We start from the raw sequence: 57,671 nt of genomic DNA on the forward strand, positions 1-57,671 counted from the left end.
CAGCTCACCGATCTCGCCCGGATCAAGGCCTCTTCGCACCAGCGACACCTGCCTTCAGCACTCGACCGCCCAGCGCCCCCTGCCTGAAAAAAACAGAGCAGACCCTTCCAGGCCCGCTCCGTTTTCATCTCATCCGCGCGCTTGGCGCAGCGGCTCGATCAGTTGGCCGCCATCGTCTTTACCGCTGCATCGATGTCCGCCTTGAGCTCCTTCAGAATGGCACCGGTACGGCCGCCAACCATGCCAACCAGCTTCTCGGCCAGCGGTTCGGCGCGCTTGCGGAACACTTCGCGCTCGGCATCGGTGAGCGTGACAACCTTCAAATTGGGATTATCCTTGCGCATCTTGTCGACCGCTGCAGCATTCTTCTCCCGCTCCGTCTTCAGAATGTACTGCTGCAGCTCGTCCCGTACCGCTGCGAGCATCTTCTTGCGCTCGGGCGAGAGCGATTCGTAGAAGTCGGCGTTGGCAACCACGGTGGTCGTGTACTCGACGTCACCAACGTAGATCAGATGGTCGGTGACTTCGTGAAACTTGGCGCTCTCGATGAAGAAGGCCGGGTTGACCTGGGCCTGAATGACATTCATCTGCAGACCACCGTAGACCTCGCCCCATGGCAATGCGACCGGGTTCGCACCGTACAGCTTGAACTGCTCGATGAGGATCGGTGAGGTCATCACGCGAAACTTCACGTCACCCAGGTCAGCAGGCGTCCGCACTTCCTTCTTGGTCGTCCAGATCATCTCGCCTTCCGGATAGACCGTAAAGAGCTTGAGTCCCTTGGCCGCGAAGTCCTTTGCCAGCGAGCCATAAAGTGCCTTGCTGTTTGACAGCACGGCAGCCTTCGGCGCATCCGCCTTGGGCAGGAGGAAAGGCAGGCTCAGCACCTGAACCTCGGGCACGAAGGTTCCAAGGTGGCCTGGCGACGCGTTCGAGAACTGAATCGCGCCAGCCGCCGTGAGCTCGGTAAGGTCATTCTCGTTTCCGAGCTGGCCATAGGTGTAGATCGTCACTTTCACCTTGCCGTCGGTGCGCTGCTCGACCAGTTTCTTGAACTGCTCGGCGTACAGCGCCTGAACATCGCCTGGTCCTTCCTCGACCGCGAACTTCCAATCTTCGGCACTTGCAATGCCGACTGTTGCAAGACTGATCGCCGCACCGGCAAACAATTGCTTGAGGGTCTGACTGATGGCCATTGTTTCGTCCTCTGTTCTGAGTGGATTGAGTGGGCCTGGCACCGCCGTTGCGGCAACTCGACACGGATTCGAGATTACGCCGAAGACATCCCCCTGACATTGCACTAGAACACTTTCAATACGCACCAAAATCGAACCCCAGAATGGTGCACATGCACATCAAAGGTGCGATGTCAATATTGTGCTAGTGCATTAGCTTGACACACCCCTCCCACATAGACTGACCCTGTCGAAAAAACGAAATATTGTGACCGCCAGGCCGGCAGATTATTGCCGCGGAATACTTTCATGCACGCAACGCTACGCGGGGAAGCTGCCCTGCAGATAGAGGAGGTACAGATGGACAAAGCGCCCTCGCAGGGTCTGATCCTGCAAACCCTACGTTGCATCGACCAGGGTCTGGCCGTGCTGGAAAAGCAGCTCCTTGCCTGGGCCATCATCCTGATGGCAGTCAATACACTGGGTAACGTCGCAGCCCGCATCGGCTTCAACAGCAGCCTGTTTTTCTCCGAAGAACTCAACCAGTTCCTGATCGTGCTGATCACCTTCGTCGGTACCAGCGCGGCCGCCCGCCAGGGCCGCCACATCCGCATGTCCGCACTGACCGACATGCTTCCCCTCGAACACCGTCGCAGGGCGCTCGCCACGATTCAGGCGCTCACCGCCATCGTGCTCGCGATGCTTGCCTGGTACGCGACAACCTACATCCTGCGCACCCAGGCGATGGGTCGCGTCACCCCGGCACTGCAGTTCCCGATGTGGATCACGCTGTTGTGGATTCCTCTGGGCCTGAGCATCGCAACCCTGCAGTTCGGGCTCACTGCCCTGGTCAATTTGCGTACCCCCGGCAGCGTCCATGTCGCACCCCGTGTGCGTGAGCATGACGAAGTCGACATGCCTTCGATCTAAGAGGACAACACCATGGCGCTCACGATTCTGCTCATCATGCTCCTGATGATGCTGGCGGGTTTCCCGATGATGATACCGATGCTGGTCGCGACTTTCGTGGCCTTCTTCGCGTACTTCCCCAATATCAAGACTGACATCATGGTGCAGCAGATGATCAGCGGCATCAGTCCGGTGGCACTGATCACGGTACCGATGTTCATTCTCGCGGCCGACATCGTCACCCGCGGACGCACCGCGAACCGGCTGCTCGACCTCGCAATGACCTTCTTCGGCCATATCCGTGGCGGCCTGGCGGTGACGGCAGCCGTGGCCTGCACGATGTTCGGCGCGATCTCGGGCTCGACGCAGGCAACCGTGGTCGCAATCGGCGGACCGCTGCGACCACGCATGCTGAAGGCCGGCTACGACGACAAGTTCACGACCGCGCTGATCATCAACGCCTCCGACATCGCCTTCCTGATCCCGCCCAGCATCGGCATGATCGTATTCGGCATCGTCGGCAAGGTGTCGATCGCCGAACTCTTCCTCGCTGGCATCGGCCCCGGACTGCTGATTCTCGCGCTGTTTACCGTGTTCTCGGTGTGGTACGCATGGAAGAAGGACATTCCGCTGCTGCCCCGCTCGAGCTGGGGCGAGCGCCTGCGGGCGATGCGCAAGGCCGCGCTCGCGACCTTCTTCCCGGTGCTGATTGTTGGCGGCCTCTACGGCGGCTTTTTCAGCCCGACCGAGGTCGCAGCGATCGCAGTGCTCTACGCCTTTGTGCTGGAAGTATTCATCTACCGCGCGGTAAAGCTCTCGGACATTCCGAGCATCGCCTATTCGACGGGGCTCATCACCGGCATCGTGTTCATCCTCGTCGGTACCGGTGCGGCCTTCTCGTGGATCATCTCCTTTGCCCAGATCCCGCAGCAGATGATCGCCGCGCTCGGGCTTGCCGAGGCCGGACCCTACACCATCCTGTTCGCCATCTCGGTCGCGTTCTTCATTGGCTGCATGTTCGTCGATCCGATTGTCGTCACCCTGATCATGACGCCGATCTTCATGCCACTGGTGCATTCGGCCGGCATCGACCCTGTGCTCGTCGGCACCATCATCACCATGCAGATGGCCATCGGTTCGTGCACCCCGCCCTTCGGCTGCGACATCTTCACGGCCTGCGCAATCTTCCGCAAACCCTATATGGAAGTGATCCGCGGCACGCCGCCGTTCATCGCAATACTGCTGTTCGCGTCGCTGCTGCTGATCTTCATCCCCGAGATCGCGCTGACCCTGCCCACACTCGCCTATCGCTGACGGGAGAACCCCTTGCGTATCGACATTCTTCCCACCGCTGCACATGCACCCGCTGTCGAGCGTGCCCGGGTCGGCCTGCTTGGACTGGCCACCGATCTCAACAGTGAGGCCGACTTGCGCCGCATGCTGCCCGCCGATATCGGGCTGTACTGCAACCGCGTCAAGCACGCGAACCCGATGACACTGGAAGCGCTGCGCGAGGTCGCCGACGATCTGCCGCGCGCCGGACGCGATCTGCTGCCGGGGCTCACGCTCGACGTCGTCGCATACGGCTGCACCTCGGGCACCATTGCGCTGGGTGAGGCCGAGACACTCGCACTGCTCGGCCGTGCCAAGCCATCGCACCACCAGACCACACCGGTCACCGCGAGCCTCGCGGCGCTGGCGCGGCTCGGCGCACGCCGCGTCTCGATCCTGACCCCCTACCGTGCAGACGTAAACCGCGCGCTTGGCGACTACTACGCAAGCCGCGGGCTGGACGTGCTGAATGTGTCGGGCCTCGACATGGACGACGACTACGCGATGACTGCGATCCCGCCGGAAACGATCGTGGAGGCGGGAATCCGTGCGATGGCCCCCGAGGCCGATGCGCTGTTCATCTCGTGCACTGCGCTGCGTTCGAGCCTCGCCGTGGAAGCGCTCGAGATCGCGCTCGACCGGCCAGTGGTCACCAGCAACCAGGCGATCGTCTGGCACACGCTGGACCTCATCGGCCTCACCGCACCTGCTGCCCCCGGCCGGCTGTTCGACACCCTAGAGGAACGCACACCGCAATGACCCAGGACATCCGACTGATAGACCTCTACCGCGCCCGCCACCGCATCCGCAGCCATGTGCTGCACACCCCGCTCGTAGCCTCCGAAAGCCTGTCCGGCAGGCTTGGCACGCCGGTGCATCTGAAGCTCGAATGCCGCCAGACCACCGGCAGCTTCAAACTGCGCGGGGCGACAAATGCGCTGCTCGCGCTCGACGATGCAGCGCGCGCGCGCGGCGTGATCGGCGTCTCCACCGGAAACCACGGCCGCGCGCTCGCATATGCAGCAAGGCAACTGGGCGTGCGCGCCGTGATCTGCATGTCGCGCCTGGTGCCGTCGAACAAGGTTGAGGCGATCCGCGCACTCGGCGCCGAGGTGCATATCACCGGCGCGAGCCAAGACGAGGCCGAGCAGGAGGTGGCACGCCTCATCGCAGCCGAAGGACTCACCCTGCTGCCGCCCTTCGATCACCCCGACGTGATCGCCGGCCAGGGTACGACCGGCCTCGAGATCCTCGACGACCTGCCGAGTGTCGACACCGTGCTCGTCCCCCTGTCGGGCGGCGGACTGATCGCCGGCGTTGCGCTCGCAATGAAGAGCGCGTCGCGCAACATCCGGGTCATCGGCGTCACCATGGAACGGGGTTGTGCAATGCACGCCAGCCTCGCCGCCGGCCGGCCGGTGCAGGTCGAAGAACTGGAGACACTTGCCGATTCACTGGGTGGCGGCATCGGCCTGGACAATCGCCACACCTTCCGCATGGCCCAGGAACTTGTCGATGAGACAGTGCTAGTCTCTGAAGAAGCGATCGCGCGCGCGATCAGGCATGCCTATCGCGAGGAGCGGCTCATCCTCGAAGGCAGCGGAGCCGTCGGCATCGCGGCGCTGCTGAGCGGGTGCGTCGCCAACACCGGCACCACTGTTGTTGTCGCCAGCGGACAGAACATCGACATGGCGCTGCATCGGAAGCTCATCTGCGAACAGCTTGATGACGACGCCACGTAAGCCAGTAACCACGCCAGCCCCGAACGGCCATCGGGCGCAGGGCTGAGGGAGGAGCATTCCATGATGGAGCAATGGCGAAAGGCGCTGGACGCAGCGCGCGGCGGGGAGTCGAAGTACAAGATCCTCGTGCAGGCGATCGCCGCCGACATCGAGAGCGGCGCGCTTCCCGAGGGCACCCGCCTGCCACCGCAACGCGAAGTCGGCCACAAGCTCGGCATCAGCGTGCAGACGGTCACCAACACCTACAAGGAGCTTGAGCAGACGGGCGTGATCCGATGTGAGGTCGGGCGCGGGAGTTTTGTCGCAAAGCGCGTCACCGAGAAGGTCGCGAGCTACATGCTTGATCGCGCCGAACGTTCATTGATCGACTTTTCCATTGCCCGCATGGTGTACACCGACGCGCATGAAGATGCGTGGCGGGAGGCGTGTGCAGCCCTCGCAGCCCAGCCGGAACAGCCGTGGATGCGCGCCTGCCGGCCGATTGCCGGCTTTGAGCACCACCGCGCAGCGGGCGTCGAGTGGGTCGCGGGGCTGGGGGTCGAGGCTTCGATTGAAACGCTGCTGATCACGAACGGCGCCTCGCATGCGCAGTTCCTCGCCCTCGCCTCACTGGTGAGCCCCGGCGACACCGTTCTCACCGACAGCATCACCGACCATGGCGTGATCGGTTCGGCACAGGTGCTGGGCTTCACCCTCAAGGGGCTGGACTCCGACGAGTACGGTATCCAGCCCGACCATTTCGAAGACATGTGCGCCAATGAGCGGATCACCGCACTGGTGTGCACGCCGAACCTGAACAACCCCACCGGCGCCCTGATGTCGGACTCGCGTCGGCGTGCAATCGCCCGCATCGCAGAGCGTTACGGCGTGTATGTGATCGAGGACGACGTGTTCGGGCCATTGCTCACCCAGCGCCCGCACCCCATCACCAGTCATATTCCGGAACTGGGCTTCTATCTGACGAGCTTCACGAAGTCCGTACTGACGGGACTTCGCACCGGCTACCTCAGGATGCCACGGCGTCTCGCACTGCGTGTAGAGAGCATTCTGCGCGTCAACTGCTGGATGGCGACCCCCTTGCTCGCCGAGGTCGCGACACGCTGGATCGCAGACGGCACCGCGTCCCGGCTGGTCGCCTTGCAGCGCGAGCACCTTGCGCTGCGCCACCGGATGGTCGAGGAGCATCTCGGCGAATTTACCCTGTCGAATCACCCCGCAGCATTGTCCGCATGGGTGGGGGTGCCGAAGCACTGGCAGCTCGACAGCCTGGTAGAACAGTTGCGCCATCACCTCGTCGCAGTCACATCGCCTGACCCTTTCCTGACCCTCGGCACGCCGCGTCCGAACGCCATTCGCATCTGCCTTGGAGCGGACGACAGTGACGTCCGGATCAACGGTGCGCTGGCGACAACAGCAGACATTTTCCGCCAGTATCCGCAGGTTCACCACTACCTGTGAACGTCCGCCGGCCGGTCGGGGCGCACGCCTCGCCAGCCCCGGCGCCGCAACGCGCCTGCAGCAATGGCAGAATATTTTGCGCATTGCACTAGGACACGCAGAACCCCCGATTCGCCCTCCTACACTGGACCTCAATCCCCGGCGCACCGGCCGGGCTTATCCGGACCAAAGAGGGCTGCATGTCGAAAGTCATTCTGCTGAGCGAATCCGATCTGCGCGCATGCGTCACGCTCGACGCGGCCGCAGTCGACTGCATCGAAAACGCGTTCCGCCTGCTCGCCACCGAGAAGGTCGTCATGCCGCCGATCCTGCGGCTCGACATCGAGGCGCACAACGGCGAAGTCGATGTAAAGACCGCCTACCTGCCGGGCCTCGACAGCTTTGCGATCAAGATGAGTCCGGGCTTCTTCGACAACCCCAGGCTTGGCCTGCCCAGCCTCAATGGCTTGATGGTGCTGCTCTCAGCCCGCACCGGCGTGCCCGAGGCGCTTCTGCTCGACAACGGCTACCTGACAGCGGTCCGTACCGCATCCGCAGGCGCTGTCGCCGCCCGCTGGCTGTCACGCGAGGATGCACGCCGTGCCGCCGTGATCGGCGCTGGCGAGCAGGCGCGACTGCAGCTGAAGGCGCTGACCCTGGTACGCGAGATCACATCGGCCACGGTGTGGGCACCGCGCGCCGAGGCCGCACAGCGTTTCGCCGAAGAGATGACGCACGCGCTGGGCTTCCCGGTGAGCGCCTGCGAAAACATCGATGCAGCGCTCGACGGCGCCGACGTGGCGATCACGACGACGCCCAGCCATGCGCCGCTGATCGAGGCACGCCACCTGCACCCCGGTCTGCACATCACCGCGATGGGCTCGGATGCCGAACACAAGAACGAGATCGCCCCCGCCGCGCTGACCGCAGCACGCTATGTCGCTGACCGCCTCGCCCAGGTGCGCGTGCTCGGCGAACTGCATCACGCCATCGAGGCCGGCGTCGTCGCCGCTGACGCGCACTTTCCCGAGCTTGGTCAGGTCATCGCCGGGCAGACGCCGGGCCGCACGCAGCGCGACGAAGTGACGATCTGCGACCTCACCGGCACCGGCGCCCAGGACACCGCCATTGCGACCCTCGCCTTCTCGCGGGCCGTCGCCGGCGGGTATGGCACCGCATTCGAATCCTGATACCGCGCCAGACCGGAGAGCGCCCATGCCCGACCACATCAACCTGCCTTTCGAACGCACCGAGTACGCCAGCCGTCTCGCCAGAACCCGTGCCGCGATGGATGCACGCGGCATCGAGGTGCTGATCGTCACCGACCCGACCAACATGAACTGGCTCACCGGGTACGACGGCTGGTCCTTCTATGTGCACCAGTGCGTGATCGTCGGCCCCGAGGGCGAGCCGGTGTGGTTCGGTCGCGGGCAGGATGCCAACGGCGCGCGCCGCACCGCCTGGATCGCCGAAGCCAACATCGTCGGCTACCCGGACCACTACGTGCAGTCACCCGAGCGCCACCCGATGGACTACCTCGCCAGCGGGCTCATCGCCGCACGCGGCTGGGCCGGCAAGCGCATCGGGGTCGAGCTCGACAACTACTACTTCTCCGCTGCCGCCTACCTGTCGCTGGCGAAGAACCTGCCGCAGGCCAGCCTTGTCGACGCCACCGCGCTGGTGAACTGGCAGCGCGCCGTGAAGTCGCCGCGCGAGATCGAATACATGCGCATCGCCGCGAAAATCGTCGAGCGCATGCACCAGACCATCGTCGACACCATCGAGCCCGGCATGCGCAAGAACGAGCTTGTCGCCCGCATCTACGCCGCCGGCATCGAAGGCGCTGACGGCCACGGCGGCGACTACCCGGCCATCGTGCCGCTGCTGCCCACCGGGGCCGACGCCGCCGCGCCGCACCTGACCTGGGACGACAGCCCGATGCGCTCGGGTGCCGGCACCTTCTTCGAGATCGCCGGCTGCTACCGCCGCTACCACTGCCCGCAATCGCGCACCGTCTTCCTCGGCCGCCCGCCCAAGCACTTCATCGAGGCCGAGAAAGCCGTGGTCGAAGGCATCCACGCCGGCCTCGACGCTGCCCGCCCGGGCAACACCTGCGAACACATCGCCAACGCCTTCTTCAAGGTGCTGCAGCGCTACGGCATCGAGAAGAACAGCCGCTGCGGCTACCCGATCGGCGCGAGCTACCCGCCCGACTGGGGCGAACGCACCATGAGCCTCAGACCCGGCGACCGTACCGAACTGCGACCCGGCATGACCTTCCACTTCATGCCCGGCATCTGGGAGGACGACTGGGGCCTCGAGATCACCGAAAGCATCCTCATCACCGAAACCGGCGTCGAGACCCTGTGCAACACGCCACGACAACTCTTCGTCAAGGAATGAGCGCGGGAGCCCCCGCTGCGACCAGGAAAAGGAGAAACCCATGCCACAAGACGTAAACCTGCCTTTTGAGCGCGCCGAATACACGGCCCGTCTCGCCAAGACCCGCGCCGCGATGGAGGCACGCGGCATCGAGGTGCTGATCGTCACCGACCCGACCAACATGTACTGGCTCACCGGTTACGACGGCTGGTCCTTCTATGTGCACCAGTGCGTGATCGTCGGCCCTGAGGGCGACCCGGTGTGGTTCGGCCGTGGCATGGACGGTAACGGCGCCGACCGCACCGTCTATATGTCGGCCGCGGACATCGTGCGCTACCCCGACCAGTACGTTCAGTCGACCGAACGCCACCCGATGGACTACCTCGCCAGCGAGCTCATCGCCGCGCGCGGCTGGGCCGGCAAGCGCATCGGGGTCGAGCTCGACAACTACTACTTCTCCGCTGCCGCCTACCTGTCGCTGGCGAAGAACCTGCCGCAGGCCAGCCTTGTCGACGCCACCGCACTGGTGAACTGGCAGCGCGCCGTGAAATCGCCGCGCGAGATCGAATACATGCGCATCGCCGCGAAAATCGTCGAGCGCATGCACCAGACCATCGTCGACACCATCGAGCCCGGCATGCGCAAGAACGAGCTTGTCGCCCGCATCTACGCCGCCGGCATCGAAGGCGCTGACGGTCACGGCGGCGACTACCCGGCCATCGTGCCGCTGCTGCCCACCGGGGCCGACGCCGCCGCACCGCACCTGACCTGGGACGACAGCCCGATGCGCTCGGGTGCCGGCACCTTCTTCGAGATCGCCGGCTGCTACCGCCGCTACCACTGCCCGCAGTCGCGCACCGTCTTCCTCGGCCGCCCGCCCAAGCACTTCATCGAGGCCGAGAAAGCCGTGGTCGAAGGCATCCACGCCGGCCTCGACGCTGCCCGCCCGGGCAACACCTGCGAGCACATCGCCAACGCCTTCTTCAAGGTGCTGCAGAGCTACGGCATCGAGAAGAACAGCCGCTGCGGCTACCCGATCGGCGCGAGCTACCCGCCCGACTGGGGCGAACGCACCATGAGCCTCAGACCCGGCGACCGCACCGAACTGCGTCCCGGCATGACCTTCCACTTCATGCCCGGCATCTGGGAAGACGACTGGGGCCTCGAGATCACCGAAAGCATCCTCATCACCGAAACCGGCGTCGAGACCCTGTGCAACACGCCGCGCAAACTCTTCGTCAAGGAATGAGCGCAATGAAACCCTCCCCGATCAGTGCCTCGGTCGACTTTGAGCGCGACGGCGTGCAGCACGGCTTTCTGAAGCTGCCCTATTCGCGCGACGACGCCGCATGGGGCGCGGTGATGATTCCGGTCACGGTGGTCCGCAATGGCGACGGTCCCACTGCGCTCCTGACCGGCGGCAACCATGGCGACGAATACGAAGGCCCGATCGCACTCACCAAGCTCGCAGCGACGCTCTCTGCCAACGACGTGCGTGGCCGCGTGATCATCGTGCCCTACATGAACTATCCGGCCTTCCGCGCCGGCACGCGTACGTCGCCGATCGACCGCGGCAACCTCAACCGCAGCTTTCCGGGCAGGCCGGACGGCACGGTCACCGAGAAGATCGCCGATTACGTGCAGCGCCATCTGCTGCCGCTCGCCGACTACGTGCTGGACATCCACTCCGGCGGCAAGACCTTGGATTTCCTGCCGTTCGCCGCCATCCACGTGCTCGACGACAAGGGCCAGCAGGCGCGCTGCGAGACCGCAATGCAGGCCTTCAATGCGCCCTACTCCATGCGCCTGCTCGAACTCGACAGCGTCGGCATGTTCGACACCGCAGCGGAATCCGCCGGCAAGGTCTTCGTCTCGACCGAACTCGGCGGCGGCGGCAGCGCGACGGCCAGGAGCGCCGCAATCGCTGACCGTGGCGTGCGCCAGTTCCTGATTCACGCCGGCATCTGCGCAGGCCGCGTCGAGCATCGCGACACCATCACCCTCGACATGCCCGACGGCGACTGCTATGTGACCAGTCTGCACGACGGCCTGCTCGAGATGTGCCGCGACCTCGGCGACCGCATCGAACAGGACGAGGTGGTCGCGCGCGTGCATGACGTGACCCGCACCGGCGAACCCCCTGTCGAGTACCGCGCGCGCCGCAGCGGCATCCTTGCTGCACGCCACTTCCCCGGGCTGATCACCCGCGGCGACACCCTCGCGGTGGTCGCCGAAATCGTTGCCTGACCCATCCGCAACCGCACCCGAAACACACCCCCCAAGGAGAAAGAAACATGAACGAATTCAAGAATGCAGGTACTGGCTCGGTATGGGCTGGCGAAGAACACCTTTTCGCCGAGGGCGCCATCTGCCTGCCGGTCTATAACTCGGTCACCTTCGGCTATGACGACATGGACGAATGGCACCAGGTCGGCATGGGCAAGAAGAAGGGTCACATCTACTCGCGCAACACCAACCCCACGGTGCGTCCGCTCGAAGAGAAGATCCGCATCATGGACGGCGGCGAAGAAGCCACCAGCTTCTCCACCGGCATGGCAGCGATCAGCAACACGCTGTTCGCGCTGCTCGCCCCGGGTGATCGCGTGGTCGCGATCAAGGACACCTACGGCGGTTCGAACAAGATCTTCATCAAGTTCCTGCCTCGCCTCAAGGTCGACGTATGCCTGGTAGACACCAGCGATTTCGAGGCCATCGAACGCGAAGTGAAGAAGGGCTGCAAGGTGCTCTACCTCGAGACGCCGACCAACCCGACGCTGAAGATCGTCGACATCGAGCGCCTGGCGAAGATGGCACACGAACACGGCGCCATCGTCGTCGTCGACAACACTTTCGCCACCCCGATCAACCAGCGCCCGATCAGCCTGGGTGCCGACATCGTCGTCTACAGCGCCACCAAGTACCTCAACGGCCACTCCGACGTCATGGGCGGACTGGCCGTGGGCAAGAAGGAACTGATCGACCAGATCTTCCATTATCGCGAGATCACCGGCGCCACCCTGCACCCGCAGTCGGCGTACATGATCCTGCGCGGCATGAAGACGCTGGAACTGCGCATCGCGCGCCACAATGAAAACGCGATGAAGGTCGCCACCTTCCTGTCGCAGCACCCGAAGGTCGATCAGGTCTTCTACCCGGGTCTGGAAACGCACCTCAACCACGACATCGCCAAGAAGCAGATGCGCGGCTTTGGCGGCATGCTGAGCTTCTCCCTGAAGGGCGGCTTCGAGAACGTGGTGACCCTGCTGGAAAACCTCAAGTACGCGCACAAGGCCGCCAGTCTGGGTTCGGTGGGCACGCTCGTCGGCCCGCCGCGCACCACCAGCCACGTCGAGCTGACCGAGCAGGAACGTGCCAACGCCGGCATCCCCGAGAGCCTCATCCGCTACTCGGCCGGTATCGAGAACAGCGACGACCTGCTGGCCGACCTCGAGCAGGCGCTGGCGAAGATCTGAGGCGCAAGCCACAGCCTTCCCAATCGCTTCGAGCCCCGCGGCGCCCACTGCCCCCAAGGCAGGCGGGCGCCGCGGGCGCTTCCACCCTCCCCCACACGCCGGGCGGCGCCCGTTCGTCCGCATGGAGATCTTGCAATGAGTCAGACAGTTGAAGTGAAAGTGCCCGACATCGGCGACTACGATGCCGTGCCGGTAATCGAGTTGTTCGTGAAGGCCGGCGACAGCATCAATGTCGATGACGCCATCTGCACGCTGGAATCCGACAAGGCGACCATGGACGTGCCCTCGAGCGCGACCGGCGTGGTCAGGGAGGTCAGGGTCGCCGTCGGAGACAAGGTCGCCGAAGGCAGCGTGCTGATCACGGTCGAGGCAGCTGCCGCGGCAGCAACTGTGGCTGCGTCGGCCGCGGCCACAGTTGCTGCGCCAGACGCAGCGGCACCGGCCACACCGGCAGCGACGAGCCATGCTGGCGCCGCCGACATCGAGTGCGACATGCTGGTGCTCGGCGCCGGCCCCGGCGGCTACTCGGGCGCCTTCCGCGCCGCCGACCTCGGCCTCAGGACGGTGATCGTGGAACGTTATGCGACGCTCGGCGGCGTGTGCCTGAACGTCGGCTGCATCCCCTCCAAGGCCTTGCTGCATGTCGCCGAGGTGATGGACGAGGCCGGGCATCTGGGCAGCACGGGGGTCAGCTTCGCCAGGCCCGTGGTCGATGTGGATGCGCTTCGAAAGCACAAGGACGGCGTGATCGGCAAGCTCACGGGCGGCCTCGCGGGCATGGCCAAGGCCCGCAAGGTCGAGACCGTGCGCGGCTACGGCCACTTCCTCGACCCCAACCACGTGGAAGTGGAGCTCACCACCGGCGACGGTCAGGAGAAAACCGGCGAGAAGAAGGTCATCCGCTTCAGGCAGTGCATCATCGCAGCCGGTTCGTCGGCAGTGCACCTGCCCTTCATTCCGGAGGATCCGCGCATCGTCGACTCGACCGGTGCGCTCGAACTGCGCTTCGTGCCGAAGAAGATGCTGGTCATCGGCGGCGGCATCATCGGGCTGGAGATGGCGACGGTCTATTCTTCGCTCGGCGCCCGGATCGACGTGGTCGAGATGCTCGACGGGCTGATGCAGGGGCCGGACCGTGACGCGGTCAAGGTGTGGGAGAAGCAGAACGCCCAGCGCTTCGACGCGGTCATGCTCAAGACCCGGACGGTCGCGGTCGAGGCCAGGGAGGATGGCCTGTACGTAAACTTCGAGGGTGACAACGCACCGCAGGGCCCGCAGCGCTACGACATGATCCTGCAGTCGGCCGGGCGAGCGCCCAACGGCAACAGGATCGGGGCCGGCAAGGCGGGAGTGATCGTCGGCGAGCGCGGCTTCATTCCGGTCGATGCACAGATGCGCACCAACGTGCCGCACATCTTCGCCATCGGCGATATCGTCGGACAGCCGATGCTCGCCCACAAGGCGGTGCACGAGGCACACGTGGCCGCCGAAGTGGCCGCGGGCCAGAAGTCGTCCTTCGATGCCGCGGTGATCCCGGGCGTGGCCTACACCCATCCGGAAGTGGCCTGGGTCGGCTACACCGAAGCCCAGGCCAAGGCCGAGGGCAGGAAGGTCGAGACCGCCAGATTCCCGTGGGCGGCCTCGGGGCGGGCGATCGCAAACGGCGCCGACTACGGCTTCACCAAGCTGATCTTCGATGCGGACACGCACCGTGTGATCGGCGGCACCATCGTCGGCCCCTCGGCCGGCGACATGATCGGTGAAGTCTGTCTCGCCATCGAGATGGGCGCGGACGCCGTCGATATCGGCAAGACCATCCACCCGCACCCGACCCTGGGCGAGACGATAGGCATGGCAGCGGAAGTGGCCCACGGCAGCTGTACCGACCTGCCGCCAATGCGCAGGAAGTAAGGCTGCAGTCAGTCATTCCGAAGGGGGCGCCACGGCGCCCCCTTTTCCGTGCAGGCACACACGCGACCTTCCGGGCAAGGCCCGGCACGCTGTACCCGGGCAGTCCGCAGCCACTGCCACCGCCCGTCAAAGAACACTGAACACAGTGTCCTAGGTCATTCGCCCGGCTATCCCACCCCCCCTAAACTGCATTTCATCAACGATCGCGCAAACGGCCAGCCCCGCATCGCGATGCCCGAGTTAACACCAAAGGAAGCGCGCCCATGACACACCACCCGTCGCCCACGAACAAGACCTTCGGTCCCGACGCCGATGCCGATGAGACCCAGGACTGGCTCGACAGCCTCGCTGAAGTGGTCGAACGCGACGGACTCGGTCGCGCCGAATACCTGCTTGATCGCCTGATCGAATCCGGCCGCTGCGCGGGTGGACGCTTCCACACCCGGCACACCACGCCGTACCGCAACACCATCGGCGTCGATGCGCAGCCGCCCTACCCCGGCGACATCGACATGGAAGCCCGGATCACGGCCATCCACCGCTGGAATGCGCTGGCCATGGTGTCGCGCGCCAACAAGGCGCATGCCGAGCTTGGCGGCCATATCGCGACCTATGCTTCGATCGCGGATCTGTTCGAGGTCGGCTTCAACCACTTCTTCCGCGGCCGCACCGACACCCATCCGGGCGATCTGGTCTATTTTCAGGCGCACGCCTCACCGGGTGTGTATGCACGCGCCTTCCTCGAAGGACGCCTGTCCGAAGACCGCCTCGAACATTTCCGTCGTGAAGTCTCAGGCGGCATCGGCCGTGGCCTGTCGTCCTATCCGCACCCGACGCTAATGCCTGATTTCTGGCAGTTCCCGACCGGCTCGATGGGTCTTGGCCTGATCAGCGCGATCTACCAGGCGCGCTTCCAGCGCTACCAGGAACACCGCGGCATTGCCGCGCCGAGCGATCGCAGGGTGTGGGCCTTCGTTGGCGATGGCGAGATGGACGAGCCCGAGTCGCTGGCCGGCATTTCGCTGGCCGCACGCGAGCAGCTCGACAACATGGTGCTCGTGGTCAACTGCAACCTGCAGCGCCTCGACGGCCCGGTGCGCGGCAATGGCAACGTGGTGCAGGAACTCGAAACGCTGTTCGCCGGTGCAGGCTGGAACGTCATCAAGTGCCTGTGGGGCAGCAACTGGGATGTGCTCTTTGCTCGCGACCGCGAGGGCTGGATTCTGAAGCGCATGGCCGAAGCCGTTGATGGCGAGTTCCAGAAGCTCTCCGCCACCGACGGTCACTACAACCGCGAGCATTTCTTCTCGCGCTATCCCGAGCTGGCAGCGCTGGTCGCGAACATGTCCGACCACGAGATTGACGCGCTCAAGCGCGGCGGTCACGACCCCAGCAAGGTCTACGCTGCCTACGCCGCAGCCGTGGCCCATCGCGGCCAGCCGACGGTGATTCTTGCGCAGACCACCAAGGGCTACGGCATGGGTGCCTCAGGCCAGGGCGCCAATACCTCGCACCAGACCAAGAAGCTCGCCCGCGCCGACCTCGAACGCTTCCGCGAGCGCTTCGGGCTGCCGCTGTCCGACCAGGACCTCGACGAGCTGCGCTACTTCCATCCGGGCGAGAACAGCCCCGAGGTGAAGTACCTGCAGGCGCGCCGTGCTGCGCTCGGCGGCTACGTGCCTTCGCGCAGCCGGGAGGCGCAGCCGGTCGCCCTGTCACAACCCGACATCTACGTTCCTTTCCATGCGGACTCGGGCGAGCGTGAGATCTCGACCACGATGACGCTGGTGCGCCTGCTCAACAAGCTGATGCGCGACAGCCAGCTCGGCCCGCGCATCGTGCCGGTGGTCGCCGACGAGGCCCGCACCTTCGGCATGCAGGACATGTTCCGCCAGTTCGGCATCTACTCGCCCTGGGGGCAACAATACACGCCGCAGGACAGCGATCAGCTCGCGTTCTACCGTGAGGACGTCAAGGGCCAGATCCTGGAGGAAGGCATCTCCGAGGCGGGCTCGATGGCCTCCTGGATCGCCGCCGGCACGGCCTACTCGCACAGCAACGAGCCGATGCTGCCGTTCTACATCTTCTACTCGATGTTCGGCTTCCAGCGCGTCGCCGACCTGATCTGGAACGCAGCCGATTCGCAGGCGCGTGGCTTCCTGCTCGGCGCCACCGCCGGGCGCACCACGCTGTCGGGCGAAGGCCTGCAGCACGAGGACGGCCAGAGCCACATCTACGCGGCAACGATTCCGACCTGCCGCGCCTACGATCCGGCCTACGGCTACGAGGTGGCGGTGATCGTCGAAGACGGCGTGCGCAAGATGATGAGCGAGGCCGACAACGGCTTCTACTACATCACCCTGTACAACGAAAACTATCCCCAGCCGGCCATGCCGGTCGGTGCCGAAGAAGGCATCCGTCGCGGCCTCTACCGTCTGCGCGGCAGCGCGGCCGACGACCGGCCGCGTGCCCAGCTCATTGGCAGCGGCAGCATCCTGCGTCAGGTCATCGCTGCGTCCGATCTCCTCGAGCAGGAATTCGGCATCGCCACCGACGTGTGGAGTGCAACCAGCTTTGGCGAACTGCGCAAGGACGGCATCGACTGCGACCGCTGGAACCTGCTGCACCCCGAGGCAACACCGCGCGAACCCTGGGTCACGACCCAGCTCGCCGGTGGTGGCCCGGTGGTGGCTGCCACCGACTTCGTTCGCAGCTATGCCGACCTGGTTCGCAACTGGGTTCCTGGCCACTACACCGTGCTCGGCACCGACGGTTTCGGTCGCTCGGACACCCGGGTGGCCCTGCGCGACTTCTTCGAAATCGATGCACGCTACATCGCCCTCGCCACGGTCCAGAGCCTGGTCGCCGAAGGCGCCCTGCCCGCGGACAGCCTGAAGGGGCTGCTCGAGCGCCTTGGCATCGACGCCGACAAACCCAGCCCGCTCGGCTACTAAGCCGCAATTCGACATCAGGAAACCGTTATGACCCAAGCCCTGGAAATATTTGTCCCGGACATCGGCGACTACAACGACGTGCCGGTGATCGAGGTGCTGGTGCAAGCTGGCGATTCGATCAGGGCCGACGAACCCATCGTCACCCTGGAGTCGGACAAGGCCACGATGGACGTGCCGTCTCCGCACACCGGCATCGTGCGCGAAGTGCGGGTGAAGGTGGGCGACCGCCTGTCCAAAGGCAGCCTGCTGATCACGATGGACGCCTCCGCTGACGCAGCTGCCGCGCCCGCGCAAACGGACGCCCCCACAGAGCCGGCGAGCACGCCCGCCGCGCCAGCGCCCGTGGTCGCAGCGCAGTCCGCGTCCTCTCCGTCCGCGCCAGCCGTGCCGGTCTCGTCATCAGCCCCGGCCGCCGTGCCCGCGCCGCCCCTTCCGGCGGGCGGCAAGGTGCACGCCAGCCCCTCGGTTCGTCACTACGCGCGCGAGCTTGGCGTCGACCTCGCAACAGTGCGCCCCAGCGGGCGCAACGGCCGGATCACGCGGGAAGATGTGAGCGCTCACATCAAGGCCTCGATGCAGTCCGGCATCGTGCCGGGCAAGACACCGGCAGCCGCCAGCGCAGGCAGTGGGCTCGACCTGCTGCCCTGGCCCAAGGTCGATTTCGCGAAGTTCGGCCCCGTGGAATCGATGCCGCTGTCGCGCATCAAGAAGATCTCGGGCGCCAACCTGTCGCGCAACGCCATCGTCATCCCTCACGTAACCAACTTCGACGAGGCCGACATCACCGACCTCGAGGCCTTCCGCATCGCCCTCAACTCGGAAAACGAAAAAAGCGGCAAGAAGCTCACCATGCTCGCCTTCCTGATCAAGGCCTGCGTTTCGGCCCTGAAGGCATTCCCCGAGTTCAATGCCAGCCTCGACGGCGAGAACCTCGTCTACAAGCGCTACTTCCATATCGCCTTCGCGGCCGATACGCCCAACGGCCTCGTCGTGCCGGTGATCCGCGACGCCGACCGCAAGGGCCTCCACGACATCGCGGCAGAGGCTGCCGCGCTTGCGAAAAAGGCTCGCGACGGCAAGCTCGGCCCCGCAGACATGTCGGGCGGATGCTTCACCGTATCGAGCCTCGGCGGCATCGGCGGGACCGGATTCACGCCAATCATCAACGCCCCCGAAGTCGCGATTCTCGGCGTCACGCGTGCGCAGATGAAACCGGTCTGGGACGGCAAACAGTTCGTGCCGCGCCTGATCCTGCCCCTGTGCCTGTCATGGGACCACCGCGTCGTCGACGGGGTGCTCGCCGCGCGCTTCCTCGTGCATCTGCAACGCATACTCGGCGATTTTCGGCGTATCAGCCTGGACGGCTGAGTACGCCGGGAAGCCGCCTCGTGTTGCTGCACTGCGGCCCACGTTCATGGTGGGCCGCAGTGCAGTCGTGGTCAGGACAGAATTCCCCCTTCGCATGCGTTAAGGCGCCAACTGGGCGCGGAAGGGGCGATGAAACGGCCCACGCTCGCGACAGAAGTGGTCAGTGCAGGTCGGGGCAAGGCGACTGCTGTGAGGCAGCACAGGCCGGAACGGGTCTGGTCTGTTTGAATACGATAAGCATCCCGCGCGCACAACTCGACTTGGATGGCGGATACATAATATTTATAATTACGTGAAACGTGACCTGCATCAAGGCAATTAAAATCCGGCAGGGATAAAAACATGTACGGGACAAACAACATCAAGGCGCCATGAAGAGCCATACAAACGAAAACATTCTTCCAGCCAATCCGCGATTTCATTTGCCGCGTGGCGACGGGCTTTTTCAGCCCATTGCTTTTGCATTCGTCACCGAGCAGATGCACCAGGCCATCTTGCTCGAGCGCAGGGCAATACTCGATGCAACGCCGCCTCAGAACCTGGCCAGTCAGCAGAAGCTGCTGGATCGCTACGATCCCAAAGCCAGCGCGCAGGCGTTCGAAGGCGTGCTTGGCCTGTTCGGAATCTCCAAGGGCAAATAGCCCAGGGTGACCCCAGTTGGTCCGCACCGACAGTCAGGCGAGCAAACACCTGCTCGCCTTTCGTTTCTCTCCCACTTTTTCCTGCAAGCCTGACACCAGCCACCGTTCCATGGCATCCGCGCTACGGATGAACCGGCACTGAGCACCCGCACAAGCCAGCAATCTGCCGCACCCGATCCATCTCCATAACGACACGGCTTCAAGCTCGGCGACCTCGCACTCTTAAAGCTGCATGTAAAATATTGCTTTATTCCTGACAGCGCTTTACGATAAAGCCACATTCCATGCACACCTTGAGTGTGCATCGTCAGGCCCGGCTCGACCCTCATCCAGCGCAGATGCGCGAGGCACGGTGGCACGGCAGCGACGCCGCCCGACAGGGGCCGCTGGGCGGTATTGTGAGGAGGCGCGACATGATTACCATCGCAGAGCCCGAAACGAGACCCACGGGTCCGGACGCTATCGACAAATGGACAAACGAGCGGGTCACGTGGATTCACTACTGGACGCCGACCTTGCTGTCGTTTCGCACGACCCGGTATCGCGCTTTCCGTTTCACGCCCGGGCACTATGCCCGGCTTGGACTGGGCGCAGCGGATGACCTCGTCTGGCGCCCCTACTCGCTGGTGTCGGCCCACTATCACGACTACCTGGAGTTCGTCGCGGTGCTAGTGCCCGGCGGCGAATTTTCGGCGCGTCTGGCACAGCTTCGGGTCGGTGACGAGATCGCCGTCGAGAAGGCCTGCTTCGGTTTCCTGACCACCCCGCAACTCGCGCCGGGGCGCGACCTGTGGATGCTGGCCTCAGGGACCGGGCTCGGCCCCTTCATCTCGATCCTGCGCGACCCGGCACAGTGGGAGGCCTTCGAGCGCCTGATCGTCGTTCATAGCGTGCGCCACGCCGACGAACTCACCTATCGTGACGAGATCGCGGCGATGCCGGACGAAGCCCTGTGTGCCGATGCGCGGGCAAAGCTCAGCTACATTCCCATCGTGACCCGGGACGCCGACGCTAAGGAACTCAGTGATCGCATTCCGCGCCTGCTTGCCGACGGTCGGCTCGAGGCGCACGCGCAGCGACCGATACGGGTGGAGGACAGCCGCGTGATGGTGTGCGGAAACCCGGAAATGGGACGTGAGCTGCGTCAATTGCTTGCCACACGCGGGTTCGCCACCAGCCGTCGCGGCGCCCCCGGCCAGATGGCATTCGAGAAATACTGGTAGCGGCGTACGGCGCTAGTACGCGCGCGACGATCCCGACCCTGCGGGCCCGCTCCGCTGCCGCGATGCCATTTCGGTGATGAAGGCATCGCGCCCTCTGGCGAGCACTGGCGTCAGGCGCGCCCTCAGTTCCGCCAGCATTGCAACACGGCGGGCCTTCATCGCGTGGGCCGGAAAGACCAGAACCTGATCGGGCAAAGGGAAGATGTGTCGGGTCAGGCTGTCGTACAGCTCGGCCGGATTCGCCTCGCTGCCCTCAGCGGAACAACTGCCCAGGTCGAAGGTGTCACCACACATGAGCCGGTCGTGCCACAGGTAGCTGACGCAGTTCGACGTGTGGCCCGGGGTGGCAAGCACGCGTATGACCTGCGTCCCGAATGTCAGCACATCGCCATGAACCACCCGGCGCACCGCATCTGATCCATTGCGCGCGGCTTCACCGCTCACCAGCACAGCACCGGTTCGCTCGCACAAGGCGGCACAGTTCCCGGTGTCGTTCGCATGCACATGGGTGCGCAACACCATGACCAGGCGCAGGCCGCTCTCGGTGAGCAGCGCGAGGATCAGTTCGGTTTCGCCTGCTGGCGGGTCGATAACGACTGCAACTCCGTCAGCGGAATCACCCAGCACATAGCCAATCTGGCCGGTCGCGTGCCCCTCGACCGGCCTGAAGATCACGGGAACACCGTTCGCGATCATGGTCGTCTGGCTCAGGCTGCGCCGCGCAGACCGAGAACCCACTCCGTCATCTTGCGATTGGCTTCCGGCATCGGCGCTTCCAGGAAGCTGATGACGAAGCGGTCCGGCAGTTCGGCGATACCGATCGAGCGCGGCCGGACGGCCATCATTGCCGGGTCGGGCAACTTGGGGCCGAAACAGAAGATCAGGTTCTTCGCCGCAAGGATGTCCGGACGGATCTCTCCCCCCTGCACCGTGGTGTGGGCGAAGTGATCGAAGATCGCAATCATCGCGACGCCCGGATCCACCTCTGCCTTCGCCTCCAGGGCTCGTAGCAGTTCGTCGAGGTGGGCGTGAGGGGTTTCGCTCTTTTCGAGCTCCAGAACGTGGATGGGGTATTTGTCTGCGAGGAGCTTGTTCTTCATGGCTGGGTTCCTGTCAAAGAGACCGGCGCAATTCGGCCAGGCAACAGGCCTCTATCAAGTCTCGTGCCACTCCTCCGTCATCAACAAAGATGTTCTTCAACAGACACTTGCAGAATCCCGGCGCAAACAGCCCCGAAAACCGCCACTGCCATTTCGGCAGCGAATGGCAGAAAAACAGGCGTGATGGCGGTTCGCGCGACGGGTTTCGCGAAACCTGCCTCAGGAAATTCCCCACAAAAACAAAGCGCTCTGGCACCCCCGTCGTGGTTCGGGAATTCAGGCACATGCCTTGCTGTTGGAATGACGGAGGCACAGCACATCGCGTGTGCCCCGGCAATCGCAAGGCGCCGGCACGGAAGATGAGACAGCCGGCACTGCCCCTAGAGGAGAATGATCATGGAAAACGAACAACAAGCCAGCTTCCCACAACTGAACGCCCCCGCGCCCGCCTTCAACGCCAAGACCACGCATGGCGACCGCAAGCTGGAGGACTACCGTGGCAAGTGGCTGATCCTGTTCTCGCATCCGGCAGACTTCACCCCGGTATGCACGACGGAATTCATCGGCTTCGCCAATGCCGCGCCGAAGTTTTCCGAAATGGGCTGCGAACTGCTTGGCCTGTCGATCGACAGCCTGTTCTCGCACCTCGCATGGACCCGCAACATCAAGGAGAAATTCGGCGTCGAGATCCCCTTCCCGATCATCGAAGACATCAAGATGGACGTCGCCCGCGCCTACGGCATGGTGCATCCGGGCGCAGCCGACACGCAGGCCGTGCGCGCGACCTTCTTCATTGATCCCAATGGCATTCTGCGGGCAATGGTCTACTATCCGATGAGCAATGGTCGCAGCATCGACGAGTTCGTCCGCCTGCTGCAGGCACTGCAGACCTCCGATGCAAATGGTGTCGCCACGCCCGAGAACTGGTGTCCGGGCAAACCCGTCATCGTGCCGCCACCAAAGACCGCAGATGCTGCGAACAAACGGGCTTCCGAAGGTTACGACACGGTCGACTGGTACTACTCGACCAAGTCCTTGTAAGCCCTGAAAGCCGGTTCGCATGCACCCGTGTGCGAACCGGCCGGGGGTCGAACCTCAACATTGAATCGGAGTATCAAACCGTGACCGCCTCTGCATCAGTCAAACCACATCCGGGCGCTGAATCAAGGCTTGAGCACTTCCCGGTTGCCCTTTTTTCCACCGTAATGGGGATGGCCGGACTGAGCATTGCCTGGATCAAGGCCGCCCATGTCGGCGGCGCCCCCGCGGTGATCGGCGAATCGCTGCGCCTGCTCACGAGCGGCCTGTATGTCTTACTGCTCATCGTGTACGCGATGAAGCTGCTCCGCCATCCGGACGCCGTCGCCGCCGAACACGCGCACCCGGTGCGGCTGAACTTCTTTCCCGCCATATCCATCGGCCTCATCCTGCTGTCTATCGCCTGGACATCGACTGCGCCCGGCGTTGCGCGGTACATGTGGGGCGTGGGCGCGATCGCCCACCTGCTGTTCACGCTGTCCGCGATGAGCAACTGGATTCACCATACGCATTACGACATCAAGCACGCCAACCCCGCGTGGTTCATTCCGGTGGTGGGCAATATCCTGGTGCCGATTGCCGGCGCACGCTATGCACCGCCCGACATCAGCTGGTTCTTCTTCAGCATCGGGCTGGTGTTCTGGCTGGTGCTCCTGACCATCGTGCTCTATCGCCTGTTCTTCCATGAAGCGCTTCCGGCACGCCTCACACCCACCCTGTTCATCCTTATCGCACCGCCGGCAGTGGGTTTCATCTCCTATCTCGCGCTGACCGATTCACTCGATGGCGCGGCGCGCGTGCTGTACTTCGTTGCGCTCTTCCTCACCCTGCTGCTGGCAAGCAACGCCCTGCGCTTCCTGCGCCTGCCTTTCTTCATCTCGGCCTGGGCCTACTCTTTCCCTCTGGCTGCGATGGCGATCGCCACCTTCGAAATGCATGTGCGCAGCGGCCTCGTTTTCTATGCCGGCCTTGGGTGGGCCCTGCTCGCCTTGCTGTCAGCGGTGGTGATCGTGCTGAGCTGGAAAACACTGATCGCCGCGAAACGGGAGCAGATCTGCGTACCCGAGTAAATGCGGCCCGCCGCCGGGCCAGCGGGAAGCGCAGCAGGTGTCTGCAAGCTGGAGGGCGGCCGGAGGTGAACACCCATGCAATCGACGAGTCGAGCCGCCCCATCCGCGCCCCACGACAATCGCGCCACGTCCCTGAAGCGGCGCGGCGTATTTCAGTGGCACCGGCTCTTCCGGATGGCACACGTGATGCTCCTGCTGGTGCTGGCCGCCATTGCCGTTTCTGCCAGCGCCGCCAGCGTGGCCGATCAGACCGTGGAGCCGGATGCGCCTCCTGCGGTGCTGTCGGTCTTCGTGCGCGAGGGCTGCCCGCATTGCAGCGCTGCAAAGGACTTCCTCAGGCAACTGGCTGCCGAGCGTCCTGATCTCCACATCGTCTTCCGCGAAGTCGATCGCGACGAAACCGCGCGCGACGCGCTGATTGAGCTGAGCCGCAGCGCCGGGATCTGGCCGCCGGGTGTGCCCATGTTCGTGATCGGAGACCGTATTCTGGTCGGCTTCGACGATGCCGAGCACATGGGCGCCGAACTGCGCGCGCTGATCGGAGACCGACCGGTAAACGACGCTGTCGAGACCCGGCAGTTCGGCACCCTGAGCGCCTCGGAGCTGGGCCTGCCCCTGTTCACGCTGAGCATGGGCCTGCTAGACGGCTTCAACCCCTGCGCAATGTGGTTGCTGCTGTTCCTGCTGTCCCTGCTGGTGCGTCTGAAGAGCCGCAGACGCATGGCGCTGGTCGCTGGCACCTTCGTGCTGGTGAGCGGCGCGGTGTACTACGCGTTCATGGCCGCGTGGCTGAACATATTTCTGTTCGTGGGCATGTCGGCGGCGATCCGGGCCGCCCTTGCCTGCGTGGCCATTCTGATCGGCACCATCAACGTAAAGGACTTTGTCGCGGCGGGCCGCGGCATATCGCTTTCGATCCCCGACTCGGTGAAGCCCGGCCTTTATGCCCGGATCCGCGACATCCTCAAGGCAGAGCGTCTTGGCGCCTCGCTGGTCGGGGTTGCGATGCTGGCCGTCATCGTCAACTTCGTCGAGCTCCTGTGCACTGCCGGTCTGCCTGCGCTATACACGGCAGTCCTCACCCAGCAGCAGCTCGGCCCGTTTGCACACTATGCCTATCTTGGGCTCTACATCGTCGGCTATATCGCCGACGATGCCTTGATGGTCACGCTGGCCGTCATTGCGCTGGGCAGTGCAAAACTCAGCGAAAGGGGTGGCCGGGCGCTCAAGCTGCTCAGCGGCATCGCCATGCTTGGCCTGGGCCTGATCATGCTGCTCAGACCCGAATGGCTCAGCTGAGCCCGACGCCACCGCCACACAAGGAAATACGGCGACCTGCTTGTGCAGGCCGCCGTATTTCTTCGCGGTGTTCAATCAGGATCAGTGCTGATGATTGCCGTGGTTGTGGTGGTGATGATGGTGATGGCCATGCTCATGTTCGCCGGGCGGAACAGGCTTCACCGTGCCCTGGATGTAGTCCTTTACCGCCTGCAGCGGATCCGTCTCGCCACACATCACGACCTCGATACCACGCTGTCCCAGACGCGCGACAAAGCCCTCACCCGCGCCGCCGGTCACCAGTGCATCAACACCGTCGATCGGATGGTGATCGCCGTGAAACTCATGGAATGACATTTCCTTCGGCAGGTCCAGTCGCTCTACTTCACGTGGCGAGCACGGATTGCTGATGTCGTAGATCAGAAAGCGCCTCGCCTTGCCTGCATGGGCGGTAACGGTTCTGAAGTTCTGGCTTGTGACTGCAACTCTCATGATGGGTACTCCTGCTGTGCATTGCCTCAAACATGAGGCGGTCGCTCCCGCCTGGCCGATTGCGCCGCACGCCGGCGCCGGGGAAAGGGTGCGGACCTGACCGATCAGGCCGTTCCGCTCTCGTCCTCGCCGATGCGGACAACTGCATCGGACAGCCACATGTACGGGGGCACTTCAAGATTGGTCGGCGCCGGCTGGCTCAGGAAGACACGGCCGGCCAGGTCGAAGGTGGAACCGTGACACGGGCACAGAAAGCCGCCCGGCCAGTCGGCCCGGACACCACTTTCCGCACCCGGCACGAACTTCTCGGAGGGCGAGCAGCCCAGGTGGGTACAGATGCCGACAACCACCAGAAACTCGGGGTTGATCGAGCGGTGCCGGTTTGCCGCATATGCCGGCTGCTGGTTTTCACTGGAGCCGGGATCAGCGAGATCCTGGTCATGCCCTTCCAGCGCAGCCAGCATTTCCGGCGTGCGACGGAGAATCCACACCGGCTTTCCGCGCCATTCGACGGTCATCATCTCGCCGGCGGCCAGTTTGCTGACATCCGCCTCGACCGGCGCACCTGCGGCGCGCGCGCGCTGGGACGGCGTCAGGCTGGCCACAAAGGGGACGGCACTCGCTGCGGCTGCAACGGCACCTGCTCCGCCTGTGGCAATGAGCAGTTTACGACGGTCGTTAAGGCAGTCAGACATGGACGCTCCCTCGTTCGGTTCTTGCGATTGAAATGCGTTCGAAAAAAGGAAGCGAGGCCGGATGTCGTGCCATTCAGGCACTTGTCGTACGCAATCGCAGCACCAAGGGGTTGGGGGGTCTCAGAGGTGAAGACCGGACGGCAATTGCGATACAGCCTCGCTTCACTATCGAATTAGCAATCTGCGTGCCAAACAGAAAACCTATATTTTTCAGATAGATGCAAAAAGGCCCCGATTCCACCGCGCTGCCACGGCTGCCATCATGTCAGTGCCTGCCAATCGATCTGGCAGCGTTCAATCCAGCGCCTTGTCCAGCCCGAGCGCTTTCAGGCGCCGGTAGAGCGTGCGTTCGCTCAACCCCAGTCTGGCAGCAAGCTCACGCCGGCTCCCCCGATGGCTGATCACCGCCTGTCGCAGCACCTGGTGTTCGAGTTCGCCAAGATCCGGCACGGCATGCCCGCCCAAGGCAATCGCTGCGCTCTCATGCACAGACCGACCCGGTGGGGGCATGGCGGCAGCACCCTGCCTGATCTCTTCAGCCAGATGTTCAGGATGAATCATGTCGCCGTCACACATCAGACTCGCACGCTCAAGCACATTGCGAAGCTCACGCACATTGCCCGGAAACGGATAGGCCGCGAGTACCTGCATGGCATCGGCGGACAGTTCAAGTTTGCGGTTCGGTGCGACACGTTCGAGCAGGGCGCCGACCAGCAGGGGCAAGTCTTCAAGCCGCTCGCGCAAGGGGGGAACAATGATCGGAAAGGTATTCAGGCGGAAGTACAGGTCCTGCCGGAACGACCCGTCGCTGATCATCTCCTGCAAGGGGCGGTGGGTCGCCGACACCAGACGAATATCGGCGCGGCGCAACTCGGTTGAGCCGACGCGACGATAGGTGCCCGTTTCGAGCAGGCGCAGCAGCTTGACCTGCATGCTCAGCGGAATGTCACCGACCTCGTCGAGGAAGAGCGTGCCGCCGCTGGCGGCCTCGACGAGCCCCGGCTTGCGCGCCACCGCACCGGTGAAGGCGCCACGCTCGTGGCCGAAGACTTCACTCTCGAACAGGGTATCGGGGAGCCCGGAGCAGTCCACCACCACGAAGGGCCGATCCGCACGCCGGCTGGCTTCATGCACCGCACTGGCGACAAGCTCCTTGCCGGTGCCGGACTCGCCCTGCAGCAGGACGCTGGCCTCCGATGGGGCAACCCGCACCACCAGTTCCAGCATGCGCTGAAAGGCGGGCGCACGGCCGATCAGGCCATGGTTGTCGGACACGCCGCGCGCAACCGGCATCGGCTCCATCTTCTCGATGAACCAGGCGATCTCCCCGCTGCCGTCACGGACCGGCGAAAGCTCGATGTTGACGTACTCCTCGCCGCGCGGTGTGTGATGCAGATGCAGCACCCGCTCACGCTGCCCGGACTGCAGGCTCCGCGACAGCGGACAGGACTCTCCCGCCCGGTCGCAGGGGACGCTGTAGTGATGCGACACGTCGTAGCAGGTGCGACCGACCACGCTGCGACCGTCGGCGCATGACTTTCGATACGCCGCATTGGCCGCGATGATCCGGTAGTCACGGTCGCACAGGATGTGGGGTTCGGGCAGCGTTTCAATGAATGAAACGAGTTCAGGTAGTGGTCGCGGGTCGGCAGACATGGACTGTCACTCTTGACATGTTGGCGCAACCAATCTGCCACTATGGCACAAGCAGGTCAATCAAAATATTCAATCACTTAACCAACAATTTGATTTTCATCAACTTTTTATTGCTTTCATGTGTGGTACGGATCTTGATAGGATCTAAGAAAACCTGGAGTTTCCTATGCCACAAGCTGCCATATCCGATCGCAAACTCGTTCGTGAACTCGTCCTTGTCGTCCTGATCAAGCTTGTTCTGATCACCGCCCTGTGGTGGGTTTTCGTTCGCGAGGAGAAGGTGCCCGTGGCGCCCGACAGCGTTGCAGCCAGGTTTGCACCGCCAGCATCTGCAAAACAACAAATCTCGATTGATGGAGAACACGATGGTCAGTGAACAACTCGTGGACCTGTCGCGGCTGCAGTTTGCCGCAACAGCGATGTACCACTTCCTGTTTGTGCCACTTACGCTTGGCATGGTCTGGATGCTGGTCATCATGGAGAGTGTCTATGTGATGACGGGCAAGACCGTCTACAAGGACATGACCAAATTCTGGGGCAAGCTGTTCGGCATCAACTTTGCACTTGGCGTCACCACCGGCATTACGCTCGAGTTTCAGTTCGGCACCAACTGGGCGTACTACTCGCACTACGTGGGCGACATCTTCGGCGCCCCGCTTGCCATTGAGGGCCTGATGGCCTTCTTCCTCGAATCGACCATGATCGGTCTGTTCTTCTTCGGCTGGGACCGGCTCTCGCGCCGCCAGCATCTGCTGGTGACGATTCTGATGGCAGTGGGCACCAACCTGTCGGCACTGTGGATTCTGATCGCCAACGGCTGGATGCAGAACCCGGTCGGTGCCGAGTTCAGCTATGAAACCATGCGCATGGAACTCACCGACTTCTGGGCGGTGCTGTTCAACCCGGTCGCACAGGGCAAGTTCGTGCATACGGTGTCGGCAGGCTATGTCACCGGCGCAATGTTCGTGCTTTCGATCTCCGCCTGGTACCTGCTGAAGGGACGTGACATCGAGTTTGCCAAGCGCAGCTTCCGCATTGCGGCCGCTTTTGGCTTTGCGTCGGTGTGCTCGGTGATCGTGCTCGGCGACGAGTCCGGCTACGCACTCGGCGAAGCCCAGCAGACCAAGCTCGCCGCGATGGAAGCCATGTGGGAAACCGAACCGGCGCCCGCCAGCTTCAACGTCATCGCCATCCCCAATCAGGAAGAGATGAAGAACGACTTCGCCATTCATATCCCCTGGGCGATGGGCATCATCGGCACGCGTTCGCTCGACAAGGAACTGCCCGGCATCAAGGAGATCCTGGTCAAGAATCGAGAGCGCATCGTCACCGGTATCGAAGCGGTCCGCCTGCTTGAGAAGCTGCGTCAGGCGCCGGCCGACGACGCGACCCGTGCTGCCTTTGACAAGGTGAAAGCCGATCTCGGCTTCGGCCTGCTGCTCAAGAAGTACGTCGTGTCGATGGATGATGTCACCCCGGAGATCATCGACCGTGCTACCCGCGACACCCTGCCCCGCGTCGCGCCGCTGTTCTGGACCTTCCGCATCATGGTGGCGATGGGCTTTGCCATGCTCGCGCTGTTCGGTCTTGCGCTGTGGTATTCGATCAAGGGCGATTTCGCCACCCGCACCTGGCTGCTGAAGTGGTCGCTGTGGTTCCTGCCCGTTCCCTGGCTGGCCTGTGAGATGGGCTGGTTTGTTGCCGAGTATGGCCGGCAACCCTGGACCATCTACGGCGTGCTGCCGACCCACCTCTCGGTGTCGACGCTGACCGTGGAAAGTCTGTATGGCTCGCTCGCCGGTTTCATCGGCTTCTACACCCTGCTGCTCGTGGTCGAGATGTACCTGATGGTTCGCTTTGCCCGCCAGGGGCCGGGCAGCCTCGGTACTGGCCGTTATCTCAACGAAACCCACCACGCTGCTGCCAAAGCCTGATCAGGAGCCAAGACCATGATCTTCGATTACCCGACCCTGAAACTCATCTGGTGGATTCTCGTGGGCGTACTGCTCGTGGGCTTTGCCATCATGGACGGTCACGACATGGGCGTGGGCACGCTGCTGCCCTTCGTCGGCAAGAACGACGAAGAACGACGAGTCGTGATCAACACCGTAGGACCGCACTGGGATGGCAACCAAGTGTGGTTCATCACCGGCGGCGGCGCCATCTTTGCCGCCTGGCCGCTGGTGTATGCCACCGCCTTCTCCGGCTTCTACTGGGCCATGCTGGCCGTGCTGTGGGCCCTGTTCTTCCGGCCCGTCGGTTTCGACTACCGCAGCAAGATTCACAATGCCATGTGGCGGACGACCTGGGACTGGGGCCTGTTCGTCGGCGGTGCGGTGCCGCCGCTGATCTTCGGCGTCGCATTCGGCAACCTGCTGCAGGGCGTGCCCTTCCACTTCGACAACAACCTGGTGTCGTACTACACCGGGTCGTTCTGGGGCCTGCTGAATCCGTTTGCGCTGCTTGCCGGCGTGGTAAGCACGGCGATGATCACCTTCCATGGCGCGATCTATCTGGCGCACCGTACCGAGGGTGAAATCCAGAACCGGGCGCGCACCGCCGCACTGGTATTCGGTGCGCTGATGCTGGTGGGCTTCACTGGTGCCGGCATCTGGCTGGCGCAAGGCAACTTCGGCTACGTGATCACCTCTGCCGTTGATGCCGCAGCCCAGCCCAACCCGATGTCGAAGACCGTTGTGCAGCAAAGCGGCGCCTGGTTTGCGAACTACCGCGACATGCCACTGACCCTGATCGTGCCGGCAATCGCCTACCTTGGCACCGCCGTTGGCATGCTGATGGTGGCGCGTGGCCGTACGCTCACCGCCTTCGTGGCATCGTCGATCGCCATCGTGGGCGTGATCGGTACGGCCGGGGTGTCGATGTTCCCCTTCCTGATGCCGTCCTCGACCATGCCGGCCGCCAGCCTGACGGTGTGGGACAGCGTCTCCAGCCATCGCACGCTGGGCATCATGTTCTGGGCCACGATCATCTTCATGCCCCTGATCATCATCTACACGAGCTGGGCCTACAAGGTGATGTCGGGCAAGGTCACGACCGCCTACATCCGCGAAAACGAACACTCGGCCTACTGAGCCAATAGAGAAAGGAGCACACGATGTGGTATTTCGCATGGGTACTGGGCATTGGCTTTGCCGTCCTGCTGGCAATTCTGAACGCCATGTGGGGCGAGAACGAAGCCGCACGCGAGGAGGCCCGGGGCGGCGGATCCCGCCCGGCGGGCACCGACAATGACCGACCGGCAAACTGACCCGGCGGTTGTTCAGCCCGGCAGCAGCATTCAGTTGCTGCCGCTGCTCGCCGCCATCGCCATCATGCTCGGCATCACGATCTGGCCGGGGGCGCTCGCCGCACCCGGCGGTGGAGCCGACCACTGGGCCGCGATGGCGCTGTTCTGGGCGATGAGTGCCGGTTTCGTGACGGGCGTCGGCTTCAGACCGCGCTTTTTCGCCTGGCGCTGGCTGTTTTCCGGGCTTGCGTGTCTGGGCGGCGTCACGCTGGCGGCCATACGGCTGTACACCCTCGGCTGATTTCCGAGCTGACCTTGCCGCATCGTGCGACAGCGCCAGCATTTTCAAACTGCAGCAAGCCTCAGCCCTCCGGTTTCAGACCCTGCTGCTCAACAATGAATTAGAACTTATCGATTTACTGCTTTACAGACCGCCCGGCACTGCGAGCTGACCGCCCCGGCGGAACCCACCGTACGACGGTAGAGGGATGGGCACATGCGCAACGCGCACACGCCGCTGGAACAAAGGAGACATCGTGAACATCCACTGGAAAAAACTCTTTGGAGCGGGTCTGCTGGTCACCCTGCTCCACGGCCCGACACCCGCACTCGCGACGACAGCGCCGCTTGCGCACCCGGCGAAGTCCGCCTCGACCTCGACTGTTACCACGGACCATAGCCAGCTCGAAGCATTGAAGGGCCCTTTCGCGACGGGCCCGGATGTCACCCGCGCCTGCCTCAGCTGTCACAACAAGGCAGGGCACCAGGTGATGAAGAGCATTCACTGGACCTGGGAAGCGGTGAGCCCGACCACCGGCAAGAAGCTCGGCAAGAAGTTCGCCGCGAACAATTTCTGCGGTTCGCCGATCTCCAATGAGCCACGCTGTACCAGCTGCCACGCCGGTTATGGCTGGGAGGACAAGGACTTCGACTTCACCAATCAGGAGAATGTCGATTGTCTGGCCTGCCACGATACGACGGGCACCTACAAGAAGATTGCCACCGACGCCGGGCACCCGTTGTACGAACCGCGCGAAATGCCCAAGGGCAGCGGGAATGTCGTGCAACCACCGGATCTGGCGAAGATCGCCCAGCATGTCGGGCAGCCCGGGCGTGAAAACTGCGGCGCCTGCCACTTCAACGGCGGTGGCGGAGACGCGGTGAAACACGGGGACCTGGACAGCTCACTGATCAAGCCAAGCCGCGAGCTCGATGTGCACATGGCGGTCGATGGCGCCAACATGACCTGTGCCGACTGCCACACCTTCAATGCACACCAGCCCTCGGGCAGTCGTTACGCAGCCAACCCGAAAGATACGCACGGGCTCGATCTGCCCGACGACGACCACAACCGCGCAACATGCGAATCCTGCCACGGCGTAACGCCGCACAAGGAGGTCCGGATCAACAGGCATGCCGACAGACTCGCCTGCCAGACCTGCCACATTCCGGAGTTCGCACGTGGTGGCCTGGGGACCAAGATGCTCTGGGACTGGTCGACTGCCGGCAAGCGGGGGCCCGACGGCAAGCCGTTGTTCATCAAGAACGACCATGGACATCTGATCTACTCTGCCGAGAAAGGCGACTTCGAGTACGGCGAGAACGTGCGCCCGGTATACAAGTGGTACAACGGCGTGGTTCATCAGATCGCGATCACCGACAGGATCGACGACACGAAGGTCCTTGAGCTCAACGCGGTCGAGGGCTCGGCGAAGGACCCCAATGCCCGCATCTGGCCGTTCAAGGTCATGCACGGCAAGCAGCCCTACGACAAGGTCAACAAGACCCTGGTCGTCAATCATGTGTACGGCAAGGACGATACCGCCTTCTGGGGCAACTTCGATTACGCCAAGTCAATCAAGGCCGGCATGGATTACGCGGAGCTTCCCTACAGCGGCGAGTTCGGTTTCATCGAAACCCGCATGAACTGGTTCATCACCCACATGGTCGCGCCCAAGGAGAAAGCCGTTCCGTGCCAGGAATGCCACACCCGCTCCGCCGACGGCCGCCTTGCCGAGATCACGGACATCTACATTCCGGGTCGTGATCACAACAAATGGATCGACATGCTGGGCGGCATGCTCATCGCCGGCTCCATCGGCGCAGGCCTGCTGCATGGCCTGATCCGCATCGTCACCCGTCGCAGGAGGCATGAACAATGAGCACCGGACGCATCTACATCTACAAGCGCTATGAACGGTTCTGGCACTGGTCGCAGGCTGCGCTGATCATCATCATGATGATTACCGGTTTCGAGGTACACGGCAGCTACGCGCTGCTCGGCTTTGACAAGGCCGTGAGCGTGCACACCGTGGCCGCATGGTCGCTGCTGGTACTGTGGGCCTTCACCATCTTCTGGCAGTTCACGACGGGCGAATGGCGGCAGTACCTTCCATCAATGAAGAACGTGCTGGCGATGGTCAACTACTACACCATCGGGATCTTCAGAAACAGCCCGCACCCCTTCCACAAGACCGCGCGCCACAAGCACAACCCCTTGCAGCGCCTGGCCTACCTGGCCTTGCTGGCCTTCATCTCACCGCTGATCTGGGTGTCGGGCCTGCTGTATTTGTTCTACGGCAACTGGGGGCAGCTCGGTCTGGCGCAATACCTGTCGCTTGAGTCGGTTGCGCTGGCGCATACGATCGGGGCCTTCATGATCACGGCCTTCTTCTTCATCCACGTCTATCTCACCACCACCGGGCATACGGTCTTCGCCCACATCAAGGCCATGATCACGGGGTGGGAGGAGTCCGACCAGCCACATTGACCCTGCCGCGGCAGCCATTCCCACGCAAGCGCACTCGCCCCGGCGGAAGCTTCGTCTTTCCGCCGGGGCGAGTCCGCTTTCACGCCCGGCATCGGACTGAGGATGCAGGGAATTGCAGTCGACAGCGAAATACTGTATTTTTTTACAGCAAATCAACTAGCCGCTGTTTTCAGCCCGCGCACCTGCGCGGGCATCGAACGCCTGTCACCTGCCTTGAACACCATGACCAGTGAGATCGACATCAAGCTCGTCCGCCTGTCCGAACCATCGCTCGACGTCTGGCTGGGGCTGCTGGGCGAGCACTTCGGGTGGCTGCCGACGACAGTGCGGCGTCCATCGACATTGACCGAACTGCTCGGTGCGGTCGGCACGCGGGCGCGTGTCAAGGAGGGCGGCGTGCTCGAACTCTCGGCAAGCACAGCCGCCGATGAAGAGGTCTTTCTCAGGATTCCGGCAGACAGCTGGGCGTGGGAGTAGCGCTCACCGCAAGCCGTCAATGAAGCTCATTGCGTCCTGCTGCCGCCGATCATGTGCAGGAAGAGCATCAGCATGCCCACGCGCCGCCCTTCCTCGACATCTTTTGGATGTTGCGTCGGCGCTGGTATTGGCTCCGCAGTCTGAGCCGGGCATTGCGTCCCGCTCCCGGGCGCCTTCTCACGCGTGGGGTCATCCGCCGCATGTTCCGGCTCACACGGCTCGGCGGGCGGCACGTCAAGGCTGGCGATCACTGCACCAGCCTGCCCTGCCAGGAGAGCGAAACTGCATGTCAGCACCACCAAGCCCTGCCTGATCGAAGGCCGTCCGGGTGCCACATGATCAGCACCTTCGACACGCGGACCGTGGCGCATCAGACACCCTGCCTCAAGTACCTGAGCGGGCCCCGCCTTCAGCAGCCTCAACAACCGTTTTCCGTAACGCATGCGCTCACCTCCCATTGTCCGCGGACGGACCCATATGAGACATGAACCGGTCTCAGGCCGATCTCTCCCACCCTTGCAGGCCTTGCGCCCCGTGGCGCGTGCTCGCCGTCAGCTTCACCTTACGGGGCATTGCCGACCCGGGTAATACCTGAATCGTCGAATACGGGCTACCGGGACGATGGTAGTGAGCGCCAGCCCCTTCAAGCGCAGGGCCTTGTCCTCACCGCGACAATGCCTGCATGGCATGAGACCGGAAGCCATGCCGCAATCATCTGCAACGGAAACCGCCAGTGCGCTCAAACCCGGTCCCCACGCGCCAGATCTGGGTTGCGGGACGAGCTGCCTCTCATCCAGCCCAAGAGGAAAACCGCAGCACGGATTGCTGCACGCGGCTCTGCGCGCGTCCGAATCCGGCCGAAAAAGCGCTACCTGATTTCAGGTACTGCGCAAAATGTCTGGATTTGTTACTTTTGTCGCATAAGCGCAAGCACATGCATCGCCCACGTCGCGATTCATGCGCATAACAGACCAGCGCAGGAAGGGACACCGGGTGACAAACAACAACACAGCGCCCTCTGCCGCCTCGCTACCCACAGCAAAGGCGGCGCACGATGGCGTCACATCCGCACGACGCCGGCAGGATGGGGACGGCAGACCGCCGTTTGCACCTTCGTTCACCATTTCGACCAGCGCCCGCTCTGCCGCGAACGCCCAGGCGGCGCGCGCAGCACAGTCGGCTCCCACGAGATCCCCTTCCATCCCGCCCGGGTGGGATGACTGCGCATGTCTCGATCGGATTCTCGATCTGATCCGCCAGCGTCATGACTGCAATTTCAGCCAGTTCAGGCAGGACACGCTGATCAGCCATATCCGCCACCGCATGGCGCTGCATGACCTGCATGCGCTCCCGGATTATGTACGCATGCTCGATTCGGACCCGGGTGAAGCGGAAGCCCTGTTCAAGGTGCTGCTGATCGGAGTCTCCGTGTTCTTCCGCGATCCCGAGGCATGGGAGGTGCTCGACACCGACGTCCTTGCGCCAATGATCGAGGCCGCGGTGGCAGGCGAAGCGATCCGGGTCTGGGTGCCCGCCTGTTCTACGGGTGAAGAAGCCTATTCGGTCGCGATCCTGATCCTCGACGCGCTGCGCCGTGCGGATAAACACTGCCCGCTTCAGGTGTTCGCTACCGACATCAACGATGCAGCCCTGCAATATGGGCGCCGCGGGATCTATCCTGATGAGATTAAGGATCATGTCGCTGCAGAGTACCTGGCCCGCTACTTCGTCCCGTGCGACCCGGATGGCCGTTATCAGGTGCGCACGGAAGTGCGCGACTGCGTGGTCTTCGGCGTGCAGAATGTCATCAGCGACTCGCCCATTTCCAGGGTGGACCTGATCTGTTGTCGCAACCTGCTGATCTACCTTGATGACAGCACCCGGCAGGCGCTCTTTTCATCGTTTGACTTTGCCTTGAACCCAGGCGGCCATCTCTTTCTCGGCTGCGCTGAAACCCCTGGACGGCGCACGGATCTGTTCGTGCCGGTTTCCAGAAAATGGCGCATTTACCGTCACCGGGATCGCTGCAAGACTTCAGGTGTGCCCATGCCCACTAAACCGGACAGCTGGTCTGTGACCGTACCCGACGCCAGGCCGTCCGCGTCGCGGGACGATGACGTGGCGAGCCTGACCCGCAGACTGCTGCAGGCGCATTTTCCGCCAGCGGCCGTGCTGGTCAGCACCAGCTTCGAAACATGCTATTTCTGCGGCCCGACGGAGCACTTCCTGCAGATGCCCCGTGGCGCACCAACCCTCGACCTGCTCGCGCAAGCCCGTGAAGGCCTTCGGTCACGGCTTGGATGCGCGCTCAGGCAGGCCCTCAAGCAGGGAACGACGGTCACTGTCGACGATGCGCGCATACGCGATGCTCACGGCTACCGGCAGGTGCGTTTCAGCGTCGTCCCGGTTGCGGAGCCCGACGGAGGCGACTGCCGGTATCTGCTGGTCGTGTTCGAGAACGCGGGCAATCCACCGGCGAGCGGCAAAAAGACTGGCGATCCGCTGGTAAAACAGCTGGAAGACGAACTGCGCGCCACCCGCGATGACCTGCAGAGCGTGATCGAGCAACTGACAACGTCCAACCATGAGCTGCTGGTTTCCAACGAGGAAGTTGCCGCGATGAACGCGGAGCTGCAGTCTGCGAATGAAGAACTCGAGATATCGCGGGACGGACTGAAGTCGCTCAACGACACGCTGAACGCCACTAACCGCACACTGCAGGAAAAGGTCACAGAACTTCAGACGAGCAACGCCGACATTAGCAATCTGCTGGCCAGCAGTGAGATCGCCACCATCTGCCTCGATCATGCATTCCGCATCAAGTGGCTGACGCCGGGCATGGAAGCCGTCGGCAACATCATCGCGACCGACGTTGGCCGCCCGATAACGGATTTCTCTACTGACGGGCTCGGCACCGGCATTGTCGAAGAAGCCAAGCAGGTGCTGAAGACCCTGCAGCCGGTTCAGACCGAGTTCAGATCGCGTGACGAGCACTGGTACCTGCGTCGCATCATTCCCTACCGCACCGAGAGCCATCACGTCGAGGGCGTCGTGATGACGTACAGCGACGTGACCGAGGCCAGAATTTCCTCCGAACAGGCCACCGCTGCGATGCGCACGATGGCGACCTCGCTCGAGAGGCGTGTTCGCGAGCGCACTGCGCAGTTGCGGACGCTGATGGCCGAGCTGGCATTGAGTGAAGAGCGGGAGCGCCGGCTGCTGGCGCGGGACCTGCACGACGACCTTGCCCAGACCCTGGCCATCGTGAAGATCAAGCTCACATCCCTCGAGGGCAGCGAGCGACGGGGCGTACTCAAGGCAGCACTGTCGGAGATGGAGGAGCTCATCGACCAGGCGCATCGCTCGGTTCGCTCCCTGATGCTGCACCTCAGCCCACCGATTCTGGGCACCCTGGGTCTGGTGCCGGCACTCGAATGGCTGAGCGAGGAGATGGGGCGTCTGTACGGACTGGCGGTCCACATCGAGCGCGAGGACGACCTGCCCGTTCTGGAAGAACCCGCACGCACGACCATCTTCCGAGCCATCAGGGAGTTGCTGATCAACGTCTCCAAGCACGCCGACACCAACCTCGCCAGCATCGACTGCCATCGCCAGGAGGGCGACCGGCTCTCCGTTACGGTGACCGATCAGGGCCGGGGCTTCGACTACGAGAAGGCGGTGTCCTGTCCGGCAGGCGAAAGTGGTTTCGGGCTCATCAGCGTCAGGGAGCGCATTGAATTCATCGGTGGCGAAATGGAAGTCAGCAGCAGACCGGGGGCTGGCGCCACGATCAGAATCATATTCCCCGCAAGAAAAAGGCAGACACTCAGGGAGGGGCAACAGGATGACGATTCGAGTCCTGCTGGTAGACGATCACAAGATACTGCGTGAAGCGCTCAAGGTCGTCCTTGAGCGCGAGCTCGACATTGCGCTGGTCGGGGAATGCAGCGACGGGCTGGACGCACTGACGCTCGCCCGTGAGCTGCACCCGGACGTCGTGCTGATGGACATCGGCCTGCCCGTGATGGGCGGCATCGAGGCGACACGCAGCATATTGGCCGAACAGCCGAAGATCCGGGTCGTCGCCCTGTCGACCTACTCGGATCGACGCATCGTGCTGCAGATGCTCGACGCCGGCGCGTCGGGCTATGTGGTCAAGTCCGCGGGCCGGGACGAACTCCTGCGCGCGATCCGCGCGGTATCAATGGGCCGCACCTACCTGTGCAATGAAGCGGCCGCGACCCTGGTCGACAGCGTGCGGACGCAGGCGCCAGCGGATCTCCGCAACAACGAGAAACTCGGGCGCCGCGAACGCGAAGTGCTGCAACTGCTAGCCGAAGGTCACACCTCGCCCGAAATCGCAGACCGCCTGTGCATTGCAACGAGCACGGTGGACGTGCACCGCCGCAACATCATGCGCAAGCTCGAACTTCACAGCGTTGCCGAGCTCACGAAATACGCGATTCGCAATGGCCTGACCTCGCCCTGAGGAGCGCCCCACCGCGGACGCGTTCTGTCCGCTCCGTGGCATCCCGACGGCACTTGCAAGCGCCCGTCCCAACCGCATCAAGCCTGCGCAAGAAGGACGCCCTCGAAATCCGGTGCCGTTTCAAGGATCGGGCGCTTCAATCTGCATCTCCAGTTCGCCGCGTTCATGTAACCAAAGTTACACAAGCATCCGGCATAAGGCGTTTAATAATTATTTACTTATATAATAATAAACAACTTCAGTGCGTGGCTGATCCTGTGTCCTGCATGAAGCTGGTTTTCCGGACAGGAGGAGAGGACGTATGAACACAAAGAACCACCCCATTCAGGTACCCGCAGATAAGCATGACGCAGGACGGCGTCGTCTGCTGCTGGGCATGACCGGCCTGCCCCTTGCATCGGGTGTCGGGTTGTCGGTCGTATCATCGGAGTCGAAGGCCGCGCTGCAGACATCTGCGCGCATCGTCATTGCAGGCAGCGGCCTCGGCGGTCTGGCAATCGCCAACCGGCTTGCACGCGAGCTTGAGGGTGCGAGCATCACCATCGTCGACCGCAAGGAAATCCACAACTACCAGCCCGGCTACACGCTTGTCGCTACAGGCATCTGGCCGGTCGATAAAGTCAGCGATCGAAATGCCGACCTGATCCCGGCAGGCGTCGAGTGGGTGCGCGAGATGGTCGCCGAGTTCAACCCCGAGGCCAACGAAGTGGTGACCGAGAGCGGAAAACGCATCGGCTATGACTATCTCGTTGTCGCCACCGGTCTGCAGCTGAACTTCGACCAGATCGAGGGCATGGACGTGAAGGCCATTGGCCAGAACGGGCTGACCAGCGTCTACCCCAGCCCGGACGCGGCTCAGACCACCTGGAAAACAATGAATGCCTTCCGCCAGAAAGGCGGAACCGCGCTGATGACCCTGCCTGCCACTGCACTCAAGTGCGCCGGCGCGCCCTTGAAGATGACCTTTATGGTTGCCGACCGCCTGAAGCAGGCTGGAACGCGCAGCAACTCGAAGGTGCTGTTTCACTCCGCGCTCGGCAACATCTTCAGCGTTCCCAGCATCAACGAGGAAGTGCTGAAACGCTGGGCCGTGCTCGACATCCCGGTGACGTTCAACAGCAAGCTGGTCGCGGTTGATATCGGCGCCCAGCGCGCCACCTTCGTCAGCCCGGAGGGCGAGCGCACCGAACTCGGTTACGACTTCATTCACGTTGTACCGCCGATGAGCGCGCCCGATGTCGTCAAGAACAGCCCCCTGTCTTGGAAAGAAGGCGGTTTCGCTGCCGGAGGATGGCTCGAAGTCGATCGTGAGACGCTGCGTCATCGTCGCTTCCCCAACGTGTTCGGCCTTGGCGACATCAACGGCACCCCCAAGGGGAAGACCGCCGCAACAATCAAGAAGAGCGCACCACTCGTCGCCCAGAACCTGCTGGACGTGATCGCCGGACGCGAACCGTCGCAGCGCTTCGACGGCTACACCTCCTGCCCGCTGCTGCTTCGAGAAGGCGCGGCCCTGCTGGTCGAGTTTGACTACGAAAACCGGCTCACGCCCTCGCTGCCAATGATCGACCCGCTGCAGGACAGCTATTTTGCCTGGCTGATGAAATACCGCCTGCTCAAGCCCGCCTACATGGCGGTCGCAAAAGGCCGGGTATAAGGAGAACGAACCATGTATGAAATCTGGCTTGCAATGAATATCGTCTTCGAGCTTGGCTTGATGTATCTGCCGGTCGTCATCGGCGTCGCTGCCCTGCTGATCATCCTCTTCGTGATTGCGATCGTGCGCGGTCGCCCGGCGTGGTGTGGTGCGGTAAAGCCTGCGATTGGGGTCGGCCTGATCGCACTCATCGGCGCCTTCCTGCTCACACCGGGGATGACGAAATCCTCATTCGAAAACATGGGTTACTGGGTGGACTGGGCAAACCTGTTCGCCATTTCCGCAGGCTTTGGTGCTGTCGCTGCGGCGCTCACCCTGCCCCTGGCCGCAACCCTGCGCCGCCAGCGCTGACCGCCTGCCTCATCAACCAGGAGGAAACCAACATGAAAAAACTATTGCTGGCCTGCTCGCTCAGCCTGCTGAGCCTGGGCGCACACGCGCTTGATATCGGCATCAGCGCGGAAGAGACCCATACCCGGGTTCAGGCCCAGGAAAAGAACCTGCTGTTCGTCGACGTCCGCGACCCGGTTGAAATCATGTTCATCGGCTTCACCGATGAAGTGCATGCTAACGTGCCCTTCATGCTCGTCGACCGTACGCAGTGGAACGAGAAGCGCGGTGTGTTCCGCCTGTACCAGAACCCCGACTTCGTCGCGCAGATCAAGGCTGAACTGGAAAAGCGTGGCCTCGGCGCGGACACCGAAATCATCACCATGTGCCGTTCCGGCAGTGAGCGTGGCGAACCGAGTGCAGCATTCCTGCGCGAAAACGGGTTCCCGAATGCAAGGTACGTGATCAACGGCTTTCAGGGCGCAGCGATCAAGGAAGGCGCTCAGGCGGGCTTCCGCCTGCAGAACGGCTGGCAGAACAGCGGGCTGCCATGGAGCACGAAGATGAATCCGGAAAAGGTCTACCGCCTCGACAAGCGCTGACCGTTCAGTGCCGGCGTCTCTTGCGGAAGACGCCGGCGCATCCCCGCCTTACTCGGCTTTGACCGGCGCTGCACGATTCTCTCTCTGATTGAACAACTGCCCGATCAGGTCGACCGGCACCGGAAACACCAGCGTCGAGCTCTTATCACCCGCCACCTGCGTGAGCGTCTGCAGGTATCTCAACTGCATTGCCGCCGGCTCGCGTGACAGCATCTCGGCCGCATCCTTCAGCGCCTCTGCTGCCTGGCGCTCGCCTTCAGCATGGATCACCTTTGCGCGCCGTTCGCGCTCGGCTTCCGCCTGCCGAGCGATGGCACGCACCATGTTCTCGTTGAGGTCGATGTGCTTTATCTCGACGTTGGTCACCTTGATGCCCCACGAATCGGTCTGCGCATCGAGAATCTGCTGCACATCGAGATTGAGCCGTTCGCGCTCGGCCAGCATCTCGTCGAGTTCATGCTTGCCCAGCACCGCGCGCAAGGTGGTCTGCGCCAGCTGACTGGTGGCGACGAGGAAATTCTCGACCTGGATGATCGCCTTCTCGGCATCGACCACGCGGAAGAACACGATCGCATTCACCTTCACCGAAACGTTGTCGCGCGAGATCACGTCCTGCGAGGGTACGTCCATGGTGACCACGCGCAGATCAACTTTCACGATCTGCTGGATGCCCGGAATCACGATCACCAAACCCGGGCCTTTCACCTTCCAGAAGCGCCCGAGCATGAAGATGACGCCGCGTTCGTACTCGCGCAGAATCTTGATCGACGCGACGATCAGGAAGATGAGAAGCAGGATGAGCGGGCCAAGGCCCAGTTGCAGGTCAATCATGATGTTCCCCCTAGTTTGGTGAGGTGCCGGCGGGCGACACGTTCACGATGAGTCCGTCCAGACGGTCGACCCGAACCCGGGCGCCCGGCACCAGTGGCACATCCGAGTGCGCGCGCCAGTTTTCGCCATGCACCCTCACCCACCACTCGCCGCCTCCGGCATCGCCGATGACGGTACCCTGCGCGCCGGCCATCTCCTCGCGCCCGCTGACGACCGGCCGTTTGAAACTGCGTGCCGCAAAGCTGCCGATGGCGAGCAGCACGGCCGCGCTCGCAAGCGCCAGTCCGGCCACCAGCGCGAGCGGCACCCCGAAGCCCGGGACCTCGGTATCCATCAGGAACAGTCCGCCTACCACGAAGGCGACGATGCCCCCGACCCCGAGCACACCGAAGCTCGGCACGAAGGCCTCGGCCAGCATCAGGCCCGCACCGATCGCCACCAACAGCACCCCGGCCCAATTGACCGGCAACAGCTGGAAGGCGTACAGCGCGATCATCAGCGAGATTGCGCCGGCCACACCGGGCACCCCGAAGCCTGGCGATGTGAACTCGAAGAACAGACCGTAGATGCCGATCATCATCAGGATCAGCGCGACCTGCGGATTGGCGAGCGTGCCGAGAATGCGATTGCGCCAGTCGGGCGCGACACGCTCGATGGCGACCTGTGCGGTAGAAAGGACGACCGTGCGCTCACCCATCTTCACCTCGTGACCATCGATCTGAGCCAGCAGGTCAGACAGATCGGTCGCGACGAACTCGATCACCCCCTGCTCGAGCGCTTCCGCCGCGCTCATGCTCTCCGCATCGCGCACCGCACGCTCGGCGAACTCAACGTTTCGACCACGCAGCTGGGCCAGGCTGCGAATGTATGCGCTCGCATCTGCCACCGACTTGGCCGCCATCGCGTCGCCGCCGGCGGCTGGTTTTGCTGCAGGCTTTGCGGCCGGCGCCTTGGTTTCTTCGTCGCCCGGCGCGGCATCGCCTTGCCCTGTTGCCTCATCGGGAGCGTCCTTGTCCGATGCGGACGACAGAATCGACTTCGCCGCTTCGGCAAGCGCCTTCTCTCCACGCGCGGACTCGCCGTCTTCGTCCGGAGAACCGCTTCCCGGACGCGCGCCGCCAAAGCCGATCGCGACCGGCGTCGCCGCCCCCAGGTTGGTGGCTGGCGCCATCGCAGCAATATGGCTGGCGTAAAGGATGTAGGTCCCCGCGCTGGCTGCACGGGCGCCCTCGGGAGACACGAAGCCTGCAACCGGAACCGGCGAGGCAAGAATGTCCTTGATGATCGAGCGCATTGCGGTATCGAGACCACCGGGCGTATCCATCTCCAGCACGACCAGCCCCGACTTGCGTTCAGCCGCGCGGGCGAGCCCGGCTTGCACATAGTCGGCCGTCGCCGGCCCGATCACGCCGTCGATCCTGAGCACCAGCACCTCACCACCGGGCGCAGCGCTTTGTGCAGCGCTGCCGGCAGGAAGAACGAGTGCTGCCAACAGCAACAGCCCCGCCTGAAAAACCCTCGAGAACCACCTCCGCATCATTCAGCCACCTCCCGATCTTGCACGTACCGGAAACGGAAAACCTTGATGTGCTTCTGTATTCGGAGTGTCTCGCTCCCAGGTAAGTTCAGCGCAGTACGTCCGATCGTTATTCGATTTTCTTGCTTCGTTATACCCGCTGGATTCGCTAACCTATGTGCGATTGCCCGCAATGGCGTCCCGCAGGCAGCTGCGCTGCACCCCGGACGCTGGCTGAGCGCGCGGGCATGCACGACAACCAAAAATCAACACTGAAGAACTGGAGTCACGAGAATGTCGAACTGGTATTCCGACAACGCAAAGTCGATTGGTCGCACCCCGCTGGTGCGGCTCAACCGCGTCATTGATGGCGCACAGGCAACCGTGCTGGCCAAGATCGAGGGTCGCAACCCGGCCTATTCGGTCAAGTGCCGCATCGGCGCCGCGATGATCGAGGACGCAGACCGCCGTGGCCTGCTCGGCCCGGGCAAGGAACTTGTCGAGCCGACCAGCGGCAACACCGGCATCGCGCTCGCCTTCGTCGCCGCGGCGCGCGGCATTCCGCTGACGCTGACCATGCCGGAGACGATGAGCATCGAACGCCGCAAGCTGCTGGTGGCCTACGGTGCCAAGCTGGTGCTGACAGAAGGCGCGCGCGGCATGGCCGGCGCCATCGCGAAGGCGGAGGAGATCGCCGCCGCCGACCCCGATCGCTATGTACTGCTTCAGCAGTTCAAGAACCCGGCCAACCCCGCCATCCACGAAGCCACTACCGGTCCGGAAATCTGGAACGATACCGACGGCGAGATCGACATCCTGGTGTCGGGCGTCGGCACCGGCGGCACCATTACCGGTGTATCGCGTTTCATCAAGAAAACCCGCGGCAAGGCCATCCTGAGCGTGGCCGTGGAGCCCTCGGCCAGCCCGATCATGACGCAGAAGCTCGCCGGCGATGAACTGAAACCCGGACCGCACAAGATCCAGGGCATCGGCGCCGGCTTCATCCCCGACGTGCTCGACATGTCGCTGATCGACCAGGTGGAAACGGTCAGCAACGAGGACGCGGTCGAATACGCCCGCCGCCTCGCGCGCGAGGAAGGCATCCTGTGCGGCATCTCCTGCGGCGCAGCGACCGCGGTTGCCGCCCGCCTCGCCCGCGACCCGCAGCATGCCGGCAAGACCATCGTGGTCGTGCTGCCGGATTCGGGCGAGCGCTACCTCAGCACGGTGCTGTTCGACGGCCTCTTCGACGAAAGCGGCCGGGCCGCCTGATCAGGGCAGCAGCGACAAAAAAGGCGACCCGCGGGTCGCCTTTTTCATTTTGCCGTTTGCCGCTTACTTGGCAGCGGCACGAGCCTGATCAAGCCAGCTCTTGTAGGTGTCGGCATGGCCTTTCACCCAGGCGTCGACGTGACGCGTGATGTCGGCTGCCTTGTTCTCACCGTCGCGCATGCGCTTGTTCTGAGCGCTGATGTCGTTGTTCGACAGCTTCATGATGGCAAACAGCTTGGCCGCTGCCGGGTTGGCATCGGTAAAGGCGCGGTTGGCCACGATGTGCTGGTTGTTGGCCTGGAAGCCGTAGTTCGAACCATCAGGCAGCGCGGTATCAACGTTCTTGCGCTCACCCGGCAGTGCGGAGAACGGCACCTTGAGCCAGGTCACGTCCTTGCCCGGAACCAGCACCCCGCTCACCCAGTACGGCGTCCAGGTGTAGTACAGAACGGACTCACCCTGATTCTGACGGGCGATGGTGTCAGCGATGATGGCTGCGTAGGAACCCTGCTTGTGGGTGATGCGATCACGCAGACCGTAGGCATCGAGGTGATGCTCGATCACCTTTTCGCAGCCCCAGCCCGGGTTGCAACCGGCCAGGTCAGCCTTGCCGTCACCGTCGGTATCGAACAGCTTCGCGAGCTTCGGATCCTTGAGCTGGTCGATGCTGGTGATCTTGTACTTGTCAGCAGTGGCCTTGTCGATCAGGTAGCCCTGCAGCGCGCCGCCGGAATACACGCCTTCACGATACAGCTTGGCGTCGCCACCGGCCTTCTCGTAAAAATCGACGTGGAGCGGGTTCCAGTGGTCAGCCATGAAGGTCGCGTCGCCATTGCCGAGCGCGATATGACCGGCCGCGTATTCGATCTCCTTGATCGGAGCCACGTCATAGCCAAGATCGGTCAGCGCACGCATTACCAGTTCGGTCTGGAAGGTTTCTTCGGCGATCGAGCTCTTGATCGGCTGGACCTTGACGCCCTTGCCCGGCATCTCCGCAGCAACGGCGTGGACCGGCACGGCAGTGGCGAGAACGAGGGCTGCACCGCCCAGAATCTGCTTCAGGAAATTTCTCTTTTGCATATGTAACTCCTTTGTGAATGGTCAGTGACGAATTGAGACGCGAAATTACGCACTCTTCGCCGCATCGCCGGTGCTGTTGGTGCGCCGGGGCGCAAAGAACAGACCGAGCGGACCCGATTGATACCAGCGCCCGGTTTTGCGACCCGGACTTGCCATTGCCTGCGTGATGCGATCAAGCATGATGGCCAGAATCACGATGCCGAGACCGCCGACTGTCGCCAGTCCCATATCGAGGCGGCCAATGCCGCGCAGCACCATCTGCCCCAGACCGCCCACTGCGATCATCGAGGCGATCACCACCATCGACAGCGCGAGCATCAGGGTCTGGTTGATACCGGCCATGATGGTGGGCATGGCCAGCGGCAGTTGCACTTTTGTGAGCAGTTGCCACGGCGATGCGCCAAATGCGCGCGAGGCTTCGATCAGGTCAGCACGCACCTGCCGGATGCCGAGGTTGGTGAGACGGATCAGCGGCGGCAGCGCAAACACGATGGTCACCACCACGCCGGGCACATTGCCGATACCGAACAGCATCACCACCGGAACCAGGTACACGAACGCAGGGGTGGTCTGCATCGCATCGAGCAGTGGTCGTGCAACCGACTCCAGACGATCGCTGCGCGCCATGGCGATACCCAATGGCAAACCGATGACCATGCAGAACGCAACCGAGGTCAGCACCAGCGACAGCGTCACCATGGCTTCGCTCCAGGCACCGATGAAGCCGATCATCAGCAGCGACAGGACCGAACCGATCGCCAGGCGCCGTCCGCTGGCCTGCCAGGCGATGAGACCGATCAAGGCAATCATCAGCAGCGGGGGCACGGCGAGCAGGCCATGCTCGATACCGGTCAGCGTGGCGTCGATCGGCACCCGGATCGCCTGAAACGCAGGACGGAAGTGATCGACCACCCAGGTCAGACCGGAGTCGACCCAGTCGTCGAGCGGAATGACCGCATTGTCGAAGGGTTGCAACCAGTCAAACGGCTTGTCGGGTACATCCGAGGCTGGCACCGACTGCGCAAGCCAGTCGTTCGCGGCCTCGCCGCCGGCAGGCGCAGCCGGCCCGTCCGCAGGTGCGGCACCGGCCCAGGGATTGTCGGCAGGTGCTGCGGCCGGGGTTTCAGACGTGGCGGCCCAGGGGTTTGCTGCCGGCGCTTCGGCCGGCGTTTCCGTTGTCGCGGCCCACGGATTGGCGCTGTTCTGCTCGCTCATTGAGTCGCCTCCGAGGTTTGCTGATGCAGGAACTCAAGCATCATGTTGCGGGTGATCGAACCGCGATAGCGTCCCTTCTCGTCCACCACGGGCAGACCGTAGGGATGCTTGGTCAGCGGCTCATAGAGTTCGGCAATCGACTGATCCTGTGCGACGACCTGCACATCGGGCAGGAACGCGTCGCGCAGCTTCGGGTTCTCGCTCTCGCGCGCAGCCTTCTTCAGTGAATCGATCGACACCACACCCATCAGGCGCTGGTCGGGGCTCACCACGTAGCCGAATTCGCGATCGTGGGTACGCAACCGCTCCAGTGCGCTGCGCACACCCATGCCGGCATGGTCGATGATGTTGATCTGGGTGCGGCGCGCGATATCCGCGGCCGACAGGATCGAGGTTGCGTCGACGCCGCGGAAGAAGGACTTCACGTAGTCGTTGGCCGGATTGCGCAGGATGTCTTCTGCCGTCCCGACCTGCACCACGTTCCCGCCTTCCATGATCGCGATGCGGTCGCCGATACGGATGGCTTCATCAAGGTCGTGCGAGATGAAGATGATGGTGCGCTTCTGACCCGCCTGCAGCTTGACCAGTTCGTCCTGCATTTCGGCACGGATCAGCGGGTCGAGTGCCGAGAAGGCCTCGTCCATCAGCAGTACCGAAGGATCGTTGGTCAGCGCGCGCGCCAGACCCACCCGCTGCTGCATGCCGCCCGACAGTTCGTCGGGATAGCTTGCGGCCCACTGCGCCAGACCGACCTGCTCCAGCGCGACCATGGCGCGTTCGTTGCGCTTGGCCTCGGGTTCGCCGGCCAGCATCAGGCCGAATGCAGTGTTGTCGAGCACCGAGAGATGGGGCATCAGCGCAAAGGACTGAAACACCATGCTCATGTGCTTGCGCCGGAATTCGCGCAATTCGACATCGGACATCTTGGCGATGTCCTGCCCATCGACCACCACCTGGCCAGCCGTGGGTTCGATCAAACGGTTCAACAAACGGACAAGCGTAGACTTCCCGGAACCGGAAAGGCCCATGACGACGAAAATCTCGCCCTCATAGACTTCAAACGAAGCATTGTTGACGCCAAGCGTCTGACCGGTACGGGAGAAGATCTCGGCTTTGTCGAGCCCCTCCTCCACCAGCTTCATGGCATCGCGGGGATGATCCCCGAAAACCTTGTATAAATTCTTGACAACGAGTTTTGCCTGCATCGAATGGGCGCTGGCGCCACGACACGGTACTTGGATACAGGGGGTAACCGGTGGCGCTCTACCCCTGCTTGAAGCCAGGGAGGAAGTCCGAGATTGGGGACTTCAGGGCAACCGGTAACGCCGGGTCGCAGGCAGGCACACATGGTTTGTCATATGTACCTGGAAGGCCAGCATAAATAGTTTTGAAGCTGCAATTGTAACACACATTTTTGCGCAAATATTATTTGCCCCATCGTGCTCGCATGGTACACAGGCTTCGCCAATGCTGCCAGCGCGACCCCTGCGGCCCGCTCCCGCTACTCGACGACCGCACGTTCCACGCACACGGCCGTCATGCGCGGCCGCACCGGAAGCCCTCGTGCCTGCAGATTTGCCCTCGTGAAAGCAGCGCCCAGGAGCAGGATCAGGGACGAGTAGTTCACCCACATCAGCAGCAAAACCAGTGAGCCCGCAGCGCCATAGGTGGAGGCGGTGGCAGTCGTCGACAGATAGAGCGCGATCAGCATCCGTCCGAAGCCGAACAGCAGCGCCGTGACCACCGCACCCAGCCAGACATCCCGCCATGCCAGCACCACGTCGGGCAAGACGCGGAAAATCGTCGCAAACAACAGCGTGACGACGACCAGGGACACCACGCCATCGACGCCTAGCAACAACGGCGGCGGGATTGGCAGCCAGTCCTGGGCAAACACGACCACCGCACGCACGATGACGCTGAGCAGCAGCGACACCAGCAGCACGAATCCGATCCCGAGCACCACCGTCAGCGACAGCAGCCTGCCCTTGATGAACACCAGCAAGCTGCTGCGCGACGGGCGCGGCGCAACACCCCAGATCGCATTGAGAGAGTTCTGCATCTGCGCGAACACCGTCGTTGCGCCAAACAGCATGGCACCAATGCCTGCCAGCGTGGGCAGGATGCCGCTGCGCTCCACCCGGCTGCCCTCCACTGCGGTCTGAACCGCGGCAGCGGCTTCCGGCCCGATGGCCGCTTCGAGCTGCTGGGCGATCTGTCCTTGCGCAGCGCTCTCGCCCAGCACCAGGCCGACGATGCTGACCGCAACGATCACCACCGGCGCCACCGAAAAGACCGTGAAGAAGGCAAGCGCCGCCGCATGAATGAACACCTGTGCGTCCAGCCAGATCCGCACCGTCGCCTTCACCACGCCCAACCAGTAACGCATCCACCCCATCATCGCAGCCAGCCTCATGTCCGTTTCGATTCTTGTAGCCGATCAACGGGCAAGTGGGCAAGCCCTCGCGGCGAATCCCCACCCGTCCGGTGACAAGGGAAGAAATGCGGGCGAAGCACGCAGCATCACCTATGCTGAAATCACGCGCCAACTCAGACAGGGGACTAACTACCATGCATAGGCCATCACAACTGATTCTTGCCCTGCTCCTGGCCGGCACGGTCAGCGCAGCGGGTGCTGCCGACCGCGCCAGTGCCGAGTTGATCGACCGCAGCGGCAAGGCGACCGGAAGCATCACCCTGACCGAAGCGCCCACCGGAATCCTGATCCAGGTGTCTGTGAAGGGTCTTGCGCCAGGCGCAAAGGGCATTCACATCCACAGCGTCGGCACGTGTGAAGACCCGGACAAGGGCTTTGTCGCTTCGAAGGGGCACCTCAACCCGACCGGCAAGAAACACGGTCTGATGAACCCCGAGGGGCCGGACGCAGGTGACCTGCCGGTCATTTTCGTGCACGCGGACGGCTCGGTCGAGGCCGAGATGTTCACCTCGCTTGCCAGCCTGCGTGGCGCAGGCGACAGGCCGGCCCTGCTCGACGCCGACGGCGCAGCGATTGTCATCCACGAGAACAGGGACGACCACGTGACCCAGCCGATCGGGGGGGCAGGTGCGCGCATCGCCTGCGGCGTGGTCAAGGCCGAGTAGCCCGATGAAGCGCCGGCATGTGCTGCTGCCGGCCGCTTGCGTGACAGCTTCCTGCCTGCTGGTGACAGGCAGCGGCATGTCGGTGGCGAAAATGGAGGGGCGAGCGCCGGATTTTCAGGCGCAGGGCGTTGGCCCCTTCCTGCTGGAGCGTCCGCTGCGCGACGCAGCCGCCGACGCGCTCCGCTTCGACCCTGCCGCAGCCCATGTCGGACCGGGCTGCGATGCCCGCGACCAGGTCACTGTGCAGCTGACCGTCGCTCATCGCGCGTTGAGCGTGATGTCCATGGCCGGCACCGATGGTCGCATCGAGGAGATTATCGCCTTGCCGCTTGGGCCTCTGCCCAAGGCAGGGAGTGCAGCCGCCTGCGAGGCACTGGGAAGCGATTTTGCAGCGTCGCTGCGCGAACGTCTCGGCCCCTTCGAGCCTGCCGTCCATATGCAGAAACCCGTTTCAGACGAGTATTCCTACCGTTTCGCAGGCGGCGCCCGCGCAGTCGCCCGCTGGTTTGGCGGTGGGCGAACCTGCGATATCGCACTTCACTTCGAAACCTTTCACTCCTGAGCCTCGGCCCGGGGCCAAGCCCGTGTATGCGTTCGGGTCGGGGGTCGGATCGCAGGACACATCCCGCCCTGCAGTGGCAGCCTCAGTGCTTGAAGCGCGAAACCATGGCGCTCAGATCCTTGGCAACACGCTCCAGCGTATGAGCCGACTCTGAGGTGTTCTGCATCGACACGCTGGTCTCCTCGACCATCTGGGCGATGGACTCGACCTGCTGCGCGATCGCATCGCTCGCGGCGCTCTGCTCGTGCGTTGCCGTGGCGACATCGCGCAAGCGGTTGAGCATGTTGTCCGCCCCGTGCCGGATGTCACGGAGCGACTGCGCTGCGTCCTGCGCAAGCCCCACGCCGTGCTCGACCTGCGGCAGCACCTGCTCCATCGTCCCCACGGCCCGACTGGTATCGGCCTGAATCGCGCCGATCATGCCGCCGATCTCCTCGGTTGCACTCGACGTACGCTCGGCCAGCTTGCGCACTTCGTCGGCCACCACAGCAAACCCGCGTCCCTGCTCGCCTGCCCGTGCAGCCTCGATCGCCGCGTTCAGGGCAAGCAGGTTGGTCTGCGCGGCGATCTCCTTGATCACGTTCGCAATCGAGGAAATCTGGTTGGTCTGGCTCTCAAGCGAGCGCAACTGATCTGCCGCGGCCGAAACCGACGCCCTGATGTGATGCATCTCGCTGGTGGCGTTCGCCACCTTTTGTTCGCCACTTTCAGCCATCTCGGACGCGGCGTTCGAGTCGCGTTCGTTGTCCTTGGCGTTGTCGGAGATGTGGTTGATCGAAACCGTCATCTGCTCGATTGCCGCAGCCATCGACGAGGTCGAGTCGGCCTGCCTGTGTGCCGCAATCGCGACCTGGTCGGAGGCATGCGTGATGCCTTCGGCCGTGCTCGCAAGCCGGCTCGCTTCGCCCGAGATCTGGCCGATCATTTCGCGAAACGCGCGCAACATCCCCGACAGTGCCGCCAACATGCTGCCCTCGGGCGCAGCCCCGACCTCGACAGTCAGATCCCCCCCTGCCGCACGTGACATCAAGCGCACGGCCTCTGCCGGTTCGCCGCCAATCTGCCGCAGAATCGAACGCGCAACCAGGAACCCGAAACCGACGATGAAAGCCATGATCAGCGCCGCGATGCCGAGATCGCGCATCATGCGGTTGTTGAACTCAGCCTCCACGCTGTCGACGTAGACGCCGGTACCGATGATCCAGTCCCAGGGCTGAAAGACCATCACGTACTGCAGCTTGTCGACCGCCTCCTTCTGCCCCGGGCGGGGAAACGAGGTATCAACGAAGCCGCCGCCACTCGACCTGGCAACCGCCAGAATGTCCTTGATCGTGTAGCGCCCCTGCCCGTCGCGGATCTCCTCGCTCATGTTCTTGCCGCGCCACTCCGGACGGAACGGGTGCATGACCGACGCCCCGCCGGTCGACCAAACGTAGAGGTACTCGGTCTTGCCGTCCTCACCGCCGTAGCGCATCGTGCTCAGCACCTGCAGCGCCAGGCGCTTGGCCTCATCCTCCGGGAGCTCCCCCTCTGCGACCTGATCGTGGAACCCGGCAACGAGCTGGACCGCCGCCTGGATCGTCGCGCTGATCTGCAGCTTGTGCCCTTCCATGAGCTCACGCTTGACCTGAAACGCAGCGATTGCGTTGGTGAGCGTGATGCCGAGAAAGGCTGCGAGGATGAGCAAGCCAATCCGGGTTCTGAGAGTGAGGTTGTTGATCATGGTCGTATCTCGGTCCTGGGGCCAGGGTTAACGGCGCATGTCGGGAAAAGTTTAGCGCTTTCGACCTAGGCCCTGACGGCATCCAGAATCTGCCGCCGCTCATCCTGCGAATCATGCAGCAAGGACTGGAGCTCGGCCGGATCGATGCCGAACCCGTCCGTGGTCGCAGGCCCCCGCTGCGGATGGCGGCCGAGCAGGCCGTCGAACGGATCGGGAAATTCGGACACCATCGACGCAATCTGCACGATGTGGTGCAGGTCAGCCGGCGGCCATGCTCCGGTGTAACCGTCTTCTGCATCCAGGCCGTCGAGAATGGACTCGGGCACGTCGAACACATCGAGCACGGCCCGCCCGACATCGACGTGCAGTCGATCCACGAGCTCGGCGAAGCGGTCGATATTGCGCTCCATCGCAGGGTAATCGGACGCCCGTGCAATCAGGAAGAACTGTCCGATCTGGGTCAGCATGCCCGCCATCAGCGCGGTATCCGGGTTGCTTGCCTGGGTCCTGCGAGCCAGGGCGAAGCACCAGGAGGCAACATCCAGCGAGCGCATCCACAAGCCCTGCGCAAGCGTCCGCATGTTGGGCGAGCGGTGATCCCCGGCGAGCTGCTCGGATGCGACCGCAAACGCCAGGCTGCGCAGCGACGACAGGCCAATTCGCCGCACCGCCACGCCCACCGAATCGACCAGCGCACCGTAGGGGTTGAGTGCCACCGTGTTGGCCATGCGGATGGTCTTCGCAGCCAGCACCGGCTCTGCCTGAACGACGGCAACAATCTCGTCGAGACTGGAATCGGGGTCATCGGCAAGGCGCTTGATGCGCAGCGTCACCTCCATCGACACCGGAAAGACCAGGCGCCCGTCATTCAACTCGGCATTGATCGTGTCGGTAAACGTGCGTGCCTGTTGTTCGAACTCGTTCATTTCTCGCTCTCCTCGCTGCAAGCCTTCGCATGACGTCCATCGCGCCGACGCAGTGCGCCCTGACTTGCGGTTTTTGGGCGAATGTACCAAAGAATGCGGCAGGCCGTCGGCATCGCGTTGCAGAACACAGCCTCACCCGAAAAGCATTGAGGCGCTGTTGAGACGCTGATTCGGCGATAGCACGCCATCATCACAGGAAAATCCGGTTCGTGTGTCAGTGTGGTTACGTTTAACGAAAGTGCAATCTTGATGGCGGAGGATCAGGGCCTTCGTGCAACAGCGCACGCAACATCATCACCTGATTCTTTAGTCGTACTACGTGACCAAAACCACTTCGCCCGAGCCACATCAGTTCCTCGCCACGCCCGCGCAGCCGGCCACCTCGGGAGCCGGGTGCGCAGACGTCCGTCCTGCGCCCACCTGGCGCCGCCTGTTCAACGAGTGGTCGCTGACGAGCCTCGGGCTCGTCGTCTTCTGCGCCATGCAGATCCTTGGCGTGTGGGAACTTCATGTCGCCGAACAGGGCGAAGCGCACTCTGGACTGGCACGCGCCCTGACCCTGCTGCTGCTTGCCGGCACGGCCGTTATGCTGGCCATGGTGGATCGCTGGCGCAGACGCCATTTCGAGCAGTGCGCAGTCCTGCTGCAAACCACCCGGATGAACGCCCAGTTGCGTGAAGAAAAGGGGGCGGTCTACCAGCTCGCATCCTTCGACCACCTCACCGGCCTGCCCAACCGCATGCTGTTTACCGAACTGGCGAACAGCCACCTGTCGAGAACACGGAGAAGCCACGCGCCATTCGTGATGATGTTCCTCGACCTCGACCGCTTCAAGCTCATCAACGACACGCTCGGGCACCGCATAGGAGACCTTCTGCTGCATGGCGTGGGGCAGCGCCTGAGCGGTACGGTACGCGAGGCGGACATCGTTGCCCGTCTTGGCGGCGACGAGTTCGTGGTGCTGCTGACCGAACTGGAGTCCATCGACGACGCAGCGAGGGTGGCAAACAAACTGATCGATGAGATCGGTTCGCCGATGCAGATCGAGGGGAACGAACTCGAGATGCGGCCAAGCATCGGCATCGCGGTGCACCCACGCGACGGGCTCGACCTTGACGCGCTGATGCGCAATGCCGACTCGGCGATGTATGAAGCCAAGCGTGCCGGGCGCGGGTGCTTCCGCTTCTACGACCCGTCGCTGAACTCACGCTCCATCCTGCAAGCCGACCTGAGCAGCCGTTTCAGACGCGCGATCATGGGGGACGAGTTCGTTCTCCATTATCAGCCACGCATTTCGCTCAATGGTTATCGCATTACCAGCCTCGAAGCCCTGATCCGCTGGCAGCACCCGGAGCGCGGGATGATATTTCCCGGTGAATTCATCGACTACGCCGAGCAGGAGGGCCTCGTGGTCGAACTCGGCAACTGGGTGTTGCGCGAGACCTGCCGCCAGATCGCGGCGTGGCTGGCTGAAGGCATCTCGGTGGTACCCGTGGCGATCAACGTGTCACCCAAACAGTTGCGTGACCAGACCTTTGTCAATTACATCCGCGAGGTCGTGAGCGACTACGGTATTCCTGCGAACCTGCTCGAAATCGAAATCACCGAACGCTGCGTGGTCGAGGACTTTGAACGCCCTCGCCAGGCGCTTGAGGCATTGTCCGGGCTCGGACTGAAGATCGCACTCGATGACTACGGCACCGGCTTTTCCAGCCTGAGCTTCCTCAAGCGCCTGCCGATCAACGTCATCAAGATCGATCGCAGCTTCATCAGCGACATCCGCAACCAGAGCAATGACGCCGCCATTGTCGCGTCAACCATCGCGCTCGGCCACAATCTGGGCCTGACCGTGATCGCCGAAGGCGTCGAGACCCGCGAACAGCTCATCTATCTGCGCGCCGCCGGATGTGACGAGGTACAGGGCTACTATTTCCAGAAGCCGGTAGCCGCCGCAGAGATAGTGGAAGCATTGAAGGCCGGCGAAGTGGTGCGCTGAGGGGCGTGCTGCCAACTAGTTGGACTTGGGTGGTGTCGCGGTTCCTGGCAGGCTCAGCTTGCCCTCGTCGCGAAACCGCATGCCGCGAAACAGACCGCCGCCCAGCTTGCCGCTCAGCACGTACGGCACGCTGTCAGCCGGTTCGTCCTCAACCATGCCCATAGCCTGACGCACGAAGGAAATCGCCGACACCGTCACCGGCACCACGATCACCGTTTCCCCATAGCGCGGCACACTGCCCTGCGCGTCGCTCACGCCGGTCGCAAACGGCTTGCCGTTAAGCTCCAGCTCGAGCGCCACGCCATCGAAATCGATCGCATCGTCATTGGGGTTCTGCACCCGCAGCTTGAGGCCGAAACGGATCTCCATTCCCACCCCGGGCAGCGGCTCCATCCCCACCACGTTGATCCGCACCGGATCACGATCCACCACGCTGGCGCAACCACCGATCGACAGCGCGAGCAGCAGGACGAACGCAAGATGCAGCCAGGACAAGGACGCACGGGAAGAATGAATCGACATGACCGGCACCTCGAAAGTCGGGAGTGATACAGCGCATTGTACGCACCCCGCACGCGCTGGCGTCCGCACCACGCTCGGGCCAGGTGCGGATCGAGGTCAGCGCGGGCCTGAAAAGGCTACCCCAGGTGGGTGTGCCGCTTGCCGGTTGGCGTCGTCTCCATCGCCGCCAGCCCGCGCAGGATGCCGCAGGCGTCCAGCCCCTGTTCGGTCTGGCATTGTTGCCTGAGCGTGCTCAGTTGCTGCTTCAGTTGCTGCAACTCCTCAATGCGGGCTTCCACATGACCGATGTGCTCGTCGAGCAAGGTATTGACTGCGCCACAGCCATCCAGCGGACCGTCCATCAGCGTGAGCAGGGCCCGAATCTCGTCGTGCGTCATGTCGAGCGCACGACAGTTGCGGATGAAGCGCAGGCGCTCGAGGTGAGCCGAACCATAGCTGCGGTAGTTGCTTGCGCTGCGCTCGGCCTCCGGCAGCAGGCCTTCCTTCTCGTAATAGCGGATGGTTTCGGTTGTGCAGTTCGCCGCACTCGCCAGTTCGCCAATCTTCATGCGACCTCCTCAAAACGCTTGACCCTGAAGTGGCTTTAAGGTGTCGAATGCAAGCATACGACGAATGAAGAGGCTCAGCCATGTCGAGCTGCTGCGACCACAATCCGGAAAAAACCGCTGAGCGCGCACACGCGCATGAGCACGAACATGCTCACGGAAATGCCCACAGCCATTGCACGGAAGGTGCCGATTGCTGCGCACCGGCCCTCGTCCAGCTCGGCGCGCTGTCTGCGCCTGCAGCCACTGCTGAAGGCATCCGCACCTCGATCCGCATAATGCAGATGGACTGCCCCACGGAAGAGGCACTGATCCGCAAGAAGCTGGGCGCCATGGCGAGCGTCAGCACCATGGAGTTCAACCTGATGCAGCGGGTACTCACCGTGGTGCACGCGCCGAACGCACTTGACCCGGTCATGGAGGCCATCCGCTCGCTCGGTTTCGAACCGGAGCTGCCCGCAACGGGCGAGCAGCCCGCGCCGGTCGCCGACACGCCACGCGCCCCCTGGTGGCCTCTGGCACTCGCAGGCGCTGCGGCACTCGCGTCTGAGATCGCCGACTGGATGAGTCTGCCCGGCCCTGTGCCGGCCGTGCTTGCGATTGCCGCCATCGCCGTTTGCGGCTTGGGCACGTACAAAAAGGGCTGGGTCGCAATTCGCAACGGCAACCTCAACATCAACGCCCTGATGAGCATTGCAGTCACCGGCGCCCTCCTTCTGGGCGAATGGCCGGAAGCGGCAATGGTGATGGTGCTGTTCACGATTGCCGAGCTGATCGAGGCCCGCTCGCTCGACCGGGCACGTAACGCCATCAAGGGCCTGATGCAACTCACGCCGGACACCGTGACCATGCAGCAGGCCGACGGCAGCTGGCAGCAGGTGGCAGCATCTGCCGCAACCGTGGGCTGCGTGGTCCGCGTCCGGCCGGGCGAGC

Annotated in this window: 52 protein-coding genes (1 of these 52 running past the window's edge); 36 read left to right on the top strand and 16 right to left on the bottom strand. The window is 63.3% G+C overall.

Going from position 1 to position 57,671, the window contains the following annotated elements:
- Positions 1–158: 158 nt before the first annotated feature.
- A complete protein-coding gene (dctP, locus tag AC22G6_RS13025; RefSeq protein ID WP_108974176.1) occupies positions 159–1,196 on the bottom strand; it encodes a TRAP transporter substrate-binding protein DctP in 1,038 nt (345 codons plus the stop codon).
- 339 nt (positions 1,197–1,535) lie between these two features.
- Between dctP and AC22G6_RS13030 the strand changes: the two genes are divergently transcribed.
- The 15 genes from AC22G6_RS13030 to AC22G6_RS13100 all read left to right on the top strand — a co-directional run bounded on the left by AC22G6_RS13030 (position 1,536) and on the right by AC22G6_RS13100 (position 20,547).
- Positions 1,536–2,105 (top strand): TRAP transporter small permease, encoded by a 570-nt coding sequence (locus tag AC22G6_RS13030; protein WP_487367120.1) that lies wholly within the window; start codon positions 1,536–1,538, stop codon positions 2,103–2,105.
- 12 nt (positions 2,106–2,117) lie between these two features.
- Positions 2,118–3,398 carry a TRAP transporter large permease gene (locus AC22G6_RS13035; RefSeq protein ID WP_108974172.1) on the top strand — a complete coding sequence of 427 codons (1,281 nt, stop codon included), beginning with the start codon at positions 2,118–2,120 and terminating at the stop codon, positions 3,396–3,398.
- A 12-nt stretch (positions 3,399–3,410) separates the two neighbouring features.
- Entirely contained in the window at positions 3,411–4,175 is a 765-nt protein-coding gene (locus tag AC22G6_RS13040; RefSeq protein ID WP_487367121.1) for a maleate cis-trans isomerase family protein, read from the top strand.
- Positions 4,172–5,158: a hydroxyectoine utilization dehydratase EutB gene (gene eutB, locus AC22G6_RS13045; protein WP_487367122.1), complete on the top strand. Its 987-nt coding sequence runs from the start codon at positions 4,172–4,174 to the stop codon at positions 5,156–5,158. The genes AC22G6_RS13040 and eutB overlap by 4 nt, the downstream gene beginning before the upstream one ends.
- Before the next feature lie 60 nt (positions 5,159–5,218).
- Positions 5,219–6,616, top strand: a complete 1,398-nt coding sequence (gene ehuR, locus AC22G6_RS13050; RefSeq protein WP_487367123.1) for a MocR-like ectoine utilization transcription factor EhuR — start codon at positions 5,219–5,221, stop codon at positions 6,614–6,616.
- 179 nt (positions 6,617–6,795) lie between these two features.
- Positions 6,796–7,785 carry a cyclodeaminase gene (locus tag AC22G6_RS13055; RefSeq protein WP_487367124.1) on the top strand — a complete coding sequence of 330 codons (990 nt, stop codon included), beginning with the start codon at positions 6,796–6,798 and terminating at the stop codon, positions 7,783–7,785.
- Between the two features lie 25 nt (positions 7,786–7,810).
- Positions 7,811–8,998 carry an ectoine hydrolase DoeA gene (gene doeA / locus AC22G6_RS13060; RefSeq protein WP_487367125.1) on the top strand — a complete coding sequence of 396 codons (1,188 nt, stop codon included), beginning with the start codon at positions 7,811–7,813 and terminating at the stop codon, positions 8,996–8,998.
- A gap of 40 nt (positions 8,999–9,038) precedes the next feature.
- A complete protein-coding gene (doeA, locus tag AC22G6_RS13065) occupies positions 9,039–10,226 on the top strand; it encodes an ectoine hydrolase DoeA (RefSeq protein WP_487367126.1) in 1,188 nt (395 codons plus the stop codon).
- A 5-nt stretch (positions 10,227–10,231) separates the two neighbouring features.
- Positions 10,232–11,224, top strand: a complete 993-nt coding sequence (gene doeB, locus AC22G6_RS13070; RefSeq protein ID WP_487367127.1) for a N(2)-acetyl-L-2,4-diaminobutanoate deacetylase DoeB — start codon at positions 10,232–10,234, stop codon at positions 11,222–11,224.
- Positions 11,225–11,271: 47 nt separating this feature from the next.
- Positions 11,272–12,450 (top strand): cystathionine gamma-synthase family protein, encoded by a 1,179-nt coding sequence (locus AC22G6_RS13075; RefSeq protein WP_487367128.1) that lies wholly within the window; start codon positions 11,272–11,274, stop codon positions 12,448–12,450.
- A 135-nt stretch (positions 12,451–12,585) separates the two neighbouring features.
- Positions 12,586–14,361 (top strand): dihydrolipoyl dehydrogenase, encoded by a 1,776-nt coding sequence (gene lpdA / locus AC22G6_RS13080; RefSeq protein ID WP_487367129.1) that lies wholly within the window; start codon positions 12,586–12,588, stop codon positions 14,359–14,361.
- 263 nt (positions 14,362–14,624) lie between these two features.
- Positions 14,625–17,315, top strand: a complete 2,691-nt coding sequence (gene aceE / locus AC22G6_RS13085) for a pyruvate dehydrogenase (acetyl-transferring), homodimeric type (RefSeq protein ID WP_487367130.1) — start codon at positions 14,625–14,627, stop codon at positions 17,313–17,315.
- Positions 17,316–17,342: 27 nt separating this feature from the next.
- Positions 17,343–18,683, top strand: a complete 1,341-nt coding sequence (gene aceF / locus AC22G6_RS13090) for a dihydrolipoyllysine-residue acetyltransferase (protein WP_487367131.1) — start codon at positions 17,343–17,345, stop codon at positions 18,681–18,683.
- A 371-nt stretch (positions 18,684–19,054) separates the two neighbouring features.
- On the top strand, positions 19,055–19,324 hold the full coding sequence (locus tag AC22G6_RS13095) for a hypothetical protein (RefSeq protein WP_487367132.1): 270 nt from the start codon (positions 19,055–19,057) through the stop codon (positions 19,322–19,324).
- Between the two features lie 413 nt (positions 19,325–19,737).
- Complete coding sequence (locus AC22G6_RS13100) at positions 19,738–20,547, top strand: ferredoxin--NADP reductase (protein ID WP_487367133.1); 810 nt, start codon at positions 19,738–19,740, stop codon at positions 20,545–20,547.
- 12 nt (positions 20,548–20,559) lie between these two features.
- Here the strand turns inward: AC22G6_RS13100 and AC22G6_RS13105 are convergent, their stop codons facing one another.
- Positions 20,560–21,243 (bottom strand): MBL fold metallo-hydrolase, encoded by a 684-nt coding sequence (locus tag AC22G6_RS13105; RefSeq protein ID WP_487367134.1) that lies wholly within the window; start codon positions 21,241–21,243, stop codon positions 20,560–20,562.
- Positions 21,244–21,254: 11 nt separating this feature from the next.
- Entirely contained in the window at positions 21,255–21,647 is a 393-nt protein-coding gene (locus tag AC22G6_RS13110; RefSeq protein ID WP_487367135.1) for a DUF6858 family protein, read from the bottom strand.
- Positions 21,648–22,043: 396 nt separating this feature from the next.
- Between AC22G6_RS13110 and AC22G6_RS13115 the strand changes: the two genes are divergently transcribed.
- The 3 genes from AC22G6_RS13115 (at position 22,044) to AC22G6_RS13125 (ending at position 25,054) form a co-directional block, all read left to right on the top strand.
- A complete protein-coding gene (locus AC22G6_RS13115) occupies positions 22,044–22,688 on the top strand; it encodes a peroxiredoxin (RefSeq protein ID WP_487367136.1) in 645 nt (214 codons plus the stop codon).
- A gap of 80 nt (positions 22,689–22,768) precedes the next feature.
- Positions 22,769–23,755 carry an SLAC1 anion channel family protein gene (locus AC22G6_RS13120; protein ID WP_487367137.1) on the top strand — a complete coding sequence of 329 codons (987 nt, stop codon included), beginning with the start codon at positions 22,769–22,771 and terminating at the stop codon, positions 23,753–23,755.
- A gap of 186 nt (positions 23,756–23,941) precedes the next feature.
- Positions 23,942–25,054, top strand: coding sequence for a glutaredoxin family protein (locus tag AC22G6_RS13125; protein WP_487367222.1), 1,113 nt, complete (start codon positions 23,942–23,944; stop codon positions 25,052–25,054).
- A gap of 81 nt (positions 25,055–25,135) precedes the next feature.
- On the opposite strand, the gene AC22G6_RS13130 is transcribed toward AC22G6_RS13125, so the two are convergent.
- The 3 genes from AC22G6_RS13130 to AC22G6_RS13140 form a co-directional block, all read right to left on the bottom strand.
- On the bottom strand, positions 25,136–25,525 hold the full coding sequence (locus AC22G6_RS13130) for a NifB/NifX family molybdenum-iron cluster-binding protein (protein ID WP_487367138.1): 390 nt from the start codon (positions 25,523–25,525) through the stop codon (positions 25,136–25,138).
- A gap of 104 nt (positions 25,526–25,629) precedes the next feature.
- Complete coding sequence (gene petA, locus AC22G6_RS13135; protein ID WP_487367139.1) at positions 25,630–26,220, bottom strand: ubiquinol-cytochrome c reductase iron-sulfur subunit; 591 nt, start codon at positions 26,218–26,220, stop codon at positions 25,630–25,632.
- Between the two features lie 294 nt (positions 26,221–26,514).
- Complete coding sequence (locus tag AC22G6_RS13140) at positions 26,515–27,876, bottom strand: sigma-54 interaction domain-containing protein (RefSeq protein WP_487367140.1); 1,362 nt, start codon at positions 27,874–27,876, stop codon at positions 26,515–26,517.
- Positions 27,877–28,042: 166 nt separating this feature from the next.
- Here AC22G6_RS13140 and cydP point away from each other — a divergent pair, with 166 nt between their 5' ends.
- The 13 genes from cydP (at position 28,043) to AC22G6_RS13205 (ending at position 41,448) form a co-directional block, all read left to right on the top strand.
- A complete protein-coding gene (gene cydP / locus AC22G6_RS13145) occupies positions 28,043–28,252 on the top strand; it encodes a cytochrome oxidase putative small subunit CydP (RefSeq protein WP_487367141.1) in 210 nt (69 codons plus the stop codon).
- Positions 28,242–29,810 (top strand): cytochrome ubiquinol oxidase subunit I, encoded by a 1,569-nt coding sequence (locus tag AC22G6_RS13150; protein WP_108947813.1) that lies wholly within the window; start codon positions 28,242–28,244, stop codon positions 29,808–29,810. The genes cydP and AC22G6_RS13150 overlap by 11 nt, the downstream gene beginning before the upstream one ends.
- A gap of 15 nt (positions 29,811–29,825) precedes the next feature.
- The gene (gene cydB / locus AC22G6_RS13155; protein WP_487367142.1) at positions 29,826–30,968 is read left to right on the top strand and encodes a cytochrome d ubiquinol oxidase subunit II; all 1,143 of its coding nucleotides are present in this window, start codon (positions 29,826–29,828) and stop codon (positions 30,966–30,968) included.
- 23 nt (positions 30,969–30,991) lie between these two features.
- Positions 30,992–31,144, top strand: a complete 153-nt coding sequence (cydX, locus tag AC22G6_RS13160; RefSeq protein ID WP_487367143.1) for a cytochrome bd-I oxidase subunit CydX — start codon at positions 30,992–30,994, stop codon at positions 31,142–31,144.
- A complete protein-coding gene (locus AC22G6_RS13165; RefSeq protein ID WP_487367144.1) occupies positions 31,125–31,424 on the top strand; it encodes a cyd operon YbgE family protein in 300 nt (99 codons plus the stop codon). The genes cydX and AC22G6_RS13165 overlap by 20 nt, the downstream gene beginning before the upstream one ends.
- A 235-nt stretch (positions 31,425–31,659) precedes the next feature.
- Positions 31,660–33,285, top strand: coding sequence for a tetrathionate reductase family octaheme c-type cytochrome (locus AC22G6_RS13170; protein WP_487367145.1), 1,626 nt, complete (start codon positions 31,660–31,662; stop codon positions 33,283–33,285).
- The gene (locus AC22G6_RS13175; RefSeq protein ID WP_487367146.1) at positions 33,282–33,893 is read left to right on the top strand and encodes a cytochrome b/b6 domain-containing protein; all 612 of its coding nucleotides are present in this window, start codon (positions 33,282–33,284) and stop codon (positions 33,891–33,893) included. The genes AC22G6_RS13170 and AC22G6_RS13175 overlap by 4 nt, the downstream gene beginning before the upstream one ends.
- Before the next feature lie 102 nt (positions 33,894–33,995).
- On the top strand, positions 33,996–34,370 hold the full coding sequence (locus tag AC22G6_RS13180) for a hypothetical protein (protein WP_487367147.1): 375 nt from the start codon (positions 33,996–33,998) through the stop codon (positions 34,368–34,370).
- A 957-nt stretch (positions 34,371–35,327) separates the two neighbouring features.
- Positions 35,328–38,261, top strand: coding sequence for a CheR family methyltransferase (locus AC22G6_RS13185; RefSeq protein ID WP_487367148.1), 2,934 nt, complete (start codon positions 35,328–35,330; stop codon positions 38,259–38,261).
- Entirely contained in the window at positions 38,215–38,859 is a 645-nt protein-coding gene (locus AC22G6_RS13190; protein ID WP_487367149.1) for a response regulator, read from the top strand. The genes AC22G6_RS13185 and AC22G6_RS13190 overlap by 47 nt, the downstream gene beginning before the upstream one ends.
- A gap of 301 nt (positions 38,860–39,160) precedes the next feature.
- Positions 39,161–40,516, top strand: coding sequence for an NAD(P)/FAD-dependent oxidoreductase (locus AC22G6_RS13195; RefSeq protein WP_487367150.1), 1,356 nt, complete (start codon positions 39,161–39,163; stop codon positions 40,514–40,516).
- A gap of 12 nt (positions 40,517–40,528) precedes the next feature.
- Complete coding sequence (locus AC22G6_RS13200; protein ID WP_487367151.1) at positions 40,529–40,867, top strand: hypothetical protein; 339 nt, start codon at positions 40,529–40,531, stop codon at positions 40,865–40,867.
- Between the two features lie 32 nt (positions 40,868–40,899).
- Entirely contained in the window at positions 40,900–41,448 is a 549-nt protein-coding gene (locus AC22G6_RS13205) for a rhodanese-like domain-containing protein (RefSeq protein ID WP_487367152.1), read from the top strand.
- Between the two features lie 48 nt (positions 41,449–41,496).
- Here AC22G6_RS13205 and AC22G6_RS13210 read toward each other — a convergent pair whose 3' ends face one another.
- The gene (locus tag AC22G6_RS13210) at positions 41,497–42,279 is read right to left on the bottom strand and encodes a slipin family protein (RefSeq protein ID WP_108947800.1); all 783 of its coding nucleotides are present in this window, start codon (positions 42,277–42,279) and stop codon (positions 41,497–41,499) included.
- 10 nt (positions 42,280–42,289) lie between these two features.
- Positions 42,290–43,819: an NfeD family protein gene (locus tag AC22G6_RS13215; RefSeq protein ID WP_487367153.1), complete on the bottom strand. Its 1,530-nt coding sequence runs from the start codon at positions 43,817–43,819 to the stop codon at positions 42,290–42,292.
- A gap of 270 nt (positions 43,820–44,089) precedes the next feature.
- Here AC22G6_RS13215 and cysK point away from each other — a divergent pair, with 270 nt between their 5' ends.
- Complete coding sequence (cysK, locus tag AC22G6_RS13220; RefSeq protein WP_108947798.1) at positions 44,090–45,067, top strand: cysteine synthase A; 978 nt, start codon at positions 44,090–44,092, stop codon at positions 45,065–45,067.
- A gap of 63 nt (positions 45,068–45,130) precedes the next feature.
- Here the strand turns inward: cysK and proX are convergent, their stop codons facing one another.
- The 4 genes from proX to AC22G6_RS13240 all read right to left on the bottom strand — a co-directional run bounded on the left by proX (position 45,131) and on the right by AC22G6_RS13240 (position 49,763).
- Positions 45,131–46,147, bottom strand: coding sequence for a glycine betaine/L-proline ABC transporter substrate-binding protein ProX (gene proX / locus AC22G6_RS13225; protein ID WP_487367154.1), 1,017 nt, complete (start codon positions 46,145–46,147; stop codon positions 45,131–45,133).
- 45 nt (positions 46,148–46,192) lie between these two features.
- Positions 46,193–47,362, bottom strand: a complete 1,170-nt coding sequence (gene proW / locus AC22G6_RS13230) for a glycine betaine/L-proline ABC transporter permease ProW (RefSeq protein WP_487367155.1) — start codon at positions 47,360–47,362, stop codon at positions 46,193–46,195.
- A complete protein-coding gene (proV, locus tag AC22G6_RS13235) occupies positions 47,359–48,567 on the bottom strand; it encodes a glycine betaine/L-proline ABC transporter ATP-binding protein ProV (protein WP_487367156.1) in 1,209 nt (402 codons plus the stop codon). Before proV ends, proW begins: the two co-directional genes overlap by 4 nt.
- Positions 48,568–48,863: 296 nt before the next feature.
- Positions 48,864–49,763 carry a YihY/virulence factor BrkB family protein gene (locus tag AC22G6_RS13240; RefSeq protein WP_487367223.1) on the bottom strand — a complete coding sequence of 300 codons (900 nt, stop codon included), beginning with the start codon at positions 49,761–49,763 and terminating at the stop codon, positions 48,864–48,866.
- Between the two features lie 170 nt (positions 49,764–49,933).
- Here AC22G6_RS13240 and AC22G6_RS13245 point away from each other — a divergent pair, with 170 nt between their 5' ends.
- Together AC22G6_RS13245 and AC22G6_RS13250 are read left to right on the top strand one after the other, a co-directional pair.
- Entirely contained in the window at positions 49,934–50,464 is a 531-nt protein-coding gene (locus tag AC22G6_RS13245) for a superoxide dismutase family protein (RefSeq protein WP_487367157.1), read from the top strand.
- A 4-nt stretch (positions 50,465–50,468) separates the two neighbouring features.
- A complete protein-coding gene (locus AC22G6_RS13250; protein ID WP_487367158.1) occupies positions 50,469–51,026 on the top strand; it encodes a hypothetical protein in 558 nt (185 codons plus the stop codon).
- An 82-nt stretch (positions 51,027–51,108) separates the two neighbouring features.
- Here the strand turns inward: AC22G6_RS13250 and AC22G6_RS13255 are convergent, their stop codons facing one another.
- Together AC22G6_RS13255 and AC22G6_RS13260 are read right to left on the bottom strand one after the other, a co-directional pair.
- Positions 51,109–52,749 carry a methyl-accepting chemotaxis protein gene (locus AC22G6_RS13255; RefSeq protein ID WP_487367159.1) on the bottom strand — a complete coding sequence of 547 codons (1,641 nt, stop codon included), beginning with the start codon at positions 52,747–52,749 and terminating at the stop codon, positions 51,109–51,111.
- A 65-nt stretch (positions 52,750–52,814) separates the two neighbouring features.
- Positions 52,815–53,675 (bottom strand): HDOD domain-containing protein, encoded by an 861-nt coding sequence (locus AC22G6_RS13260; protein ID WP_487367160.1) that lies wholly within the window; start codon positions 53,673–53,675, stop codon positions 52,815–52,817.
- A 319-nt stretch (positions 53,676–53,994) separates the two neighbouring features.
- On the opposite strand from AC22G6_RS13260, the gene AC22G6_RS13265 reads away from it, so the two are divergent.
- Positions 53,995–55,671: a putative bifunctional diguanylate cyclase/phosphodiesterase gene (locus tag AC22G6_RS13265; protein ID WP_487367161.1), complete on the top strand. Its 1,677-nt coding sequence runs from the start codon at positions 53,995–53,997 to the stop codon at positions 55,669–55,671.
- 15 nt (positions 55,672–55,686) lie between these two features.
- On the opposite strand, the gene AC22G6_RS13270 is transcribed toward AC22G6_RS13265, so the two are convergent.
- The gene (locus tag AC22G6_RS13270) at positions 55,687–56,193 is read right to left on the bottom strand and encodes an LEA/WHy family protein (protein WP_487367162.1); all 507 of its coding nucleotides are present in this window, start codon (positions 56,191–56,193) and stop codon (positions 55,687–55,689) included.
- 116 nt (positions 56,194–56,309) lie between these two features.
- On the bottom strand, positions 56,310–56,741 hold the full coding sequence (cadR, locus tag AC22G6_RS13275; RefSeq protein WP_487367163.1) for a Cd(II)/Pb(II)-responsive transcriptional regulator: 432 nt from the start codon (positions 56,739–56,741) through the stop codon (positions 56,310–56,312).
- A gap of 281 nt (positions 56,742–57,022) precedes the next feature.
- Between cadR and AC22G6_RS13280 the strand changes: the two genes are divergently transcribed.
- A protein-coding gene (locus AC22G6_RS13280; RefSeq protein WP_487367164.1) for a heavy metal translocating P-type ATPase crosses the window boundary here: on the top strand, positions 57,023–57,671 show its start. It continues 1,415 nt past the right edge of the window; only the first 649 of its 2,064 coding nucleotides appear in the window; its start codon is at positions 57,023–57,025; its stop codon lies beyond the right edge, outside the window.

This window comes from Parazoarcus sp. PS-13 R2A (assembly GCF_057621855.1).

Excerpts from the sequence above, each read along its gene's own strand:
- dctP (WP_108974176.1), bottom strand. The coding sequence starts at position 1,196 with ATGGCCATCAGTCAGACCCTCAAGCAATTGTTTGCCGGTGCGGCGATC.
- AC22G6_RS13030 (WP_487367120.1), top strand. The coding sequence starts at position 1,536 with ATGGACAAAGCGCCCTCGCAGGGTCTGATCCTGCAAACCCTACGTTGC.
- AC22G6_RS13035 (WP_108974172.1), top strand. The coding sequence starts at position 2,118 with ATGGCGCTCACGATTCTGCTCATCATGCTCCTGATGATGCTGGCGGGT.
- eutB (WP_487367122.1), top strand. The coding sequence starts at position 4,172 with ATGACCCAGGACATCCGACTGATAGACCTCTACCGCGCCCGCCACCGC.
- ehuR (WP_487367123.1), top strand. The coding sequence starts at position 5,219 with ATGATGGAGCAATGGCGAAAGGCGCTGGACGCAGCGCGCGGCGGGGAG.
- AC22G6_RS13055 (WP_487367124.1), top strand. The coding sequence starts at position 6,796 with ATGTCGAAAGTCATTCTGCTGAGCGAATCCGATCTGCGCGCATGCGTC.
- doeA (WP_487367125.1), top strand. The coding sequence starts at position 7,811 with ATGCCCGACCACATCAACCTGCCTTTCGAACGCACCGAGTACGCCAGC.
- doeA (WP_487367126.1), top strand. The coding sequence starts at position 9,039 with ATGCCACAAGACGTAAACCTGCCTTTTGAGCGCGCCGAATACACGGCC.
- doeB (WP_487367127.1), top strand. The coding sequence starts at position 10,232 with ATGAAACCCTCCCCGATCAGTGCCTCGGTCGACTTTGAGCGCGACGGC.
- AC22G6_RS13075 (WP_487367128.1), top strand. The coding sequence starts at position 11,272 with ATGAACGAATTCAAGAATGCAGGTACTGGCTCGGTATGGGCTGGCGAA.
- lpdA (WP_487367129.1), top strand. The coding sequence starts at position 12,586 with ATGAGTCAGACAGTTGAAGTGAAAGTGCCCGACATCGGCGACTACGAT.
- aceE (WP_487367130.1), top strand. The coding sequence starts at position 14,625 with ATGACACACCACCCGTCGCCCACGAACAAGACCTTCGGTCCCGACGCC.
- aceF (WP_487367131.1), top strand. The coding sequence starts at position 17,343 with ATGACCCAAGCCCTGGAAATATTTGTCCCGGACATCGGCGACTACAAC.
- AC22G6_RS13095 (WP_487367132.1), top strand. The coding sequence starts at position 19,055 with ATGAAGAGCCATACAAACGAAAACATTCTTCCAGCCAATCCGCGATTT.
- AC22G6_RS13100 (WP_487367133.1), top strand. The coding sequence starts at position 19,738 with ATGATTACCATCGCAGAGCCCGAAACGAGACCCACGGGTCCGGACGCT.
- AC22G6_RS13105 (WP_487367134.1), bottom strand. The coding sequence starts at position 21,243 with ATGATCGCGAACGGTGTTCCCGTGATCTTCAGGCCGGTCGAGGGGCAC.
- AC22G6_RS13110 (WP_487367135.1), bottom strand. The coding sequence starts at position 21,647 with ATGAAGAACAAGCTCCTCGCAGACAAATACCCCATCCACGTTCTGGAG.
- AC22G6_RS13115 (WP_487367136.1), top strand. The coding sequence starts at position 22,044 with ATGGAAAACGAACAACAAGCCAGCTTCCCACAACTGAACGCCCCCGCG.
- AC22G6_RS13125 (WP_487367222.1), top strand. The coding sequence starts at position 23,942 with ATGCTCCTGCTGGTGCTGGCCGCCATTGCCGTTTCTGCCAGCGCCGCC.
- AC22G6_RS13130 (WP_487367138.1), bottom strand. The coding sequence starts at position 25,525 with ATGAGAGTTGCAGTCACAAGCCAGAACTTCAGAACCGTTACCGCCCAT.
- petA (WP_487367139.1), bottom strand. The coding sequence starts at position 26,220 with ATGTCTGACTGCCTTAACGACCGTCGTAAACTGCTCATTGCCACAGGC.
- AC22G6_RS13140 (WP_487367140.1), bottom strand. The coding sequence starts at position 27,876 with ATGTCTGCCGACCCGCGACCACTACCTGAACTCGTTTCATTCATTGAA.
- cydP (WP_487367141.1), top strand. The coding sequence starts at position 28,043 with ATGCCACAAGCTGCCATATCCGATCGCAAACTCGTTCGTGAACTCGTC.
- AC22G6_RS13150 (WP_108947813.1), top strand. The coding sequence starts at position 28,242 with ATGGTCAGTGAACAACTCGTGGACCTGTCGCGGCTGCAGTTTGCCGCA.
- cydB (WP_487367142.1), top strand. The coding sequence starts at position 29,826 with ATGATCTTCGATTACCCGACCCTGAAACTCATCTGGTGGATTCTCGTG.
- cydX (WP_487367143.1), top strand. The coding sequence starts at position 30,992 with ATGTGGTATTTCGCATGGGTACTGGGCATTGGCTTTGCCGTCCTGCTG.
- AC22G6_RS13165 (WP_487367144.1), top strand. The coding sequence starts at position 31,125 with ATGACCGACCGGCAAACTGACCCGGCGGTTGTTCAGCCCGGCAGCAGC.
- AC22G6_RS13175 (WP_487367146.1), top strand. The coding sequence starts at position 33,282 with ATGAGCACCGGACGCATCTACATCTACAAGCGCTATGAACGGTTCTGG.
- AC22G6_RS13180 (WP_487367147.1), top strand. The coding sequence starts at position 33,996 with ATGCAGGGAATTGCAGTCGACAGCGAAATACTGTATTTTTTTACAGCA.
- AC22G6_RS13185 (WP_487367148.1), top strand. The coding sequence starts at position 35,328 with ATGCGCATAACAGACCAGCGCAGGAAGGGACACCGGGTGACAAACAAC.
- AC22G6_RS13190 (WP_487367149.1), top strand. The coding sequence starts at position 38,215 with ATGACGATTCGAGTCCTGCTGGTAGACGATCACAAGATACTGCGTGAA.
- AC22G6_RS13195 (WP_487367150.1), top strand. The coding sequence starts at position 39,161 with ATGAACACAAAGAACCACCCCATTCAGGTACCCGCAGATAAGCATGAC.
- AC22G6_RS13200 (WP_487367151.1), top strand. The coding sequence starts at position 40,529 with ATGTATGAAATCTGGCTTGCAATGAATATCGTCTTCGAGCTTGGCTTG.
- AC22G6_RS13205 (WP_487367152.1), top strand. The coding sequence starts at position 40,900 with ATGAAAAAACTATTGCTGGCCTGCTCGCTCAGCCTGCTGAGCCTGGGC.
- AC22G6_RS13210 (WP_108947800.1), bottom strand. The coding sequence starts at position 42,279 with ATGATTGACCTGCAACTGGGCCTTGGCCCGCTCATCCTGCTTCTCATC.
- AC22G6_RS13215 (WP_487367153.1), bottom strand. The coding sequence starts at position 43,819 with ATGATGCGGAGGTGGTTCTCGAGGGTTTTTCAGGCGGGGCTGTTGCTG.
- cysK (WP_108947798.1), top strand. The coding sequence starts at position 44,090 with ATGTCGAACTGGTATTCCGACAACGCAAAGTCGATTGGTCGCACCCCG.
- proX (WP_487367154.1), bottom strand. The coding sequence starts at position 46,147 with ATGCAAAAGAGAAATTTCCTGAAGCAGATTCTGGGCGGTGCAGCCCTC.
- proW (WP_487367155.1), bottom strand. The coding sequence starts at position 47,362 with ATGAGCGAGCAGAACAGCGCCAATCCGTGGGCCGCGACAACGGAAACG.
- proV (WP_487367156.1), bottom strand. The coding sequence starts at position 48,567 with ATGCAGGCAAAACTCGTTGTCAAGAATTTATACAAGGTTTTCGGGGAT.
- AC22G6_RS13240 (WP_487367223.1), bottom strand. The coding sequence starts at position 49,763 with ATGATGGGGTGGATGCGTTACTGGTTGGGCGTGGTGAAGGCGACGGTG.
- AC22G6_RS13245 (WP_487367157.1), top strand. The coding sequence starts at position 49,934 with ATGCATAGGCCATCACAACTGATTCTTGCCCTGCTCCTGGCCGGCACG.
- AC22G6_RS13250 (WP_487367158.1), top strand. The coding sequence starts at position 50,469 with ATGAAGCGCCGGCATGTGCTGCTGCCGGCCGCTTGCGTGACAGCTTCC.
- AC22G6_RS13255 (WP_487367159.1), bottom strand. The coding sequence starts at position 52,749 with ATGATCAACAACCTCACTCTCAGAACCCGGATTGGCTTGCTCATCCTC.
- AC22G6_RS13260 (WP_487367160.1), bottom strand. The coding sequence starts at position 53,675 with ATGAACGAGTTCGAACAACAGGCACGCACGTTTACCGACACGATCAAT.
- AC22G6_RS13270 (WP_487367162.1), bottom strand. The coding sequence starts at position 56,193 with ATGTCGATTCATTCTTCCCGTGCGTCCTTGTCCTGGCTGCATCTTGCG.
- cadR (WP_487367163.1), bottom strand. The coding sequence starts at position 56,741 with ATGAAGATTGGCGAACTGGCGAGTGCGGCGAACTGCACAACCGAAACC.